Raw genomic sequence first — 57,671 nt, forward strand, 5'->3', positions numbered from 1 at the left:
AAGCCGATGATGAGATGCCCCAACCCCAACGATCTTCTGGAGTTTAGACAGCATCTTGAACGAGTAGGCTTCAACGAACCTTGCGAGCAGCGGTTCAATCATCTCCGGTTCGGGAACGATGTGTTCGCCGACTTTGACGTGCCGCGTTCTCAGCTGCCCCGGGACCATAATGATTTCTTCGCCGGTATCGGAATTGCGAACAAGAAGCAGGTCATTTGGCAGCCGGCGGCAGAACTCGCCGTGCAACCAGCAGATGAAGGTTGCGCTTCTCCGGTTCTCGAGCGAAATCGCCCGCCATGGCCTGATCGATATCGATTGGTAGCGTGTTGTGTCCCTCGATGAGATTTGAGTAATAGCAGTTCATCGAGCGCACGAGATCACCGACGGAAGCACGCATGATGGGATGAAGTCGCGCTGCGGACCGACTGGCAACTGACGTCAGTTCGATCGCCAGATCTTCAAGTTCCCGGCTGCTGTCCGGAAGCAGGGGCTCTATGCTTGCGAGCGTAACCATTTTTGCCGCTTTCTATGCCGCTATAATTCTGTTTTGGAACATAGCGATAGTGCAACATTTCGGCAATGCATTTGCCGGTCTTCTTGCCGATCAAGTTCTAGCCCTTTATCTGCATGTTCTGCCGGGGAGCAAACCTAACTATCAGCGATCCGGGATAACGAACACTTCTTTTGCGGATGACGACGACCGATACAGCAACACAACGTACCTTAGATCAGTTTCAGCTTTGTGGCCAATGCAGTCGTCTGGGGAAGGGTGACGGTCTTAAGTTTCTGTCGAATGTTTTTCATGTGAAAATTGACAGTGTGGTGCGTCATGTTCTCGAGGAGGGCTATCTCTTGCGTCGTTTTCCCCTCGGCGGCCCACTTGAGCACTATTGACTGCCGCGCCGTCAATTCGATGGCCGGTGCTCTAATCGATGCGGCCTCGGTTGCCTCCACGCACATGTGGAGTAACCCCACAGCGTTTGCACTCAAAACGGGTTGCAGTTGGTATTTTTGGGGCAAGGCCACATCACCGGAGAAAAGTGAAAGGGTGAAGAAATCGCTGAACGGCGCCATCACGGGCATGCATATGCCGGCCCTGATGCCCGCCTCGTCGGCACTGGAATAGAATGTCTGGTGGGGTCTGCGCGCAGTTTTTCCTTCATGCTCAAAATCAAAGACGAATGGTGCCATTTTTTCACGGGCATGGGTCAGGACTGGATCGATCCTGTCGAAATGCTCCTGCCGATATATGTCCAGCCACTCCTTTGGGGCATTGGACAAGATGGAGTTTCCCAACCCCGGGTGACGGACAGTCACCACATGATAAAAGTCAAACCCCAGTTCCCGGGTCAGGTGATCAAGCAGTTCGGCTGTCGCCCGACTGGTTTTCATCATGGATGTCGTATCGATCAATTTGCGTAGCCAAGCGTTCATCCCGCGTCTTATCCCACCGCCTCGAGCGGCGCCTTTGCCATTGAGCGCCATTGGTGGGTCCCGAGATTCTCGATTTTTGCCGGCCTTTTGACATGGTCCAGGCGTTGGAACCTTTGTACTGCGGTCGCTCCCGCAGCCTTGGGCAAAGAAGGTGTGTACAAGGGGTGCGCAATTCGAAGGACAGTTCGCATTTGCTGAAGTGTTTCGTCTGAAACGTCGAACACGCCGCAACACACCGGGAGCCGGCCGTAACCGTCAGCACGGCCAATCTCCTCCACGATCAATCCCGCTCGCCGGTATACTCTTTCCATTGGCGGCTCGTAATTCGACACAAGTGTTTTGATGCCATGCGCGAAGGAGCATTCGAACAAGGCCAGCAAAAGGAACCCAAACGCTCTTGATGGGCTGAGCGTCGGTTGAGACTCTTTGAGGAGGTCGACATCAAGGCACATTCGCGTGCCCTCCCATGCGACTGGAGACACTAGATCCTTTTCCGGCAACGTTCGCCTGAACACATCATGCAGCAATGTCGGCCCTGTCGTCGGCATGAGCCGCACCGTGCCATAGAGATGTCGCGCGTCCTTGTCACACCAGACCAGGTAGACGGCGCCCAAACCGTCATAAGCGTCCCGTTCAAGGCCGCGATGCACATCGACCTGCCAGCCAAGACAATCGTGAAAAACCCGGTTCCGCAATCTGAACGATTGCTCCAGTAGGCCTGCATACCGATGATATTGATAGGGTTGGATGAGAAGGAACACGCGCCAATCTCCGATCATGTGTCGGAACAGGATGCACGGAAATCCTGGCTTGCCCATTGCTACGGATGGGCACAAACAATTGAGGTATTGCGCGGAAAGTTAAAGGTCTATGGCGTTGTGCCACGGGGTGGAAAGCCAGGTTCGAGCTGCTGCATCAAATGGTGATCAGCCTGAATTTCATCGCCTGGACTGCGGCAGACGAAATAGTTGCGCATCCGAGCTTCAACCGGCCAGACTTGAGGTAGCTCCTTGCCGTATGCTCGGAAATACCGAGAATGAGTGCAATATCCTTGTGGTCTTTTCCGCGTGCTACCCAGGATAAGCACTCCCGCTCACGTGCGCTAAGACCCGGAACAGGGTCTTCTCCCTTGTGGATCTCGTTGATCGCCTTCATATGGATCTGATATCCGAGTTCGATCCAGTCCGACCGATTGTCTGCAACAATTCTGTCCCAGTTTTGCGAGGTGTCTGCCGCGCTGACGGAGAAAATCGCGCGTCGGCCGACCTTGTCAGTAATGGGGATCGAATAACCGGACTTTCCGACGCCATGTTGCCAGGCGTCATCAAAGAACGCTCCAATTTCGGGCGTCATTTCGAATTCACGCCAATCGAATGGAAGCTGGCGCAAAAAGCCCTGTTGCACGACAGGATCCACCTGGACATATCGGTTCAGGAAATATCGTGCGATCCATTCCGGACTGTAGGTTGACTGAACAAACGGTGCGTCAAGATCGCTGATCACAGTCGCGGTGAGGTGGTAGGTGACGAAATCGACGTCGTAAATTTCCTGAACAGATAAAAGAGCCTCATAGACTGTGGCGGCATCTGTGATTGTCTCGATAGCTTTAGCGAGATTCGCAGATACTGTTTTCATGCGGTAACCCTTTCCGATGTATGGAGATTCCATGGCGCAGACGAGAACCGCCTTGTTCCCCACGGGTGCTCAACGACAACCTGCCAGCGTTTTAGATCCCCGAACTTCCTTGTGGTTTTGCCGCTCCTCTTTCGGTCGAAGCCGTGGCAGGCTGTCGCGCGTCTCGACCTATTGTGCGGCTACAGGCACGACTTTGGCGGAATGCTCGCTTCAAAACCGATACCGGCATGTCTTCCAGCCTCGGTCAGCCTGGCGCTCGGTCGCCATAGCGGGTTTGTCCGAAGTCATACCGGTCGACCGACCTGGTCTGGCGGCAACAACTTTCCGATGCGGACGGTGCAACGTCCAACCGCGCCGTAGCGACGGCATGGCAATCAGTGTGCTGTGTCCGGTTGGTGGGTGAATCTGGCTCGGCAGCAAAAATCGCCGTGCTGCGGGAGCATTTCTCACTATCAGGATGATGCGATGATATTTCAAGGATAACGACGCCACGCTTGCGATTTTGTCGCCATGCGTTGGATAGGAAGCCAGTCCGACGCCGTTCCCGCTCTCTTTCTTCTTCGATCTGGTCAAATACCCGCCCTTACAATGCTTGTCTCGTGAGCTGCCAACCTGTGTCGGCAGCCACTGTCTCCTCCAATACCAAAAGCTAAATTTAAAACATGTCACAATGCGCCATGTTTGGCGACTACTACTTCTAGTAGTCGATTTTAGAGCCAAATTGAGAGAAATTGATACATTGATCGTAAAGAGGGTGGCTCAACGCGGGGAATAAACTCCCTTCTCTAAGGGCATTCTGCCGAGTAAAGGGCATTTCATGAAAAAATTGATCCTGATCGGTTCGGTTGATGCGGACTTCTTTCTCCTCCTTTCACACATTCTGGAGGTTGAGGGTTATCAGGCTCGAATGGCCAGAGGCATCGAGGAGATGTCCCATCTTGCCGACGATCACCAGGTCAGGGCTGTACTGCTTGACTGCCGACCTGATCCCTTTCCGGCGGTTGAGGTGTGTGCCAGGATCAAGGGGAAACATCGCACGGCGAGCGTTCCCGTCCTCGCAATCATTGGTGCGGGCGGCGAGGGGCAATATGTCGATATGCAGCGGGCCGGCGCAGAAGAGTGTTTCGTTCGGCCTTTTGCGCCGATCAAGCTGCTTGAATACCTGCGCAAGACTGCGTTCAGCCGGACCCTGCCTCGAGCGCGATCAGGTCAGCTATCCTACGGCGGCATCGAGATTGATTTCGAGCATCATCGCGTTTCAAGAAATGGTCTGAACATTCACCTGGGACCACTGGAATTTTCTGTCTTGTCCTGCCTGATGGAGCGCCCGACCGAGATTTGCCGGCGCGCAGAACTGATAACTGCAGTGTGGCCCGGCCTGCATCATGTCGAAGAGCGCACGCTGAACGTCCATATAGGCCGATTGCGAAAGAGACTGAACCGGAACGGCCAACCCGACCTTATCCGCACCGTCCGGGGAGTCGGCTACATTCTGGAATCCCCTTCGCCTGAAGCCCCAGCCGCTTTTGGAGACGATCGCAATGTCTAATCGGCTCGACAGGATCATACGCGGCGCTTGCGTGATAACGGGAGATGGCGCCACATTTCATGAAAACGCCTCCATCGGTATCCGCGATGGCAGAATTGCGTTCGTCCAGCCAGGAAATATATCCGTCAATCCTGACGAGATCGATGTCATCGACGCTCACGGCCACACGGTTATACCGGGCGTTATCAACGCGCATGCCCATGGCTGCGTCAGCGGCCCATCCATGCCGAGCGGTTCGTCCCCTGTCGACGGGCAAGTGATTGTCTGGAACAGGAACAGGCACCTCCTCGAGGGGACGACCACGTTATTGAATGTATGCGGTTTGGCGTTGTCTGATGAGGCGTTTGCGGATGATGCACATCCGCTTGATGTCCATATCTCCACCGCTCACACTCCTTCCAATATCGAAGCGGCCCTGGCGATCGATGGCGCCGGTCTATCCGAACGGCATCGACATGCATCCATCGACGAAGCTTTGTCGCAAGGAGCAAAAGCGCTTGGCGAGGTTGGCGGGGGGCAGACACTTGGCGGAGGTGCGCAGGAGTATCGGTTCATTCCCGAAGCGATGAAACGCGTGACGGGCCAAGACGTGTCAGCTCTGGTTTCACGCCAGCTGCGAAATGCCGTGGTCGGGCGATACTTGAAAATCGAGGATGGGGTGTCCGATGGCGAATTACAGGCGATACTCGATGGCTGCGGTTTGTCCGACTCTTGCGACGCAAGGACTGTCCGTCAGGTTATTCTCGATTCCGTGATGCCACCGGTTGATCTCGCGTTGAGTGGCTTTGAGGAAGTGGCGCGGGAAGCCGCGCGTGTCGGCTTCCCGGCGATTTTTCACAATTCTGCGCCGTCGGTCCGGCGCCTGATCGAAGTCGCCGAGAGATATCCAAACGCAAACATTGTCGCGGGTCATTCGAACCATCCGATGTTTCTAGCGGATGAATCCGTATCGTTCGCACACCAACTGCGAAGACGTGGCGTCACGATCGATGTCTCAACGCTCGACAGCATCCAGACCCGTTGGCGGAATAATCCGGCGAATTTCGACGCGCTTATCGAGGACGGATGCGTCGATACGATCTCGACTGACTATGCCGGCGGACATTGGGACAGCATCCTCCTTGCAATCCAGCGCATTGTTCACAAAAAGCAGATGTCACCGGCTGCAGCTGTCGCATTGGCAACCGGGAACGTCGCACGCGCCTTTCCCCAATTGGCCAGCGATCGTGGTTTGATCGAGAAGGGGAGGCGCGCGGATCTCGTGATCGTCGATAGCGTCAATCTGGGTCGCGTTCGCCACATCATCATCAATGGCAAGGTGGTGGTCTGGAATGGAACGATCAATGGCAATGGTCCGGGCCCTTCTGCGGCTAGGCGACGGGATGAATGATCACAGGTCGGCCGAAACCTCTCGCAGGAAGGGCAGAGGATCACCGGATTTGAGCTGGTCAATTGCCCTGTCGAAAACGTCCTCACGCGCTGCACTCATTTTTCCTCTGCAAACCTGCCGAAACTTTTCCTTGAGTTCGTCCCAAAGCATCGGTCGGCCCGCATCGCCACGCGCCATCGCGGTGGTGGACGTTATATCGCCCGAAGGAGTGGTCAATTTCACCCGCGCCAACGTTTCCGCCGGAAATTTCTGGTCGATCTGATCATCAATCGTCAAGGTAACCGCGGCGGCAAGGGAACAGATTTCCCGGTCATCGAGAAGTTGCTCATCGATGGGCGCGAGCGCACATGCACCGCGCCGGACGGCCGCGGCCAGACAAAAAGGCAGACTGTACTGAGCCTCCACAAGGTTTTTCGGGCCGACCTTGTTTTGCAGCCGCCGAGCCCATTGGAACGTGTGGACCTCGATTGACAGAACGTCTTTCGGCTGGAGTCCCCGGCTTTGCATCAGGTCGAGCGTCGCATCGATGGCGGGATGGATATAGCGGCAACAGGAATACGGCTTGAAATAGGTTCCCAGGATTTCCCAGGTCAGACCAAGCCCATTCTCGATACGATCCCTATTGAAGTGGGACGCGTGATCGAGAATGTCTTCCGGACCCGTAAATCCCTCTTCGGCCAGTTCGAGTGCGGTGAGGCCGGTGACGACACTCCACGGGATTCCTTCTTTCGCATTATTTCCGGTAAGCTTCGAATAGCCGGAACTTCCGTTTGCGGCCTGATTGGGGGCCCATACACCGTTAATCGCCAAGGCATTGGCGAGACGATCCCGGCCTGTGCGATGGATACTGCCGGCTGCAGCGACCGCGCCGTAGCCGGCCCATAAACCGCTTTGGCGACTTTTTATGTTTTCAGGGTTTTGTGCGGCGGCGATCCGGATGGCGATCTCGTAACCGGCGACGATCGCAGCGATGAGTTGGTCCGGGTCGATTGCACGGTCCGCGTAGGCGGCCAGAACAGCGGGGATCACCGCAGCACCTGGATGTCCGCGCGCGGCACGATGACCATCATCGAAATCAAGGGCGCAGACAGAAGCCGAATTGGCAAAGGCGGCGCCGGTGGTCGATAACCGACGGTCCGAAAACCAGAGAGGGGCATTTCCGGGACCAAAAATTCGGGTTGCAACCAGTCTGGCGCTGGTCGACCCGGTGACAAATTTGCCGGCGAGGGCGCAGGTCGCGGCGTCGAAGAGGCAGCAGAGCGCCTTGTTCCGGACCTCCACAGGCACGGCATCGAAAACACGGTCAGCAATGCATTCGGCGAGAAGCTTCGTGATATACATAGGAGCATCTCTCAGTGGGTCGCTTCTGCAACCGTCGCTTCGCCGGCGCCATCATTTGTGATGCCCGACAAGGTCTCATAGACATGGGCGGCCACATAAAGGTCCAGCATGGGCAAACCGACACAGGTGATGTGGACAGGTTTTTCCTGTCCGATTTCCGAAGAATCCAAGATCGCCGTCACTGACCGGATGCCGAGCACGGATCCCGATTGCTCCAGCGTCGTACCTTTTCGTGAGAAGTGAAGCGCGAGGCTTTGCGAACCACGACGCGACACCATCGCCACGTCGTCGCAAAGAACACGACCGCACCGCAGCGCCCGTTCCAGATGTGCCGGGGGTGTTTCATCCCCACCCAGATGAAGCACGGCAGCGTCGCCTATCTCTCCGGCCTCGAAAACGGGAGCCTTCGCGTTTGATGCAGTAATCACAAAATCGCATCGACCGAGATCGAGGTTGTCCCGAACCGGCACGATATCGAAGGTTACCGTCTCTCCCAGCGATCTCGCGAGCCGTATGGCTGAGTCACCTGTCCGGCTGCGGACAAGGACCTCGCGAATATTTTCCCCGTGGCATCGATCAAGCGCCAGTATAATTTTCTCGGCAATTGGTCCGGCGCCGAACAGGAAGACAGACGCATCCCGACGGGGCGCAAGCAATCGCTCAAGAACAAGCGTCGCATAACTCGCCGTTCGGGCGGCAGAGATGTCGGTTCCATCGAGCAGGCAAAGAGGAAGAAGGGTAAATTTGTCCATGAGGATAATTGTGGACCGTGACCGTGGAAGACCGAGCTGGCGATTGAGGGCGTTTGCACCGACGATTTTCACTGCCCCGTAGCGGCTGTTGACGCTTGAGAGGCAGGATAACTTCCAGCCAAGGCGCTCCTCCAGCGAACCTGCATCCTTGATCAAGGGATGCCTGTCGATCTCCCCGGGCGTGATGGAAAGCACCGATTTCGTGCCGTAAGCGGAACCGCGGGCAATGTCGTCCCACGCTTTGCCGGCGACCTCATGGACAATCTTTCCATCGAGGAGTGTCCCGTTCCCGGCGATCTCTGTCGCCGAGTAACACGGTATGTCTGACAGGCTTGGACTGATAATTCTTCCACTCATGCGAGTTCCTCCCGAACATCCGAACGAGAGGATTTCAGCAGGAATCGGCGGGAAATAAAGCCAAGATTAGCTATCTTTTATGCAACAATATGCATTCCGGTTATATAGGACTGTCCCCGGATTGAGGCGAGCCTCCTGGCGTGCGGATCGTATCGAGCAGAAACCGCAGGTCGTCTTTCAACTCAAGATGCTTGAGGAACTGGAGCATTTCCAGTCCTCCGTTTCCATGCAAGCGTACCGCCGACAGGCGCAAAAACTTCTCCTCCAGGAACGAAGGGGCGAGCGGATTGGCAGCATCGCCCTTTGCAACCTCGACAGTGGCCTCCACGACGCGGCCGTCGAGCAGGTGAAGACGAACCCTTGCCGCGTGGTGGTGGCTCGATCGATCCGTCGACCTCAGAGGAAAGAGCCGGATTTTTGCCGTCAGCTCGCGCACTGTTTGATCCAGGAAACGCGAAGGCGCAAACCATTCAGGACCGGCCGCGTGTCCGAGCACGCCCATGGTGATTGCAAAAGGTGCGCTGAACTGGGCCGCCCAGATATCGCGGGGTTCGGGATCATTGAACGGGGCACGGCAGACGATCTCGGAAGCGAAGACCTCGATCTCCCTGACGTCATGACCGGTCCCGTCAACAGCCCCGAGGACGAACGCTTCAACAGCAGCTTCGACGCTGCTTTGAATGATCCTGCAGCAGCTGAACGCCTTGAAGCCGACGTGTCGTATTTCGTAGCGAATATCGGGACCGATTTTCAGCCGCGACGGATCGACGTCGTCCGCCCCCGCCATACGCCAGAAACCGGTTTCCCCTTCGAAAACGTCAAGCGGCCCCTCAAATCCTGCACGAGCAAGAAACGCTGCGTTCACACCACCCATTGCTGCGGTCGCAAAATTGTTCTTCGCCATTGTCGGTGTGGTCCCGTAAACGGTCTTCATGACCGACGCAACAGGGGCATTGACAGCCGCGATTGCCAGGGCATGGGCCGCTTGCTGATGATCGAGTTTCAGCAGTTTCGCCGATGCGGCGGCTGCGCCGAATATTTGCCAGGTGCCGTGGCCATGGACTGTCTTGCGCGGCGTGTTGTGGACGAGCGACATGCCGATGCGGCATCCCACCTCATACCCGGCGACGATTGCAGCAATCAGGTCGCACCCTGTGGAGCGAGAGCGGTTGGCAAGCGCGAGTGCGGCAGCAACCACTGTCGCCCCGGGATGCCCCTTCCAGTAGATGTCATCAAGGTCAAGGGCGTTGGCCAAAGTCGCGTAATGAAATGCCTGCCAGGCGGGATCCGGACAGGGCGCGTTAGTGAAACCTCCGGATATATCCGCCGCAAGCCGTTCCAGACTCGGAGCGACCGGGGTTTGATGACCACCGAAAAAGCACCCGACCGAGTCCATCAGGCAGAGCTTTGCTTTCTCTACCACGTCCGGCGGAAGATTCTCAAAACTCGCATTCACGAGGTACCCGGCAAGGGTCTGCGTTGCGGGGGTTGTCATGGCGCCCTCTCGACTATCAAAAAGAGGCAGGCAGGTCTGTTTTGCTGCGACAAGTCGAACATAGCTCATCGCAGGCAGAATTTTCGACTGCCAAATGTTGAGCTGTTGGTCCCGGCGTTTCAGCAAGACCCGCCCGGGATGTTGCGTTCGGAAACTGCTGACGATGGCGCGCCATCGGAATAAGCCGGCGCACGTCATTTATTCGTTGGCTGTCCAATCGTGCGGTCGCGATGGTCGTTCCGTCCGAGGCGCGGGCGATGACTTGTCCCCACGGATCGCAAACCAGCGAGTTGCCGAAACATTGCCGGGCCTCGCCACCGGCGGCAAGGTAACTGCCCCACTGGCCGCAGGCGGCGAAATAGACCTGGAACTCGATGGCGCGCGCTCTGCACAGGACCTCCCAATGATCCTTTCCTGTCTGCATCGTGAAGGCAGCCGGCAGAATGACGAGATCGACCTTGTTCTCGGCAAGTTGATCGAACAGGCGGGAAAACCGGAGATCGTAGCAGATAGCGGCTCCGATCCGGAAGCCGCCAGCCTCGTAGACAAGCAGGTCGTGCCCTGGCGCGACTGTGGCGGACTCCCGATAGGCTTTGCCGTCCGGAGCCACGATGTCGAAAAGATGAATTTTGCGGTAGCGGCCGACCTCCCTGCCGTCGGGATCGAACACAACGGTGGTGTTGTATATACGATTTTCCCCGGGAACACGCTCAAGCATGCTGCCTGCGTGGAGCCATAATCCGTGCCGGCAAGCAAATTCCTGTGCCATCCTGTAAGCCGCACCACCCGGCATGTAGTCTGCCGCCGCCAGCTTTTCCGCGGGGGTGCCGCCTGACCAGTCGAAATGCTCCGGCAGGACGATCAGATCCGGCACCTCCTCCTTAACGGCCTTGAGCATCAGAGCCTGCGCCTGACGCAGATTGGCCCTGCGGTCCGGCTGGGAGTTCATTTGAATGAGCGAAATTTTCATTGGGATTGCCCCTCATCGTACGCGAAGATTGAATGGCCTGCCGCAAGATGGGCACGCAGTCGGGCGGACCGTTCTTGACGCTTCAGCGCAGCCTCACCCAGGCTGCGCATCCGTGAACGGTCTGCGACGAAGATCCCGGAGTTGTCGGCGAGCACCGCGAAACCGGGAAGGACCACCGTGCCGCCGCAGGCGACGGGAACGTTGATGGATCCACCAATCCGGAATGTCCGGTTCGTGGTTTTTGCCGAGACGCCGCGACACCAGACCGGCAGCCCTGATGCGACAATTTCCTCGACGTCAGTGCACGGGCCGTCGACAATAATGGCAGCGGCGCCGCGTGCCTTTGCCGCTGTCGCGACACCGCCACCGACACAGGCGATGTCGTCCCCGTCGATCCTCGCGATGACGAGAACGTCGCCCGGCTGGAGAAGGTCGATCGCCTTGTAGATCACAACGCCGTCGCGGCCCGGAGCCGCGACGGTAAGGGCTTGGCCGGTGACCTTCGCGGAGCAGACCGGGCGGAGGCTCGTGCTGAGAAAGCCGAGATGTTCGGTATGTCCGATGGTTGCTGTCTCAACATCGCGCAGCAGGGCGCAGAGGTCCGTTGGGAGAGGGGGCTCTCCCGTTTTTGTCCGATACTGTTCCATGGATTAAGGTCTTCTTGCTGGCGTCTGAAATGATCAGACCGGGCGTTCGCCCGCGGTCGTGGTTCGGTGCATGATCCGGATCGTGTTCGGATCGAAGGAATCCCGACGATGCATGGTGCAGCGATTGTCCCACATCATGATGTCGCCTTTGGTCCATTTCTGGACAAAAACCTCTTTCGTGTCTGTCGTATGGCGCCACAGGCGCTTCAGCAGATCGTCGCTTTCATCAAGTGGCATACCGACAATCCAGGCGCCCTCCGCCGTTCCTCCAAGATAAAGCGCCTTGCGCCCGGTTTCGGCCTGGGTCCGCACCAGCGGGTGGACGATACCGCTCCACTCACGGAAATCGCTGGTCCTCGGCTCCTCCTTGCCGAGCCGCAGCTTGCCGGTCTTGTCGTAGACATTCTGGAAGAATATCTGCCGGCCGTCGATTTCCTTTCGCACGTCGTCCGGCAACGTGTCGTAGGCCTGATAGGTGGAGAGAAAATAGGTGTCTCCGCCTTCAGCCGGCACCTCCACCGCCCGCAAAATGGCACCAGCTGGCGGACGTTCGTAGAACCATGTGTCCGTATGCCAGGTCGCCTCGCTGTTGCCCATGGCGCCCGACGGTTTGCCGTCCTTCATGGTGTTGGCGATCACCAGGATTTCCTTGTGCGTGGGGTGTCCACCTTCCTGCAATTGCTTGGGGTGGATCACGAATTCCCCGAACTGACGGGAAAAGTCGACTTGCTGCTGGTCTGTGATGTTGGCACGCCGGAAGCGAAGCACGCCATAGTGGAGCCAGTATTTGCGAACCTCTGCAATGTCCTGTTCGTCATAGTCGTTGAAGTCGAAGCCAACGATATCAGCGCAAACGTTGCTTCCGTCCTGGACCGCTGAAATTCTTCGAGTATTGAGCATATGTTCGTTCCTTCCTTGCATATTTCGTCTCTGCAAGGGAAGAGTAGCGCGACCGATCTTCCCGTCTCCAATATCAATTTGAGTTCATTGATATGGATACACGATCAATCCTAACCTTCGAGAAGCTGCACGGCGTTGGGATCGATGGAGAGAACGACGGGTTGCCCAACGCGCAAATCAGGCAGTCGCGTCGACCGCACAAGCGACTTGAGCACGGTCCTGTTTGACAGGGTGACAAAGCATTCCCGGTAAGCGCCGAGATTGACGATCCGCGTCAGGGTTCCGTCGATCCTGTTGACCGGGGAGGGCACTCCCTCGCCCACAGGCGTGAGACGGACGGCCTCGGGACGCAGGCAACAGTAGTGGACGGAGCCTGGATTTTCTGGCGACGCGGCCGTCAGGGTAAGGCCGTCTTCGAGCACAACAATTGTCGATCCCCTTTCTGCTCTCACGGACGCAACCGGCAGAAGATTCGACTTTCCGATAAAATCTGCAACGAAACGCGATCGGGGATGATCATAGATATCATCGGGCTTGCCTTCCTGGGCCACGAGACCTCCATGCATGACCACGATGCGATCGGACATGGCCATCGCTTCGTCCTGGTCGTGGGTAACATAGATGAAGGTCATGCCGAGCTCTTCCTGTATCTCCTTGAGCTCGATACGCATCGCCTCCCGCAGTTTGAGGTCGAGATTGGAGAGAGGTTCATCGAGTAGAAGCAGGGACGGTTTCGGCGCGATCGCCCGGGCAAGCGCCGTCCTTTGTTGCTGGCCGCCGGACAGTTCTTTCGGATAGCGCTGTTCAAATCCCTCAAGATGCACGCGTCTCAGTGCCGATCGCACCTCGGTCTCGGTCTCGGCGCGCGGAATTCCCTTCATCTTGAGGCCAAAGGCGACATTTTCGGCGACCGTCATGTGCGGGAACAGGGCATAGTTCTGGAAGACCAGGCCGATCCCGCGTTTCTCCGGCGGAACGCCCAACTGGCTCCGTCCCCTGATCCTTATGTCTCCACCAGAAGGATCGGAGAACCCGGCGATCATGTTCAGGGTGGTTGTCTTGCCGCACCCGGACGGACCCAGAATGCTGACGAATTCTCCGGCCGGAATGGAAAGATCGATATTGTCGACGACCCGATTGGCTCCATAGCTCTTGGAAACCGTGATCAGTTCTATGTCCATTGTGCTCATTTGCTTCCACCATGTATCTGTGTCGAAAAACCGCCGATCCGCTCAAACAGGAAGACGGCTGCAAGAATAAAAAGGAGGGAGGCGACGTTGACCGCCGCCAACACCGGGTCGAGGCTGTATTCAAGGTGATTGATGACGGTGATGGGCAGTGTCGTCTCGCCAGGCCGGACGAGGAAGACCGACAAGGGAATGTTGTTAAAGGAGAGAATGAAGGCGAAGGTCATTCCTGAAAACAGGCCGGGTTTGATCAGGGGCAGGAGGATGTAGCGGATCCTTTGCAACCTGTTTGCGCCCAGGACACGCGCGGCAAGATCAAGCCGTTTGTCGACATTGAACATTGCTCCTGCGATCATCCTCACGACGAATGGCAGGGTGAGGATGACGTGGGCCATGATCAGGCCCGGCGTGCCAAGGAGAGTGTAAAACCCGGTCGACGACAGGAACAGAACGATCGCCACCCCCTTGACGATTTGCGGAACGGAGAGGGGGGATAACAGGAAGGACATGATTGCGGCATGGCCCGGGCACTTCTCGTAGGCGACCGCAAAAGCGGCGAGCAGCCCGAACAGCCCGCTCAGAACCGTGACAATCAACGCCAGTTCGACACTCAGCAAAAACGGATCAATCCAGCGACCTGACATGAGGGCGCCGTACCATTTTGTCGTCCAGAGCGATGGCTCAAAAACAATCCTCGCCGTCGGACTGACGGAGGCCACAAGCACGACCAACAGCGGGAGCGTGATGAATGCGAGGATAAGTCCAAGTGAGGTCCTGAACGTCACCGATAAAAAACTGTTCACGACGGTCTCCTACAGATGCAGTTTGTTGTGGAGGCGCGCCTCAATGCGCGAGCCGATGAAGATGGCAACGAGTATTGCCACGAGCAACACATTCGCCATCACGGCGGCAAACGGCCAGTCGATGTAAAAAAGCACCTGCTCGTAGACCATTGTTGCCAGCACCTTGAAGCCCGCACCGCCAAGCAGCGCTGGTGTCGCATAGGCGCTGGCCGCCATTGTGAAAGCGATGAGCAGGGAGCTGACGATCCCGGGAACGGAAAGTGGTAGAACAATGTGGTGCAGCACGGCTGGACGGGAAGCCCCCAGGACTTGTGCAGCCTTTTCAAGATTGGGATTGATGCCTTGCAGGCTCGTCATCAGGGAAAGAACCCCGAAAGGCAGAACGACATGCGTCAGGCCAGCGACGACGCCGAACATGCTTCTCGACAATGGCAGCGGTTCGGAGATCAATCCCGCCCACAGCAGCATCGAGTTTACAAAACCCCGGTCCTCGAGGATCACGAGCCAGCCATAGGTGCGCAGGACCACACCGGCGAGTTCCGGTGCGATTGCAAGTGCGAACACAACCAGGCGCCATCGTGACGTCGAACGAGCCAGATAATAAGCAAGCGGATACGCCATGACGGTCACGCAAATGGCGACGAGGCCCGACATCAGCATCGTGCGCGCCAGACCCGCCATCATCAGATCATCAGCAAAGAACCGCTGATAATTGGCAATGGTCCACGCCTGGTCGTCGCTTCCGTGGAAACTCATTCCAATCATCATGCCCATTGGCAGAGCGAAGAAGAGCAAAAGGACCGTTGAAGGCGGCACCAGCGAGGCATAGGGCCTGAGTGTAAATCTCCGATGGCGTTTGGGTTCAAATGTCGACTGGAGTTCGATTGTTGTCATGGTCGCCCCCTTATCGCGCTGCCGCGATCACTTCACGCTCCCACCGCGCACCCCATTCGGGCAACTTGGCTGCGAGACCTGAAAGGTCGGGAAGAAGAAGGGTCTTCAGATCGGCCTCGGTGGTGATTTGACGTGCGCGGACGGCATCGGGGACTTCAATATCGGTGCGGGCGCTGCCGACGTTATAGCCGGTCACCCATGCTTCCTGACTGGATTTTTCGAGAAAGAAATTGACGAACCTGTACGCCATGTCCTTGTTGCGAGCGCCAATCGGCACATTCAAGGTCGCAACGAGCGGGATGGTTCCTTCCTTCGGTCTCACGTAGTCAACCGGCAGACCGCTGTCGATGAGGAGTTGTGCACGCCCGTTCCAGAACGGCATGGCCCAGACCTCGCCCTCCTTCAGGTAATTTTCCATGATCGAAGAGGACTGCTCGAAGCCCATCGATTGCTGGGCGAGCCTGCCCATGGCCTCGAAACCGGGGTCAACGTTGCCCATGAGGTCGCCACCATTCGTGACGGACATAATCTGCATGAGATATGCCGCCATGATATTCTGAAATGTGGGAAGGATCACCTTGCCCTTCAGTTCCTCGTCAAACAACGCGGACCAGGAAACCGGCGCCGTTGCGAGTTTGTCCTTGCGCCAAAGAAGAGAAAGATACTGGACTTCGTGGACGGCTCCGCAGACGCCGGCGATGCCGCTGATGTCCGGGTTTAGTTCCGCGATGTTCGGTACGGTTTCCGGCGAAAATTTTTCGAGAAGGTTATCCCGGCATCCATCGAGCGATTGTGACGCAGTCATGACGACGACGTCAAAGCCTGGCCTGCCGCGTGTCGCCTTGATTTTCGCGTAGTCCTGCGATGCGGATCCGACCGCGTCATAAATAACCTTCACATTGAACTCTTTTTCAAAGGGTTCAATGATCCGACTGCGGATAATATCTTCGTACGGTCCGCCGTAGCTGTTGACGATCAACTGCTCGGCGGTCGCCTTGGCGGCCATAGTCATTGTTACACTTAATGTAACAAACACGATTTTCCATTTCATCGTTCACCCTCACGTTTGTCTGATTGATTGGCGCTCCGGAAAGACTTTGCGAAAGAAATGCGTTCACACTCCAATATTAGTTTTCAATTATTGATCGGATTTCACGAATAATAAAACTCCCGATATCATTGGAGTGGAGCAGGCGATCAACATCGCCGCGCCTGCCGTCTGCTGACGGAAGATCGGTTTCCCCAGGGAGAGGCGGCCCGGATTTCAAGGCTGTGGGCAACATGAGAGAGAAAACAGGCGAATCCTTACGGAGATCGCAAAAAACGCCGAACCAGAAACGGTACCGGACCTCGTCACCTTGAGTACGTGCTTCTATGGCGCACCAGGCCGCTATGGTCGCGGCCTGCAAGCCATAGAGATCGCGTATCACCTCAAAGGCGACAGCAGCGTGTATTCCGTCACACACTTCAACGGGTGAGAATGGCAAAGATGGCAATGCAGCAGATAGTTCCGACATGACGACTCTCCATTGAGAGTCCGGCCGAGTTTGGAAGTCGTTTGTGGCCGGACAATGCCTTGGCGACCTTCGCCGTCCGGATGCACATCGACTGTCATGTCAGTTCCAAGGATAGATCAATCTGCCGGCAGGGTGAAGCCAATTTTCGTCAACTGGCGCACCTGTGATCGATTATTGAAGCGAGGAGACGATCCGCCCATCGGGATGCATTTCAAATGCATACTGGACGTATTTTTACTTTAAATTGGACGGAAGATAGTTTAATGATAGACGGATGATAGATCGACTACGAACCAATCGAACCCTTATCGAGCGCAAAGCGTATTCCTTGGTTGAAACATCGCTATCGGATACGCGCGTCGTTCTTATCGCCGGCCCGAGACAGGCGGGGAAAACGACACTTGCGCGGCAATTTGAAGGTCCTGACCGGGCCTATCTCACTTTGGACGACGTGGGTACGCTGCAGGCTGCAAGGACCGATCCTGTCGGTTTCATAAGAGGTGTCGACCGCGTTGTGATAGACGAGGTGCAGCGAGCTCCGGAACTGATGTTGGCGATCAAGGAAAGTGTTGATCGTGACGAAACACCAGGGCGTTTCTTGCTGACGGGTTCTGCAAATCTAACGGCCATCCCATCCATAGCCGATTCCTTGGCGGGTAGAATGGCAGTCATTCCGCTGCTACCTCTAGCGCAGGCGGAGATTCAGTCTGCACCCGGCCGCCTTTTGGATCGGCTGTTTGCGGGAGAGGCGCCAGTTGTAGAGACTGCCGCCACCATTGGAACGGATCTGATCGACATTGTTTTAAGAGGGGGGTACCCTGAGGCAATACGCAGACCGACGCCGGGTCGACGGACTGCCTGGCTTGAGGACTATGTTGCGCTTATTCTGGACCGTGACGTGCGAGATATCGCCAATATTGATCAACTCGATCGGATGCCACGTCTTCTGAACATATTGGCCGAGCACGCTGGACAGCTGGTCAATCATTCCAGCTTTGGTTCGGCTCTCGGGTTATCCAGTGTCACGACACAGAAATACGTTGCGATCCTTGAACGCTTGTTCCTGATTAAGACTTTACCTCCATGGTCGAACAATCGACTTAGTCGTCTAGTCAAGACGCCAAAGCTACACTTCATTGACACGGGATTGCTGGCCAGCATGCGAGAAGACGAAGCCGAACGGTTACGACAGGACCGCACACGCTTTGGTGCTCTGTTGGAGAGTTTCGTTGTGTCGGAGTTGATGAAATTGGCGTCCTGGAGCGAGCGACGCGTTTCATTCTCTCACTACAGGACCAAGGATCAGGATGAGGTCGATGTCGTTATCGAAGATCGGCGTGGTCGTATTATCGGAATCGAGGTTAAGGCATCGGCTACGGTGAGGGCGCAAGATTTCCGTGGATTGCGCCAACTGCAGGAGGCTGTTGGTGACCGGTTCGTCAGGGGGCTGGTGTTGCACGATCATGATCGCGTGACGCCGTTTGGTGAAAAATTGCAGGCAGCTCCTACGTCGGTTTTATGGACGATGTAGATCGCGTAATCTGTCTTATGGAACTCACCCGCCGTAGACGATCAGCAGATCCTTGGCGTCGATCTGGTCACCCGGCTTCACCAGCACTTCGGCAATGGTGCCGTCGCGGTCGGCATGCAGCGCCGTTTCCATCTTCATGGCTTCAATAGAAACCAGCACGTCGCCGGCTTTCACGTCCTGGCCCACATTGACGAAAACCGTGGAAATGACACCCGGCATCGGCGCACCGAGATGGGCGGCATTGCCGGCTTCGGCCTTGCGGCGGGCCTTTGCGGAGGCTGCCAACGACCGATCCGGCACCTTGATGAGACGCGGCTGGCCGTTTAGTTCGAAGAACACCTTGACCAGACCCTGCTCATCCGGATCGGACGTTGCCAGCAGCACGACGACGAGATCCTTGCCCTTTTCGATCTGCGCCGAGACTTCCTCGCCGTTTTCCAGACCGTAGAAATAGGCGGGCGTCGGCAGAACCGAAACCGGACCATAGGTCTGGCTGGCCAGCGCGAAATCGGTGAAGACCTTCGGATACATCAGGTAGGAGGCGAACTCGTAGTCGTTGATGGCCCGGTCGAGCTTGGTTTCGATGGCCTTGCGCTCGGCATCGAGATCGGCTTCCGGCAACAGCGAGCCCGGTACCACGGTGTAGGGCGTATCATCCTTCAGTGCCTTCTTCTGCAGCGCAGCCGGCCAGCCGCCCGGAGGCTGGCCGAGATCGCCCTTGAGCATGGAAATCGCCGAGTCCGGGAAGGACACGTCCTTGTCCGGGTTCTCGACATCCGCCACCGTCAGATCCTGGCTGACCATCATCAGCGCCATGTCGCCCACAACCTTGGAGGACGGCGTGACCTTGACGATATCGCCGAACATCTTGTTCGCGTCGGCATAGGCCTGCGCCACTTCATGCCAACGGGATTCGAGGCCCAGCGAACGGGCCTGTTCCTTGAGGTTGGTGAACTGGCCGCCCGGCATTTCGTGCAGATAGACCTCCGAAGCCGGTCCCTTGAGGTCGCTTTCGAAGGCCGCATACTGGTTGCGCACCGCTTCCCAATAGAAGGACAGGCGACGAATCCAAGCGGCATCGAGACCGCTGTCGCGCTCGGTGCCCTTGAGTGCTTCGACAATGGAGCCCAGGCAGGGTTGCGACGTGCCGCCCGAGAAGGCATCCATGGCCGCATCGATCGCATCGACGCCGGCATCGACCGCTGCCAGAACGCTGGCCGCCGAAACGCCCGACGTATCATGCGTGTGGAAATGGATCGGCAAGCCGGTCGCCTCGCGCAGCGCCTTGAACAGAACCTTGGCCGCGCCGGGCTTCAGAAGGCCCGCCATGTCCTTGACGGCGATGATGTTGGCACCAGCCTTTTCCAGCTCGACAGCAAGGTCGGTGTAATATTTCAGGCTGTACTTGGCACGCTCCGGATCGAGAATATCACCGGTGTAGCAGATCGCCGCCTCGCAGAGCTTGTTCTCTTCAAGAATGGCGTCCATCGACACGCGCATGTTGTCGACCCAGTTGAGGCAGTCGAACACGCGGAACAGATCGATGCCGCCGCGCGCGGCCTGACGCACGAAATACTTCACGACATTGTCGGGATAGTTCTTGTAGCCAACGCCGTTCGCCCCGCGCAGAAGCATCTGCAACAGGATATTTGGCGCACTTTCGCGGATCAGCGCCAGACGCTCCCACGGGTCTTCCGTCAGGAAGCGCATGGACACGTCGAAAGTCGCGCCGCCCCAGCATTCCAGCGAGAACAGGCCCGGTAGAGCCTTGGCGTAGGTCCCGGCGACGGAGGCGATATCATAGGTGCGCATGCGCGTGGCGAGCAGCGACTGATGACCGTCACGCATGGTCGTGTCGGTCAGCAGAACACGCTTTTCATTGCGCATCCATTCGGCAAAACCCTTCGGGCCGAGCGCGTCGAGCTTCTGCTTGGTGCCGTCGAGGATCGGAGCATCGATACCGGGCACAACCGGCGCGGCTGCATCAGCCGGAGGCTTGGCCCGGCCCCGCGTTTCCGGGTGACCGTTCACCGTCACATCGGCAAGATAGGTCAGCAGCTTCGTTGCGCGGTCCTGCCGCTTCACCTGCTGGAACAGTTCCGGTGTCGAGTCGATGAAGCGCGTAGTATAGGTGTTATCCCTGAACTTCGGATGCGTGATGATCGCTTCCAGGAAGGTCAGGTTGGTGGCAACGCCGCGAATACGGAATTCGCGCAATGCGCGATCCATGCGGCTGATCGCCTGATCGGCCGTCGGTGCCCAGGCCGTGACCTTCACCAGCAGCGGATCGTAGAAGCGGGTGATAATGGCTCCGGCATAAGCGGTACCGCCATCGAGACGGATGCCGAAGCCCGCCGCCGAACGATAGGCGGTGATGCGACCGTAATCAGGAATGAAATTGTGTTCCGGGTCTTCGGTGGTGATGCGGCACTGCATGGCATGGCCGTTCAGCCGGATTGCCTCCTGCGGCGGCACGCCGGATTCGGGCGTCCCGATGGCGAAGCCTTCGAGGATGTGGATCTGCGCCTTGACGATGTCGATGCCCGTCACCGTTTCGGTCACGGTGTGCTCCACCTGAATACGCGGGTTCACTTCGATGAAGTAGAACTTCCCGGTATCGGCATCCATCAGATACTCGACGGTGCCGGCGCCGATATAATTCGTCGCCCTGGCAATTTTCAGCGAGTAATCCGCCAGCTCCTGACGCTGCGCTTCCGAAAGATAAGGAGCCGGTGCGCGCTCCACGACCTTCTGGTTACGGCGCTGGATGGAACAATCACGCTCGAAAAGGTGAACGGCATTGCCGTGCGTGTCGCCGAGTATCTGGCTTTCGACGTGGCGCGCACGCTCGACGAGCTTTTCGAGATAGACCTCATCCTTTCCGAAGGCAGCCTTGGCCTCACGCTTGGCTTCCGTCACCTCGCGCATCAGGTCGTCGGCGGAACGAATGACGCGCATGCCGCGACCGCCACCGCCCCAGGACGCCTTGAGCATCACCGGATAACCGATCTCTTCGGCCATGCGGGCGACTTCCGCCGGATCATCCGGCAGCGGCTCGGTGGCCGGAACCACCGGCACATTCACCGACATCGCCAGATTGCGGGCGGCCACCTTGTTGCCGAGCCGGCGCATGGTTTCGGCCTTCGGACCGATGAAAACGATACCTGCATCGTTGCAGGCCTCAACGAACTCAGGGCTTTCGGACAGGAGACCGTAACCGGGATGGATGGCATCGGCGCCGGAGAGCTTCGCAACGCGAATGATCTCCTCGATGGACAGGTAACTTTCGATCGGCCCCATGTCTTTCGAAAGATGCGGGCCCCGCCCGATCCGGTAGCTTTCGTCGGCCTTGAAGCGGTGGAGCGACAGCTTGTCCTCCTCGGCCCATACGGCGACGGTTGCGATCCCCAATTCATTGGCCGCCCGGAACACACGGATAGCGATCTCAGATCGGTTGGCGCAAAGAATTTTCCGTATGGTCATCGGTTCCTCCCGACCAACTCAGAATTTATAAGGAATAAATGGTCCCGTCTCTCCCAGACAGGCCAGGCATTACAGTTCGCCAGTTATGAACTGTGCCCTGCCGTAACCGAAGGACCAGTCCTCATCAGTATTTTCGACGAAGGATATGATCACGTCCGTATAGTCGATCCCGCATCGATCTCGAAGGGCGTCGCAAATGTTGCGATAAAAGGCTTGCTTGGCAGCACCCGTCCTTGGACGTGAAACGACTTCGATAAGAACGATCTTATCCGTCCGTACAATACCAAGTCCCGTGTCGAGAAGCCTGACATGCGAGGATTCGTGCTCGGACAAAACCTGATAGCGGTCGCGCTCGGGCACACCGAATGACGCAACCATCGCATCGTGAGCGGCGTCAAGGAGCGTATCGATTTCAGCAGCCGTTCGCCCCTTTACGAGGTGAAACTTCAAAAGAGGCATGTTTCTAATCTCCAGCCAGCCGAAAGTTCGCTCAGGAAGCTTCCGGCGGCATAGATTGTTTTTTAGAGTGATTTGCTCTTTTCGAGCAACGCTTCCGCACCGCGCGCAAGTAGGCCCACGTCGACTCCTACGCCCATGAAATCAACGCCCACTTCGACCGCGCTTTTCTGCAAGACCGGATCACCAGTCAATACACCGGCCGGCTTTCCGGCCGCCCTGATACGTTTCAGCGTATCGATAATCGTGGCTTGCATATCCGGGTGGGTCTGCTCAGATCCGTATCCCAAGCTGGCTGCCAGATCGGCAGGTCCTACGAAGACCGCGTCAACACCATCGACACGGGCGATCGCATCAAGACTATCGAGGCCGGCTTGAGTCTCGATCTGAACGATAATGCAGATGTCATCGCTTGCCCGGTCGAAATAACCCTTTTCACGTCCGAAACGGGTGGCTCTGGTGAGGGCAGAGACGCCGCGGAAACCATTGGGCGCATACCGGCTGGCCTGAACCGCAAGTTCGGTCTCGTCGACAGTCTGGACAAACGGGACGAGCAGGGTCTGCGCGCCTATATCGAGGAAGCGCTTGATAAGGACAGGATCGTTCGACGCAGGCCGGACAAGTGCCGACACGTCCGGATAAGCAGCAGCGGCCTGCAGTTGCGGCAAGACCGTAATCGGATCGCCGGGAGAGTGCTCCGTGTCGAATAAAAGCCAGTCGTAGCCAGCACCAGCTACGACTTCTGTCGCGAAACTGCTCGGGAACGAGCACCAGAGCCCGAATTGCGTCTGGCCCGAGCCAAGCTTCTTCTTAAAATTATTCGTAGGCATGCTTGAACCTCAATCGAAGGAAACGCCAATAGAGCCAAGGTCGCCGTAGTCGGCGAAAATGACATCACCGGATGCGATGTCGACGGGACGTGTGAAGGATCCGCCAAGGACGATGTCGCCCTTCTTCAAACCGTCACCGAGCGGCGCAAGCTTGTTAACAAGCCAGGCAATTCCAGCCGCTGGATGCCCCATGATTGCAGCGGAAACACCTGATTCCTCGATGACACCGTTTTTCGAGAGAGTGGCCGGCACCCAGCGCATATCGATGTCGAATGGACGAAAAATACGACCGCCAAGCACGATGGCACCAAAAGCCGCGTTATCCGCGATCGTGTCGACGATGGCGCGAGGAACTTCTGTCCGATAGTCGATGATTTCGAGAGCCGGGGTCACAAATTCGGTGGCCCGCATGACATCATGCATCTGACACCCGGCCCCCTGGAGATCTTCACCCATGATGAAGGCAAGCTCCGTCTCAAGGCGTGGCTTAATGAACGTGCCTGCTGCGATTCGCGCACCGTCCTTGAAGATCGCATCGTCAAGAATGACGCCGTAGTCCGGTTCCGTCATCTTCGAGGCTATCTGCATCGCACGACTCGTCAGACCGATCTTGCGACCTACAACACGCGCGCCTCTGGCAATCCGCGTCTCAGCCCATCGGCGCTGAACGTCATAGGCGTCGTCAATCTGCATTTCTGGGTAAGTCTTCGACAGTTGGGGAATAACGATACGGGTCGTTTCCGCCTTCAGCAGGCTTTCAGCCGCCTCCTGCCGTTGTGCTTCGGTAAGCATTTGGATCTCCTGATTTTCAGATATACGGGATTGACGATCAGCCAATCTGCGAAAGCGCGAACATGCTCGTGCCAACAAAAAGCACCGCGGGAGTGAACAGCGTCAGGTTCGCATCGGTCTCGAATTTCAGACCAAAAACGTTCCACTGGAACGGCGGAACACCATGGACATGATCGACGATCCAGCCACCGTAAACGCCACGAAGAACGACGGCCGACCAGAAACCGAGATAGATCCCGCCGGCGGTAAAGGCAGCGATCCAAAGCGGCCAGACGTCGGAGCCGGCCGTCCAGATCAGAAAAAGAGCAATAAGCCCGATGTAGCAATAAGACATGACCTGCCAGACGCAGTGGAAGCGGGCATGACCGGTCCAGGACGGATTGAACCAGTGCGTCTTGTTGCTGTCGAAGAGCAACGGAATAGCGCTGTAACCAAGCGTTGCAATTGTCAGTAGAATCTTCGCGGTTATAAGCATGATATCCTCCCAAATGACCTCCTCATTGACGGACTCCCTTCCGGCAATGTGGTGTACCACAATACGGTACACTGTATCTCTATTTGAGCAAGAAAATTCGCTTTGTCAAGCAACCTTTCTCAAGGCAATCAGGCTGACGTTTATTTTGGTTAGATTGACGCGCCGAATGTACTTTGAACGGAACGGCGGAAGTCGATCAGGGCCGCCTTGATTTCCTCTTCGCGTCGAAGGAACCGTGCCATCGGAAGAGCAACGGAAATCGTCAGTTGCTTGCCTCCGATTTCGGGAAGAGTTGTCGCGATGGCGCAAGCGTCTTCGCCATACTCCTCGCGGTCGACGTAAAGCCCGACCTCACGGAACGCCGCCACCTGCGCCAGCAGGACTTCGGCGTCAGTAATCGAATTGCTTGTCATCTTCGGCATACCTCCCGCCAAGAGCTGAAGGGCCTCGGCCCTCGAAAGAAGCCCGAGATGCGCTTTGCCGTTAGCAGTACAATTGATCGGATGCTGTTTACCGACGTAGGAGATCACACGGATCGTCTCATTCGACGCCTTTTGCTCGATGACAACGACTTTCCCCTGCTCCAGAGACGTCAGATCAATATTCTCACCTGTCCTGTGGTGAAGCTGCTCGATCATCGGCGCAAGGAGTGTCCGCGCATCGAGGTGCACTTTGGCCCCAAGCCGCGCCAGTTCCATCCCGAGATAGACCCCTTGCTGACCGAATGACTTTGTCACAAAGCCAACGCTGTTAAGGGACGCAACAAGACGCTGTACCGTCGAGCGAGGCAGGGTCGTGGCTTTGGCGATTTCTCCTAGGCTCGCTCCAGGATGGTCCGCAACGAAGCGCATAACCGCTACCGACCTGATCAAAGTCTGACTATCGCCCGACTTGCCATTCAAATCAGTAGCCATCGCTTTTCCCGCTTTTCCAAATATTTGGCTTCAATCCGTAGGATTGAAACATCATCCGCTTTTACCACCGTTTACTGTCTCGGCAAGCAGTACGGGGAAAATCCGCCGCTTGACGGTTGACAAAAAGCACGGTTCATGGGGATATTGATATAGTGTACCGTTATACGATACACAAGCAAGTGGAGGCTTGCTGAGCCCGTCATTAGCCTGAGGAGAGGTAACGGCGGTGTTCTTAAGGAGGAGTGCGCGTATTTCGCGCAGAACTTTGGAGGGGATTACCATGTTTACGCGGCGTCTTTTTTTGAAGACGGCTACGCTCGGAAGCGCTGCCGTTGCCACCGGTCAGTTTGCGTTACCGGCCTATGCGCAGAACCGGACGATCAAGATCGGTTTCGTCTCGCCACAGACCGGCCCGCTTGCGATTTTTGCCGAGCCCGACCGCTTCGTGCTCGAACAGTTCAAGAAGACCATCGGCTCTGGCATATCCATCAACGGCGCTGTTCATCCCGTCGAATTTGTCCTGAAGGACAGTCAGTCGAGTTCCAACCGCGCCTCGACCGTGGCGCAGGAACTGATCCTGAATGACGAAGTGGACATCATTCTCGCCTCGTCAACTCCCGACACCACCAACCCCGTGGCCGACCAGGCAGAGATCAACGGTGTTCCATGCGCCACGAACGATACGCCTTGGCAGCCGCACTTCTTCGGCCGCAAGGGTGATCCGGCGACAGGCTTTCAATATACATATCACTTTTTCTGGGGCCTAGAAGACATCATCGACGTTTTCATGTCGCAATGGGATGTCATTGCCAAGGGCAAAACTGTCGGAGCTATGTGGCCGAACGACCCGGACGGCAATGGCTGGGGCGACCAGAAGCTTGGCTTCCCACCCGTCATGGAAAAGGCTGGCTACAAGCTGGTCGACCCTGGCCGCTACCAGAACATGAGCGATGACTTCTCGGCACAGATTTCCGCCTTCAAACAGGCAGGTGTCGAAATCGTCTCAGGCGTGATGATCCCGCCGGATTTCACAACCTTCTGGACGCAGGCGGCTCAGCAGGGTTTCAAACCGAAGGTCGTGAACGTCGCCAAGGCCTCGGAATTCCCCCAGATGATGGCCGTTCTCGGCGAGGGGGCTCGTAACCTCTCCGTCGAGGTGTGGTGGCACCGAAAGTTCCCCTTCGCGTCAAGCTTCACCGGCCAGAGTTGCGAAGACCTCGCCGCCGATTACGAAAGGGCAACCAGCAAGCCTTCTACGATGCCGCTCGGCGCAAAGCACTCGCTCTTCGAAGTGGCACTGGACGCGCTGAAGCGCTCCGAAAACATCGACGATCCAGATTCGATCGCCGCTGCCATCAAGTCGACAAAGCTCGACACAGTGTTCGGTCGCATCGACTTCTCCGCAGGGCCGGTTCCGAACGTTTCGAAAACGCCTCTTGCCGGCGGCCAATGGCAATTCAAGGACGACAAGCCATCGCTCGAGATCGTCACTAATTCGCATTCGCCGATCATTCCCCTCACAGCTGAAATGCAACCCATCGGCTGACATCGGCAGCGGAGCGCCACAGCGCTCCGCACTTTTAGTGGAGGGAATTCCATGCAACCCCTGTTGCAACTGACAAATGTCAGCAAGTCATTTGGCGCGTTGAATGTAACCGACGACGTCACGCTGTCCCTCGCCCCCGGCGAGGCGCTGGGCATAATCGGGCCAAACGGTGCCGGCAAGAGCACACTATTCAACCTTATTGGCGGGACCCTGCCGGTCTCGTCCGGCTCCGTCTCGTTCGACGGCATGGATGTCACTCGGCTTTCGGCGGCGCAACGCTGCAGGCGCGGCATTGCTCGCTCTTTCCAGATCCCGCATCCATTTGTGGGGATGAGCGTTTACGAAAATCTCCTGGTGGCGTCGGCCTTCGGCAACTCAGGGCATCGCGACCCGAAGTCTTCCTGTCGCGAGATCCTCGAACGGACAGGATTGATTGCCAAGTCCAACAGACCGGCGGGCTCTCTCACGCTGCTCGAACGCAAACGGCTGGAATTATCCCGAGCGCTCGCAACCGGCCCGAAACTTCTGCTGCTCGACGAGATTGCGGGCGGCCTGACGGAGGGAGAATGCCACGAACTGGTGGAAACCATCCGTTCTATCTCCGCCGGCGGCGTTTCCATCATCTGGATCGAACATATCGTCCACGCACTGACGTCGGTCGTCTCTCGACTAGCGGTCATTGATTTCGGGCGTATCGTCGCCAACGACGAGCCGGAGCTCGTCATGGCCGATCCTGTTGTTCAACAGATTTATCTTGGGATTTCCATCGATGACGCCGTTGCTTGAAACGAGAAACCTCAAGGCCTTCTACGGCGACTTCCAGGCGCTGTTCGGCATCGACTTCGCCATGAGCGACAATGAGACGATTGCAATCATCGGCGCCAATGGCTCGGGCAAGTCGACTTTCTTGCGAACCCTCGTCGGTCTTTGTTCTTCGAACGGACAATGCGTCGTTTTAGATGGACAAGCCATCGCCGGTATGCCGGCGAACACGGTTCATAGGCTCGGTCTTGCGCTCGTGCCGGAAGGGCGGCGTCTGTTTGCTTCACTCTCGGTCGAAGAGAACCTGCTGATCGGCGCATCGGGCGGGCGCAAGGGATACTGGAACCTTAACCGGGTCTTCGAGCTGTTCCCAGATCTTCTCCCAAAACGGAAAAATCCGGGAACAGCCCTCTCCGGCGGCCAGCAGCAGATGGTCGCAATCGGCCGTGCGCTCATGTCCAACCCCCGCCTGCTTCTCTGTGACGAGATCAGCCTTGGCCTTTCTCCAAAGGTGGTCAAGGACATCTACCGAGCGGTTCCGCTCATCCGCGAACAGGGTACCGCCATGATCGTCGTTGAGCAGGATATCAACCAAGCGCTTGCCTTTGCCGATCGCGTCTATTGCTTCATGGAAGGTCGGGTAACGCTGACCGGCCGGCCGGCAGAACTTTCAAGGACGCAGATCGCAAATGCCTATTTCGGCGTAGAGAAGGAGGCCGTTTGATGGTCTGGATGAACGCACTGGTCCAGGGGTTGCTGCTCGGCGGTCTCTATGCGCTTTTTCGCTGCCGGTCTTTCGCTGATGTTTGGGGTCATGCGCTTCGTCAACATAGCACATGGTGACTTTATTGTATTGGGGGCCTACCTGCTTATGGCAACCACCGTTTCGCTCGGCCTCAACCCGATGGTTAGCGTCATAGCAATCGGTATACTGATGACGGTGGCCGGCTACGCAACCCAACGTTTCCTGCTCAACCGCGTTCTCGGCAAGGATATCCTACCGCCGATTCTGGTAACCTTCGCGTTATCGATCATACTACAGAACGCCCTGCTCGAAATCTTCTCCGCCGACAGCCAAAAGATTCAGACGGGTCGGTTCGAGACAGCGAGCATCAATATCGCGAGTGACTTCGCGATCGGCTTTCTTCCACTCGCGATGTTCCTGACCGCGATCGCCGTCATTGCGTTCCTTCAGTTCATCTTCTATCGCACCGGTCTCGGCAGGCTGCTGCGAGCCACGTCGGACGATGCTGAAATCGTGCCGCTGATGGGCGCAAACAACGCCCATATCTTCGGCCTCGCGACTGGACTGGCCTCACTCGTCGTGGCGGTTGCCGGGATGTGGATGGCGATGAAGACAAATTTCGACCCAACCGCCGGCTCAAGCCGCCTGCTGTTCGCCTTCGAAGCGGTTATCATCGGCGGTCTCGGCAATATCTGGGGAACCCTCGCTGGAGGAATGATCCTTGGTGTCGCCCAAACATTCGGGGCCCAGATCGATGCCGGTTGGCAAATCCTCGCAGGTCACCTTGTGTTCCTGTTGATCCTCATCATCCGGCCGACCGGCCTCTTTCCCAAAATCAGCGGGTAATCCGATGTCCCATGCAATCAACGTGTCTCCCTCTGTCGCCGGACCGTCACGTCTGACCGGCCCAGCGCTGCTCGCCCTCGTCGTCGCCGTCCTGATCTCAGCGCCATGGTTCCTCGGTCGCGCTGAACTCAGGAGCATGATGGAAGTGCTCAGCTATCTGGCGCTTGCGCAGACCTGGAACCTTCTTGCTGGATATACCGGTCTCATATCCGTTGGCCAGCAGGCCTATGTCGGTCTCGGCGGGTATCTGTTCTTCGCTCTCGCTATGTTCACCGGCGTACCGGTGCTTGCTGCACTGCCGATCGCTGGCCTGATGGTCGGTCTTCTCTCTATCCCGACGGGGTGGGTCGCTTTCCGGCTCAAGGGCGCCTATTTCGCGGTTGGCACCTGGGTCATCGCGGAGGTCTTCCGGCTTTTGGCCGCTCAGGTCACCTCGCTTGGCGGCGGCTCCGGTATTTCCCTGCCAGTCAAGATTGCCGCATCAATCGCCGCCAGCCGTGAAGGTCGCGATCTCTGGATGTATTTTCTCGCCTTAGGCCTTGCAGCGGTCTCGGTGCTTGGAGTGTGGGCCCTCCTCCGGTCGCGTTGGGGAATGGCACTGACCGCCATTCGTGATAATGAGGCAGCAGCTCAGTCGGTGGGCATCGACACAAGAGGGGCGAAATACTTTATCTATGTCCTCGCAGCAGTGATGACCGGGATCACTGGAGCCTTCCTATCTTTCCAGCGCCTGCGCATTACCCCGGATTCTGCCTTCTCGGTAACCGATTGGACCGCCTTCGTCATCTTCATTGTGGTAATCGGCGGCATAGGGACGCTGGAAGGCCCGATCATCGGCGTCATCATCTTCTTCGCACTGCGCTCGATCGCAGCGGATTGGGGGTCGTGGTACCTGATCCTTATGGGCGCAACGGCCATCGCTGTCATGTTGATAGACAAGCGCGGCGTTTGGGGAGCACTACACGCCCATTTTGGATGGGAACTCCTGCCGACCTCGCGGCGATTGTGATCCGCCAGACGAACCGCCGCGGAAAGCTGGCAATTGCTTTCTTTTGAAAAACTTTGGGGGCGCCTGTTCAAACAAGGATCGGACCGTCCGCCGATCTGAAGCATCTTGCGCATCTTATCAATGCAGGCACATCCTGGGCAGTTGTTATTTTCCGCAGGCTGGATCTACTGCGATGCTTTGCTATCCTTCCCAATGCGTCTAGGGTCAGGACCCATTGATTTGAATTGACGGCTATGATTCAGACGGGCGTATACTTGCCCGCGTCAATCATGTAGCTCTCTTCATGCCGCCATAGGGTTTGCGCTCCAGCGAAAGTCCGTCGCATCCATCCACATGCGGTGAAGAACGACACCCAGTTTGCGTGCAAGGGCAACCTTCGCGCGCTTCATCCCGCGACGCCTAGCCACATCGAGCGCCCAGCGCTTTAGACTGGAAAAGCGCGTTGCCCGCGTCAGCATGATGTGCGCGGACTCGAACAATGCGGTTCGCACCATCGCGTCGCCGACCTTGCTGACGCCGCCATCGCGATCGGTTTCGCCGGATTGATATTTCTTCGGCGTGAGCCCGAAGTAGGCACCGACTGTGCTGGACTTTTCGAACCGGGCTGGATCATCGACCGCGGAGCGGTAGGTCAGCGCAACCAAGGCACCGACACCCGGCGCACTCATCAGCCTTTGGCAAACTCTGTCGGCGCGGGCGATCCTGAGCATCTCGCGGTGCAGCTTCGTAAATTCGCTCCACAGCGCCGCTCGCGCCGTCAGCATCGCGTCAATCACCATCGACAATATCGCATGCCCTGCAATCAGTTCGCGGATGCGCGCCTCGAAACGCCCTCGGCTGACTTCGCCGACCTTTAATCCATAGCCGCGCAGGATACCCCGGATACTGAGCTCGACGTCGAGCAGCTTGGATTGCAGAAGCTTGCGGCCAACCAGGAGAGCCCGAGTGTCCTGGGCCGGCGACGATTTGGCGTGGACCGGACGATACCACCCCATGCGGAGCAGTTGCGCGATCCCCCGTGCATCCTTGCGGTCGGTCTTCACCGTCATCGCCGAAAGCGCCGCCTTCACATGCCGCGTTTCCAGCAAAACCACCTCATGACCTGCAGCAACGAGAGCCGCGTGTAGCCATTGGGACAACGGCCCGGCTTCAAGGCCGATGCGCTCTACCGGAAAGTCCAGTTGATCAAAATACCCGACCAGGCATTCAGGCTCGCTGCCTACCTTGACCTCGCGAACCAACTTGCCCGTCGCGTCGACCACGCACACGCTGCTCTCTTTCAGCGAGACGTCGATTCCTGCATAATACTCCACGGCTGTTCCTCTCATGATGCTTGAGGCCGAACGCTCGGACCTCGTTTCCAAACATCATCATTCTGAGGGACAGCCACCCAACTGACTACTCATGAGACGCCGGCCCATTACGGCATCTAGGTTTGCAAGCCTAACGTCGCAATACACTCGATTTCGACGTCGAACAATGGCCAAGGCTTGATCGCCACGCAGGTGCGGGCGGGAAAACCGCCCGTGAAATATTCGCGGTATATTTCGTTCAGCCCACCCATCATGTCCGTATCTGCAACGAAAGCGAGTGTCTTGACCGCCCTGTCCAGGGAGGACCCTGCGTAGCGCAGCGTGAAGGCGAGTGCATCCATGGAGGCACGGGTCTGCGTCCTAATGTCTCCCTTCACAATTTCTCCCGTCTTGCAGTCGATCGGCGGCATGCCGCAGGTGTAAAGGAGATCTCCAACCTGCACGAGCGCGGATGTCGGGGCACCCAGCTTCCGGATCGTTTCGGAAATCACAGGCACTTCAATGATGGTTCTTTTCATTTCTCATCTCCGATGACCGTGTGCATCCGACGCGCCTGACGCCGGATACACACGTATCGTTCCACTATGGTTGCGACGCCTGCCTTACCAGGCCACGAACTTGCCTGCCTGCTTGAGCGCCTGACGCTTCTCCTCAAGAGCATCGAGCCCCTTCAGAAAAGTGGCCGTATCGCGGGTCGAGGCATAGCGCTCCAGTTCGGTTCCGAACGGAATAACGAAGTCGAGCGGCAACAGACCGTAGGGATTGGGCAGAGAGACGAACTCGCCACCGGCAGTGAACTTTTCGAACTCTCGCTTGCCGACAACGCTGTAGAAATCGGTCGGCGCCTTGTTGCTCGCGGCCAGCGTTCCCTTGACCCTGTTGAAAGCGGCCTGCCCTTCCGGGCTCGCCACCGCGCGAAGAAAGTTTTTCGTCGCCTTCTCCTTGTCGCCCTTGAGAGCCATGGCAACATCGGTCTGGAACAATGTGATCTTCTCGAGCCCCGGCCCGAAGAAGAAATCAAAATCGGCGCCGGGCTTCCAGCCGCGCTGCTGCATGTAACCGGCAGCCCAGTCGCCGACCACGAACATGGCAACCTCGCCACGCATCATCCGGTCGACAACCTCCGTCCACTTTGCACCTGGCCAGTTCGGATCGAAGTTCGCGGCGACATGCGTGTTGAAGAGTTCGAACGACTCTTTGAGTTCGGGACCGTTGATCGCGACTTCGCCTCTTGCGAACGGCCAGAATCCGTCGGTACCCAGAACCGAAAGCATCGATCCGTACCACTGTTGAAGAATGTATCCGTGCGGCGAGGCAGCGCCCAGCGGGATGATGCCGGCAGCCTTGATCTTGTCGCACACCGCCTGGAACTCCTTCCATCCGGTTGGGACGGACAGGCCGAGCTTGTCGAAAACCGCCTTGTTGTAGAAGCAGTTACCAATAACGCTCAGGCATATGGGCAGGGCGAAATGATCGTCGCCCAGCGACACGATTCTGCGCAATGCTTCCGGATAGATGTTGTCGCCATCAATCTCGGCCCAGACATCGTTGATGTTGAGCAATGTGCCGCTGGCGCTGGCATCACGCAATTCGGCGCCCGGATTCGATTGCGCCGCGACCGGCGGAATACCGCCCAGTTTTGCGGTCTGGAGTTGCTGTCGCAGACCGGCGGCTGAACCAGGGATAACCCGTTCGGTAATGGGCGTCTCGGGATGGCGCGCATTGGCAACAGCCATCAGTGCCTTGACGGCATCGAGTTCGCCGCCGGCACCCCAGTAGTGCCAGAACTCAGGCACCTGATCGGCGAAGGCACCCGACGGTATGGCTGTGGAGGCAAGGGCGCCCGCAGCCATCAGATTGAATGCGCGCCTGCTCATTTCAGTTTTCACGATTAGTTCCCCTTATGTGGCGGTTGACTGCTCATATGACGGAAATGACGAATTATTTTTCCGTATATAAGATTAATAATAAGACGCCCAAAAAATGAGTCAATATGCGTCTTTTCTTTAGAAAAATGGCCATTTTTCCGCAAATGTCTCTGACAAGGCACATCGTTAGCCTATAAATGTCGCATAAATTTCAATTATTGTCGCAAATGAATATCAGCAATTTTCTTTTTTATAATTGATTTTAATGGACAAAATTTTTATCCGATATACAGAATAAAAATCAATCACCCGACCGCGACAGCACAGGAACGCCTAAAATGGCTTCACATACAGAGCCCCGACATGGCGAAATGACGGGCACCGGACCGACGCGGCAGAGCGCGCGGGAACGCCTGATCATATTCGACACGACACTTCGGGATGGCGCCCACTCTCCCCTCGTCGCCTTTAGCGATCACGACAGGATGGCAATTGCAGCACAGCTCAACGAAACCGGCGTTGATATTGTCGAGGTCGGCACGCCGGCAGCATCGCGGGAGGAGTTCCTGCTCGTCGCCGCAATGTCCCGCATTCTGGAAAAGGTGACGGTTTGCGCCCTCTGCCGCCCGACACGGCAGGAGATCGAGATTGCCGCCGAGGCAACTCATGGCGCCCGGCGGCGACGGCTGCACACATTCATCTCCACGTCGCCGCAACAGATGCAGACACAGGGGCTTGCCGCGGAGGATGTGCTTGCGGCGATAGCGACCGGCCTCTCCGAAGCGCGCCGTTTCACGGATGACATCGAGTGGTCCAGCGAGGATGGCAGCCGCTCGGATATCGACTTCCTGTGCCGATGTGTGGAGATCGCCATAAAATCCGGCGCCACGACGATCAACATTCCCGATTCGACCGGGCACATACTGCCGCACGAATACGAGGCATTGCTGCGGACCCTGATGGAGCGCGTTCCGAATGCCGACCGCGCAACCTTTTCCGTTCATTGCCATGACGATCTCGGCCTTGCCCTCGCCAATACCCTTGCAGGCATCCAGGGCGGGGCCAGGCAAGTCGAATGCACGATCGAGGGATTGGGCGCGCGAGCCGGCAACACGGCAACGGATGAGATGCTTGGCATTTTGCAAGGCCGTGCCGCCGCCGTTCCCTACCGGACCAACCTCAATTCCGGACAGATCGCCAAGGCCGGAGAGCTGGTTCGAAGCATGATCGGAAAACCCAAAGCATTTCCACTGAAATCCGGATCGGACTCACGCCCGGACAATGCGTGAAAACAAGAAGTTAGAGCGTGTCCGGTGAACCCATGCTCACCGGACACGCTCCAAGCGCGCCGATACGGCGTGAACAACAGACTTCACGGCCAAAACGGCCCTTCATCGAACTGTGCAACCCGGCATTGCCGAATCCATCAACACAGCCACAGGCAGACAGATCATGTCACATCACGCCGCCAGCCAATTCCAGAACAGGGAAAGGAGAAGCTTTCTCCTTTTTCTTCTGTGCCCCGTCGTGCTTTTTCTCGGGGCTTACGTCTATCCCGTACTGAATACGGTCCAGCTTTCCTTTTACGACTGGAACGGAATGTCGCCCGACATGACCTATGTGGGGCTCGAAAATTACCGAATGATCCTGTCCGAACCGCGCGTCCAGCACGCCTTCGTCAACAACCTGAAATGGCTCGTCTATTACCTGGTCGTGCCGACATCGGTCGGGTTGGGACTCGCCCTGCTGCTCGACAGCGATCTGCCCGGAACCTATGTCTTCCGCACCATCTTCTTCATCCCGTTCACGATTACCACGGTTGCGGTCGCATCGGTTTGGCGCTGGATCTACGAGCCGAATATCGGCCTTCTGTCGGAGGTACTGAAGGCGGTCGGACTGGGGGGGCTCGCCCACAACTGGCTCGGAGACCCGTCTACAAATACCTACGCCATCATGCTGGCATCGCTGTGGGCATGGAGCGGCTTTACCTTCCTCATCTACTTCGCCGGACTGCGCAACCTGCCGGCAGAGCTGATCGAAGCCGCAAAGCTGGATGGCGCCTCTGCCTGGACCATCCTGCTGCGCATCAAGCTGCCGCTGCTGATACCATCGACAATCGTCGTCATGGGAATTGCCGCCATCGATTCCATGCGCGTGTTCGACATCGTCTGGGCAATGACGGAAGGTGGGCCTTACGACTCCTCATCCGTTCTGGCTGTTGAAATGTATTCCACTTCGTTCGCCAGGTTCCAGATGGGCGCGGGTGCCGCTGTTGCCGTGCTCCTGTTCCTCGTCGCGGCAATCGTCGTCATGCCTTACGTTTTTTATATGTCCGGCCGCATGGAGGATATTCGCGAATGAGCCACGCATATACAATTTCCGGACATTTTTCCGGCCGCAGGACTATGGCCACGGCCCGATATGTTCTTCTGCTCGCGCTTGCCGGGCTTTACCTGACGCCGCTCGTCCTTGCCCTGATCTCGTCGTTCAAGACACCGGCGGAACTGCAGCAGGTCCTTTCCCTTCCATCGGGTTTCTATACGCGCAACTACGCGGAAGGCTGGGATCGCATCGGGCACAGCATTCTCAACAGCTTCATGATTACCATCCCGGCTGTCATCCTGTCGGTCTTCGTCGGCGCACTCGCGGCGTTTCCGCTTTCGCACACGCGAATTCCGGGCGAGCGATACCTCTTTCTTCTCCTGCTCGCCGGCATGCTGGTGCCACAGCAAACCGTACAGATTCCGCTTTTCCTGATCATGCGGGCACTCAGGCTCTACAACACCATTCCCGGCATGTGGCTGGTCCATGTGGCCTATGGCGTACCTTTCTGCGCCTTCTTCATGCGGAATTTCTTCTCCTCCATGCCGCGTTCAATGTTCGAGGCAGCAAGAATCGATGGCTGTGGTCCGGCAGGCTACTTCTTCAAAATTCTGCTACCCGCGTCAGCGTCCGGCCTGGCGGCACTCGCGATTGTCCAGAGCCGTTCGGTCTGGAACGATCTGTTCTTTGGCCTGACCATCACAAGCGGCCCGTCAACGCACCCAGCGCCCGTTGCCCTCTACAGCCTGATCGGCGGGCTCGAAGTCGATGACGGCCCGATCATGGCAGCGACCGTCATTTCCATTCTTCCCATGATGGTCGCGTTCCTGCTGTTCCAGAAGGCCTTTACGCGCGGACTGCTTGGAGGTAGCTCAAAGTAGCACTCCTTTTTTCGACGTCCGAGAAAGCCTTTATGCATCCATCGATAATCCGGCAGATCAACGCAGCGCGAATTTTTCACGCGATCCGCCAGCGCCCGAACATGTCGCAGCGGGAAATTTCGGAGATGACGGGCTCCGACAAGTCCACTGTTTCGATGGTGATAAAAGACTTCGAAGCCGCCGGACTGATCGAGCGCACATCGCGGAAGTCGGACAGTCGTCCCGGCAGGCCGGGTGAATGCATTTCCATTTCCACGCGCGGCGGCCTGCTTGTCGGGGTGCATCCGAATCCGGACGATATTCAGTATGTCGTCGCGGGTCTCGACGGTGTGCCCCTGCACACGATCACGAGACCCCTGCCGCGCGATCCCGCGCGGCTCGGAAAGGAAATCGCCATTGCCATCCGCAAGGCCACCGCGGACATTTCCCGCTCTGCAAAAGAGGTCCGCGCCGTCGGCATATCGATACCCGGACTGGTCAGCGACCACGAACTGCTTGCCCAGTCGCCCAACCTTCACTGGAACGACGTGCATCTCGGGAAATTGCTGCAGGAGGCGCTGGGTATTCCCTTCTACATTGACAACAACGCCAATGCCTCCGCAATCGCCGAATTTTACTTCGGTCGCGGTACTGAAACGGGCGACTTCGCCTATGTGGAAAGCGGCAGTGGCGTTGGTGCCGGACTGTTCCTCGACGGGACCATCTACAGAGGCGTTCACGGCTTCGCGGGCGAGTTCGGACATATGAAGATTGTCCCACAGGGGCGGTTGTGCCGCTGTGGCAGTCTTGGCTGCATATCCGCCTACACGTCGGACTACGCAATCATCCAGCGACTGAAACTGAAGGACATCAAAGTCGATTCGCAGGATGAAATCCTGCAGCTTGCCAAGGAACAGAATCCGCATGTTCTTTCGGCTCTCGACGAAGCGGGCCGCCATCTCGGCATCGGACTTGCAAACCTGGTCAATCTGCTCAACGTCCCTCTCCTCGTACTCGGCGGCGGCTTCGACGTACTGGCGCCTTTCATGCGAAGAGGCATAGAGGAATCGCTGAGGGAAATGGCACTGCCGTCAGTGCTCAAGGATGCGCGCGTCGAACAATCCAAACTGGGAGCCTCCGCCGTTCCGCTCGGAGGAATCGCGCTGGCGCTGGAAGGCTGTACCAGCCACAACAACACGGAAGCGAGCCCGTGGTGAACACGGGCTCGCGTTGGTCATCCGACAAACTCAATCGCAAAAGCCTCGAACGGCCGTAATGCCACTTTTTGCAACAAATCGGTCCGGATGTCGTGGTTCGTCACCAGGCAAGTCCCCGAGGCACCGGTTATCGCCTCCGGCAGATCCACGGTCAGCGGATCACCGGAGAAATTGGCGATCACGACAATGCGGCTGCCGGCGCGACGGCGCTCATAAGCAAATATCCGCGGGTGCTCCGGTAAAATCGGGAAATAATCTCCATAGACCACCGTATCGTTCGATTTCCGGAGTTCTATGAGCTTTCGGTAGTGGTGGAGTATGGACGCGGGATCATCGATCTGCGACGCCACGTTGATTTCGGTGAAATTCGGATTCAGCCCGAGCCACGGCTTTCCCGTGGTAAACCCGGCCTCGGCCGTAGCGTCCCATTGCATCGGCGTGCGGCCATTGTCCCGGCCGCTGACATAAATGCCTTCCATCACCTCATCATGCGGTATACCGGCGGCAATCCGTTCCGCATAAACACGACGGGCCTGAACGTCCTCGTAATCCGTGATCGACGGGAAGCGGACATTCGTCATGCCGATCTCCTCGCCCTGATAGACATAGGGCGTTCCCTTCATCAGATGCAGGACCGTCGCAAGCATCGTGGCGGATTCACGCCGGAAAACACCGGGATCACCGTATTTGGAGACGGCTCGCGGTAGGTCGTGATTGTTCCAGAAGAGAGCGTTCCAGCTTTGGGGCAACAATTCCCGCTGCCACCGGGAAAGGATTGATTTCAGCCGGACAAGATCGAACGGCAGCGGTTTCCATTTATCGTGAACCGGATCGCGATCAAATGTAATGTGCTCGAACTGGAAGACTTGCGAAAGCTCCTTGCGGGCGGGGTCCGCGTAAAGATTGCCGATCGCCGGTGTCGCGCCCCATGTCTCGCCGACCGTCATGATGTCACGGCCCTCGAAGGTGTGGCGATACATTTCCTGCAGATAATCGTGCAGTCGCGGGCCGTTCTCGACAATTCCCAGATCGGGAACCTTGCCGATGTAATCGATGACGTCGAGCCGGAAACCGCCAATGCCCCGGTCGAGCCACCAGTTCATCATGGCATGGATTTCGCGCCGCAACGCCTCGTTTTCCCAGTTCAGGTCGGGCTGCTCGCGCGCGAAGAGGTGATAGTAATATTCGCCGCTTGCTTCATTCAGTGTCCAGGCGCTGCCACCGAAATGGGACCGGCGGTCGGTCGGAGGCGAGCCGTCCGCCTTCGGTTTGCGCCAGATATAGTAGTCGCGATAAGGACTGTCCGGCGAGGAAACCGCCTGCTGGAACCACGGATGCCGGTCAGATGTATGATTGACCACGAGGTCCATAAGAATGCGGATACCGCGCTTGCCAGCCTCGTCAATCAGCAACTGCATCGTTGCGAGATCCCCGAACTCAGGCGCGATATCGCGGTAATCAGAGATATCGTACCCGTGATCGATCATGGGTGACGCATAGACGGGGCACAGCCATATGACGTCGATCCCCAGCGTCTGCAGATAATCGAGCTTTGCGACGATACCGGCTATATCGCCGATACCGTCTCCGTTGGAATCGGAAAAGCTCCGTGGGTAGATCTGGTAGACGGTGGCACGATGCCACCATTTTTCCGAAAGGTTCGTTTGCATTCCATTCCCCGTCATTAATGCGCTGCCGCTCTTGCGAGACCTATTTCAGCGTTGCCATCAGGCCGGCCAGAAGCCGTCCGCGTGGAGCGATGCTTGCCAGATCGATCGACTCCGTCACCTGATGCGCATTCGCACCAACCGGCCCGAGAGCATCCAGCGTGGCGATGCCGATCGCGCCGGTGATGTTTCCATCCGACCCGCCGAACAGCATTTCATGATCGAGCGCGATCGCGAGTTCTTCGCCGACACCACGGGCAACCTGCCAGATTTCCTCGTCCTGGGGACCGGGCGTCCATGTCGGGCGCGCCGCCTTGATGCGAACTTCCGCGGTAATTCCGGGCTCGTCGATGACGTGGTGCAGCTTCTGGAACGCTTCCTCCAGCAGCCTGTCTTCCTTCGCCGTGCTGCTGATCTCCGCATAGGCGGATACAGGCACTGATGCGATCTTAAGCCCGGCCTCCAGATAGATTGGGGTGTAGGAGCACTCGGGACCATTGAGACCGTCAATATTCACCAGCGCCTTTGCCATGGCGATGATCGCCGATTTTCCGTCCTCGCGTTGCAGGAAGGCGTGAGTTTCCTTGCCATGCACCCACAACTGGAAACGTCGGGTGGGATAGCGGCCGGTCACCAACCTGCCATTGGGTTCGGCACCTTCGGGAACGAGAACATATTTCTCGCGTGCCGCATGGTGCTCGATCAGTTCACGGGTGCTGGGGCTGCCCTGCTCTTCGTCAGACGTCAGCAGAAACCGAACGGGAAGGTTCAGTGCAATGCCTGCCTTTCGCAATTCCCGATAGGCCGTGAGGGCGAGATAGTTGCCGCCCTTCATGTCGTAGAGGCCGGGGCCGTAGCACCGGCCATCCTCTTCTTTCCACGGCATGCGCGACACGAGGCTGCCGATCGGATGGACCGTATCGAGATGGCCGAGGACCAGAATACCCGGCCGTTTGTCCTCAGGCGAAAAATCGGCAAAGACGCAGTCGCCAAACCCCATGCGGCCGGGAATATGCTGCGTTACCGCCCCGCTCGCGCGGAGCTCTTCGGCTGCGAGTGCCGTCATACGACTGACAGCCTCCCCATCCCACGACGGGCTTTCGCATTCCACCCATCGCCGAACCCCGGCGAGATAGGTCGGAACGTCAAACGGAAGAGACTTGTAGGAAGCAGACATGAAAAAATTCCCGGGTTGTTGAATTTCGTGCAAGAGCGTGGCCCGCTTTCAGGCAAGGCTGCGTAAGCTTTCGAGCGTCGGAACGGATGGACGGTATTCGAGGCCCACAGGACCGGCATAGCCATTGGCCCGCAGCCAGTTCAGAACGCTCCGCCAGTCGATTTCTCCCGTGCCCGGTTCATGGCGGCCCGGCGCATCGGCAAGATGGACATGCCGGACGCGGTCGACCCGTCCGGCAAGCACAGCGGCAGGATCTTCGCCCATGACATGCGAATGGTAGATGTCATAAAGCAGCCGCACCTCGGGGCATCCGACAGCATCGACGATATCGAGCCCCTCAACCGTGGAGGAGAGAAAATAGCCGGGGTGGTCGACCCGGATATTGAGCGGCTCGAGCGCGAGAACGATGCCCGTTCCGGCAACGACCGACGCGGCTTTTCGCAGTCCGTCCACCAGCGCTTCCGACTGCCGGACCCTCGGAACCGAGTCGAGCAGATTTCCGGCCTGCACGATCAGCGTTCCCGCACCCAGTCGCCGGGCAACATCCACGGACGAACTCAGTCCTTCAAGAAAGCGCGCATGGCTGTTCAGGTCGGTCAGCGGCAGAACGGGCTCGGCGAGGATGGCGGCGAGATCCACTCCCGTTTCGAGGAGAGCGGCGTCCACCTCGTCGAGGTTCTTGTTGCTCCATCGCCAGAATTCGACAGTTCTGAAGCCGGCGGCATGTGCTAGCCGGATGCGGTCATGCATGGCCGTGGCTTCAGCGACGAACAGCAGTTCAAGGCAGGTAGAAAACCGGGGATCTATCATCGTCATGCTTTCGCAAGGTCGCGCACATTCCCTCAGTAGATCACCAGATCCGTGGCCGGATCGATGAGATACATCTGGTTCATATCGACCTGAAGGTGGAGCGGAGTGCCGGGGGTCAAAACGTCGGCCGGATCGAGCCGCACGCACAGGCTGGAGGATGCAAGCTTCACATAGGCCAGCGTCTCCGCTCCCAGCGGCTCCACGACGTCGACGGCCACTTCGACAGACGCGACATCCGGCCGGTTCAACCCAAGACCGAATGCTTCGGGACGAATGCCGAAAACCATCGACCGGCCGATATGGGGCGCATAGGCAGCCTTTCGTTCATCGGGAACCCGGACCGTTGCGCCCGTCTCAAGGCGAAGCAGCATGTCGTCGCCTTCCTTTTGCAAGGTCACGGGCAGGAAATTCATCGCCGGCGAGCCGATAAAGCCTGCGACGAAACGGCTGACCGGCCTGCGATAGAGTTCCTGCGGCGGGCCGACCTGTTCGATGATGCCGCCATTCATGACGACGACGCGGTCCGCCATCGTCATGGCCTCTACCTGATCGTGTGTGACATAGATCGTCGTCGTCGGCAGGGCCTGGTGCAGCTTCTTGATCTCCGTGCGCATCTGCACACGCAGCTTGGCGTCGAGGTTCGACAGCGGCTCGTCGAACAGAAACACCTTGGGGTTGCGCACGATGGCGCGCCCCATAGCGACACGCTGGCGCTGGCCGCCGGACAACATGCGCGGCTTGCGATCAAGAAGCGGCGTGATTTCCAGAATACGCGCTACCTCCACAATCCGCTTTTCGATCTCCGTTTTCGCGGTTCCGCGCTGCTTCAGGCCAAACGCCATGTTGTCGCGCACGGTCATGTGCGGATAAAGCGCGTAATTCTGAAACACCATCGCTATGTCGCGACGGCCAGGCGCGATATCGTTGACGCGCCGGCCGTCGATGCTGATATCGCCGCCTGAAATATCCTCCAGGCCGGCGACCATCCGTAATGTGGTGGACTTGCCGCAGCCGGACGGCCCGACCAGCACCACAAACTCATTGTCGTTGATCGCGAGGTCTATACCCTTGACCGCCTGATAATCGCCGTAGGATTTTTCCAGCTTGCGGATCGTCACTTTTGCCATTGACTATTCCTTCCGTATTTCGAGTGATCAGCCGCGGGCGAGCAGACGGTCGCTGGCCAGCCAGAACGGCGGCAGGCACAACGGGGTGGAGGAGAGCGGCAGGATATTGTCGCTGAGGTCGACGCCGATCTCGCGACGGATGAAGTCGCGTCGGGCGGCAATTCGTCCGGCGACTTCCGGGTACCGCTGCTCCAGTTCGGCCCTGAGCCCGGCGTCGGCAAAGGTTACGGCGTCCTCGCAGTTCAGTGCCCAGCCATCCGGCATCGGAACGGGAATGATATCCACCTGGAACGGCATGCCGGAGACGATCCGATCCTCGGAGCCCGGACGCACCGGCGAGTTGATCCATTCGTCATGACCGGTCAGATGCCCGGGATTGAGCGCAGATTTCAACCCGCCACGCGCCAGGGTGGAGACGACCGCCTCGTGAATATCGCCGCCGCGCGCGCCGATGTCGGCGGCTCCATACCATGCGGCCAAACCTTCCATGTAAGCCTGTGCGGGCTTCAGGAAGTCGTCGTTGCCGGCGGAGATCAGGCCTGCACGCGAGGAGAGCCCGCCCCAGTAGCTGATCGCGGTGCTGGCACCATCGCCTTCCGAGATGATGCGGCCACTCGGACTGCTGAGGCCGATCACCGGACCCGAACCATTCTGGGTGGTCATCATCATGTGGCAATTCATCGGTTCGCCGGCATATAACGCACGTGAAGCCGCTGTCAGTTCATTGTCACCGGGACGTATGCCGGTGACTACCCGCCACAGAGCAGCGGAAGCGCGGGCAGCAGCCCACTCGAAAGCGGCGATCTGGTCCGCGTCGACCACCGTGCGCAAGCCATCCTGCGCACCCATGAGGATGTGCGTGGATTCGACCGGAAGCCCGCCGGTGACGGCCTTGAGTGCTTTCGGAAGGAAATCCGGGACGTAGAAGGCGGGTTCGTCGAAGGACCATTCCGACGGTTCGAAATATTTCCAGCCGACGAGACCGACGGTGTCACCCTTTTTCAGGCCCGCTTCGCGCAGCACCGCCACGATATCGGACTTCTGCGACCGGTCCTGCGCCAGCAGACTGAGCGACTGGCACAGCAGCGTTTCAAACGCCGGCAGACGCGATATGGCGGTGTAGCTGAAGCATTCGTTACCGGTCACGAAAATCCGCTTGCCCTGCGGTCCCAGGAGAAGAAGCGCTTCCTCGAAACGCGGTTCGAAGGCCGAGAGAAAGGCGATATTGGCGAAATGTTCGCGGTCTGCATAAACCACGAGCCAGTCGGCACCGGCACGCTCGTAGGCGAGCTTGCAGCGCGCCTCGTACGTGGCCGGAGAAATCTCCGGCTGCTGCTGTGGCACGCCGAACTCCGTAATGGCGATGGTCTTGAGATTGAATGACATAGAAACCTCTTTCTGTTTTCTGTCTGGATCACCAGAGACTGTTGTGATTACCGATAACGATGGTGCAGCCCTCGAGAGCAAGCGCGAGACCTCCCCTCGGTGTGTCGGATGGCGATAATGCCGAATATTGAAGTGTGACCTGTTCGATGACCGCAGGCAGCGACATTTCGTCGAGCGATCGCTGGACAAACGGATGCAGAATGGTGCGGAACCGCAAAAGACCGCCGCCGAGAACGATCAGGCTCGGGTTGAACATGTTGACCATGTTGGAAAGTCCGAGGCCGAGCTTGGTGCCCGCATCCGTCACGATCTCGATGACCTGCGGATCACCCTCGGTGGCGGCCTGCGCCACTTCCTCGATGCATTTCACCTCGATGCCGGCTTCCCGCGTGCGCTGAAGTAGTGCGAAGTCCGAGACGTAGGCCGAAACGCATCCCTCGTTGCCACAGCGGCATAGCCGCCCGTTTGGCACGACTTTTGTGTGTCCGAATTCGCCGGCAAAACCGCCGCTGCCCCGATACAATGAACCGTCGAGAAAAATTCCCGATCCGACACCGGACTCGCTCGACACATAGATGAAATTGTCCGAGCGGATCGCTGCGCCGAACATATGTTCCGCCAGCGCGTCTGCATTCGCACTGTTGTCGATAAACAGCGGCAGCTGAATCTGCTCCTCCAGCAGTTTGCGCAACGGAATGTCCCGCCAACCGAAGTTCGGGGAGTGTGCCCAGTAGCCATCCGCGGTCAGCAGACCCAGAACGCTGATTCCGACAGCCCGAACATCGGCACGGCTGCGGCCGATCGATGCCACGAGTTCATCAATGCCCTTGTTAAGATGGGCGGCAAGTTCGCTATGATGAGGCATCGGCCGCGTGATGCTGCCCACGGGGACGCCGTCGAGCCCGGCAACAACAAAATGAATTTCCCACGGCACCGGGTGGATGCCGATGAAAAGCCCGCCGAAACCGGCAATCGAAATTCCATCGCCGGGGCGACCGCGACCGCCTCCCGCCTTACGCTGCGAGCGAACGATCAGTCCCGCGTCCTCGAAATCCTTCAGGATCGTCGAAACGGTCGACTTGTCGACTTCGGCCAGATCGGCGATCTCCCGCTGCGAAAGATCAGGATTGAGCCGGATCGTATGGAAAATCCGCGATGCGTGGTGCTGTCTAACTACGGAAGGGTGCAAAATCGATACCTGACACTATTGTGGTTGTTGCCTGTTACTTGGAAGCGCCGCCAAGAAGGCCCCGGGTGAATGCCTTCTGGAAAAGAAGGAATGCAATCATGATTGGCAACAACGATATGATCGTCGCAGCCATAAGTTGCCCCTCATCGACATCCATGCCACCAATCAGCATATAGAGGGCGACAGGCGCTGGGCTCGCGCCCGGTCCGTTCGTCAGCGTCAGGCCGAAGAACAGATCGTTCCAGACCGACCGGCTCTGCACGACCGTCAGCGCGGCAAGACCGGATACGGAAGCCGGAAGCAGGATCTTGAAGAAGTAACCCGACGGGCCGCATCCATCGATCTGGGCCGCTTCGTACATGGATCGCGGCACGGTCGAGAAGAAATTGCGCATGAAGAAAGTACAGAACGGAATGCCATAAGCGGTATGCACCAGCCACATGCCGGGAATAGTGTTGTAGAGACCGATTGCCCGCATGATGGTGAAGAGTGGAATCTGCACGGCCTGGTGGGGAATGAGCAGCCCTGCCAGAAGAACCAGGTAGATAAACCGGCCGCCGGGAATATTCACATGCGAAAGCGGATAGGCCGCTAGGCAACCCACGAAGACCGACAGGATAACGGCTGGCACAGTAATCAGCACACTGTTGATCATGTTCGGGCCAATGCGGTTCCAGGCGCGCGCGTAGTTTTCCAGATACAGCGATCCGGGCAACTGAAGGGCGTACTGAATTTCTCCCGGCGCCTTGAAGCTTGCATTGACGGCCATCAGCAACGGCATGAGGAACAGCAATGAAAGGGCGAGGACGGCAAGATAACGCACGACCCTGAAGCCGCCAGCAGATGATGGAGATGACGGGGTCATTCGCGAACGTCCTCCAGGCGATTTGAGAGATGATAGACGTAGGGCATGACGACGATGGCCGCGATTACGGTCAGCACCACAGCAATTGCCGCACCTTCTCCCATCCGGAAACGGGCGAAGGAGGTTTCGTACATGTCGACGGCCAGCACATAGGAAGACTGGAACGGCCCCCCTTGCGTCATCGACCAGACGATATCGAACACGCGCATGGAATCGACCCCGGCAATGCCGAGCACGACAATCGTGGAAGGCCAGAGCAACGGCAGCTTGATGCGGGTCAGGATAGCCCAGGGCGATGCCCCATCCAGCCGTGCCGCTTCGATATATTCGACCGGCAGATTACGCAGGCCCGCGAAATAGATCAGAAAGGTGAAGCCGGTCCACGCCCAGAGTGACGCGGCCATGATCGCGTAATTGACGATCTGCGGGTCGCCCAGCCAGTTCGGCGGCGTCGCACCGACAAGATCGAACAACGCGGCCATCAGACCGGTGCCGGGGCGGTAGACCCAGCGCCAGATCGAGGCAACAGCGACCGTGGTGATGGTGAAGGGAACGAAAAAGATCGTCCGAAACACGTAGGCAAAGCGAATATCGCTGTCGAGCAGAAGCGCGATCGTCAGACCGGCAAGCGTCGGCACGAACAGGAAATAGATCAGCCATTGCAGATTGTTGAGGAAGGCGACGCGCGTCCATGGCTGGTCGAGCAGTTGCAGGTAATTGGCAAAACCGACATAGGTCCTGGCAGGACTCAGCCCATCCCATTGCTGAAACGAGAGAATGACCGTCTCGATAAGCGGATAGATGAAGGCGGCCGAAAAAAGAACGGCGGGAATGACGAGGAACATACCAAAGGAGAGCATGCGCCTGCTGCGGAAACTGAGAACCATGTCGTCCGATCCAGAAGTTGCAGGAAAGCCGGGGGCCTGCATTCAAGCCCCCAACCACACACGCATCAGGGCTGCCAGGGGTAGAAACTCTTGGTGGCAATGAGTTTCTGGCGTTCCTTTTCCAGTGTCTCGACAGCCGTTTCCAGCGCCTCCTTGGTCGGGTTGGCCGCGAAGCGCTCGATCTGGGATCCAAGCGTCACGCGGAAGTCGACCGGCTGAAGCACGAGCAGATTGGGCACTGCCGTTTTACCCGTCGTCCCGATGAAGTCGTCGACCTGTCTCGTTGCGAGCGTGTCGTAGATGGACTTCGGCGTGTTGATATTACCGGCGATAGAGCCCTTCGGCGCGTTCAGCGCAGCCTGTGCTTCCGGCGAGGCAAGCGACGCCATCAATGTCCTGGCCTGCTCTTCGCGGTCACCCTTGAGAGCAACCGCCGTATCCATCTGGAAAATCGTATAACCCTTCACGCCCGGCGCGCTGAAGAAATCGAAATCCTCACCCGGCTTCCAGCCGCGCGTCTTCATGTAGCCGGCCATCCAGCTTCCTGCCATCAACATCGCGGCATCGCCGCGCATCAGAACGTCGGCGCCATCCGACCATGCCGTATTGCCGGTCCAGTTCTTGATATAGTGCTTGCCGAACAGTTCCCCGTAATGCTCGAAGACACCGCGCATTTCCGGACCGTTGAACGCCAGCTCGCCACGCGCCAGTTTCCAGTATCCGTCAATTCCGAGATCGGAAATGATGACGGAATACATGTTGTAGAGGCCCCAGGGGAAACCCGCATTGTGCGAAAGGCAAGCCTTGCCGGCAGCTTCGACCTTCTTGCAGATTTCCTGCCAGTCTTCCCAGCTTGCCGGCGGCTTCAGGCCAAGATCGGCAAACATTTTCTTGTTGTAGTAGACGTCACTGATGACGCTGATCGCAAGCGGAATGGCATAGTGATGTCCACCGAAAGACACGACGTTGCGCAAGCTGGCCGGGAATGCCTTGTCGCCATCGATCTTCTGCCACACGTCGTCGATCGGCAGGACGCGGCCGGTTTCCGCAACCTCCACAAGGTCCCAGCCCATGTTGAACTGATAGGCCAGCGGCGGCGTGCCGCCCATGACGGCGACCTGGATCTGCTGTCTCAAGCCGGGAGCATTGCCGGGCACCGCGCGCTCGGTTACCGGGGCGGAGGGGTTCTGCTTGTTCACCGCCTCGATCATACCCTTGACGCCATCATATTCGCCGCCGGTACCCATGTAATGCCAGAATTCCGGCAACTGGTCTGCCGCCGCCGAACCGGCCATCATGCAAACGCCAGCCAAAGCCGACATCATATATTTTATGCGACTATCAAACATTTTTTGTTCCCCTATTAGTCTAAAGACACGTTTCAGCGCTCGACGAAAACTGTGTAATACAGCCAAAAATCACCGAAATTCCCGAAATACACGCGTGAAACCCGCGAGAAGCACACATCGACAGTTCGCCGGAAGTCAGATTATTTATTCCGATATACGGATAATTATTTCAAAGCCGCGTCTTGTCAATTCCTTCATGCGAAAAACGCGATATTTGTTATTTTTGGGAAAAATAAGGCTGCTTGGCGCATTTTTTCGCACTTAATCGCAAGACATTCAATCCACCAGCCTAAAATTACGGCGGATTAAATAGTCTTGTACCCGTCCAAATTCACAGCCACATGCAAAGAGCGAAATTACCGAGGAAACACCGCCTCATACGCAAAACGGAACCCATGCGGAGTCCGGACCAAGCAGGGCCGTCGCCGCTTCATCCGACAGGCTTTCGGGTCGCTCGACGGATGTTTCCAGATCGACCGCCCTGCCCAGCGCGGCGGCGGACAGGATAGCGTCCATCGCCTCCGTGACATGCAGGGCAAGCCGTGCAGAGCAGCGGTGCGGCCGGCCGGTCCCGATGCCCCTCGCCAGATCCGCGACACCTACGCCGCGGTAGTTCGCGGAAGCAGGCGCATCCGGCCGCGCTCTCGGCGAACGCCAGTTTGCTGTTCCAAGCGGCATGGCACCGCTATCCACCTCCTGCCAAGCCCCACCCGCCCGCGTGAAGCTGACAACACCGCCAAACCTGTCGGGATCGGCAAGCCTCATGGACCCTTCGGTTCCGTAGATTTCGATCGGATTGTGCCCATGACGCCATACATCCCAGCTCATTGTCATGCTGATATGCGCCCCGGACCGGAATTGAAGCAACGCCATCACGGTGGTCGGCGTCGATACCGGAATGCGCTGGCCATACATCGGGCCCGCAGCCGTCGCCACCCGCTCCTCAAATCCCTTCGAGGCCTGCGCCTGCACGCTGACAATCGGCCCCAGCAGATTGATCAGGGCCGTAAGGTAATAGGGGCCAATATCGAAGACCGGACCAGCCCCTTCCCGGAAGAAGAAGGCGGGGTTCGGGTGCCAGCCTTCCATGCCGTGTGACATGAACGTGCATGTTCCCGACAGGACATGCCCGATTTTGCCACTATCCACCATGGAGCGCGCAAGACGGCCGGCCGCTCCAAGAAAAGTGTCAGGCGCACAGGCCAGACGCACCCCGAGGCGCTCGGCTTCAAGGGCAAGCGCCCTGCCCTCGGAGAGCGTAACCGCCAGGGGCTTTTCCGAATAAACATGCTTGCCTGCCGCAACGGAGGCCAAAGTCAGTTCGGCATGCACGGCCGGCGGCGTCAAGTTGACGACGATATCGACATCCTGCCTGGCGAGCATGGCATCAATCGACAACGCGTCGATGCCGGCGGCATCAGCCCTTGCTCTGACCGCTTCGGGAGTTCGACCCGCACAAGCCACAAGATGCACACCTTCGAATGCGGGAATATTGCGCAGATAAATGCCCGCAATATCTCCGGTCCCGATGACGCCCACGCCGAGCGAACGGAATGGATGCGGATGCATTGGCCATATTTCTTCAGTCATGCCTTCACCTTGCGACGCATGCCAATATCCACCCGTGTCAGGAGCACTGCCGGGCCTGCTCAATTCAGAAAAATGCATCGAACAATTTGTCTTTGCTTCGGAATAATTGCATACAGATACATATGGTCAAGAGGCTCCTTCAAGAGCTCAGAAACCCGGCCCGGTTCATGCTGCCGAAACCTCGATAGCCCGGAGCGGAAGACTGCCGTTTTCCCGGTCTTTCTGCTTCACAATCAACAAAGATGCGTCACCCTCCCATGTATCGACATCAGACTGGCAGGCAAATGCCCGGCATTAGCTTCATGGAAAACACCGTATGCGAGCCACACCGCTTCTTCGGGAGATCGGCACAGGCGCCCGATAACCGGCCATGAACAGGCGCATTCAAACCCTTTTCCCGCTCCCGCTCGCCTACGTCGCGTTCTTTGCCGCGGCGGGCGCCAGCCAGCCGTTCATGCCTCTCTGGCTTTCCAGACACGGACTGAACGGCGCGGATATAGCCCTCGCAATGGCGGTGCCGATGATTTTGCGCATCGGCACCGGCCCCGCCATAGGCTGGCTTGCCGACCGGACCGGCAACCGCCGGATGCTGATGCGCTCGCTCGCGCTCACGGCCGCCGCTGCCGGGCTGGTGTGCCTGCACCTTTACGGTTTCACCGCTCTGATCGTTCCCACTGCCATCATGCTATGCGCATGGCAGGCCGTTCTGCCGCTCCTCGAAGCCAATGCCATCGATCTCGTCCGCACTGGTGCGGTGCGCAGCTATGGCCATATCCGTTTGTGGGGGTCGGCGAGCTTCATCGCGGTCAGCACAGGCTGTGGCGGCCTGATCGCCGCCGCCGGCGCGGACCTCGTGCCGATCATCTTCATCATATCAAATTTCGCCTTGTTTTTCTTTGTTTTTCTCCTGCCGGACGAACGCTCGCAACAAACCGGATCGATCGGCATGTCCCGCCATACCGGCGATGGAAAGCCACATCGTCCCTTTCTCCTGCTCATCATGGGGGCAGCCGCGCTCATTCAGGCCAGCCATATGCCGTTCAATACATTCGGATCGGTTCTGCTGGCGCGGGAAGGTTACGGCGAATTCTCCATCGGCCTTCTCTGGTCGGCGGCATCCGTCGCGGAAATCGGCATGTTCTGGCTTGGCCCGGTGGTCGCCCGCTTCTTGCAGCCCGTCCTCCTGCTTGCCTTTGCCGCAACCGTCGCGCTTCTTCGATGGGGGCTCTTCCTTTGCTTTCCCGATAGTCCCGGCATGGTCATCCTTGCCCAGCTGCTACATGCCTTCACGTTCAGCGGCACCTATCTCGGCCTGATGGGCTTTATCGCAGCCCGTGTTCCGGGAGAGCGCATCGCCCGGGTTCAGGGGCAATATGTCACGATCCAGGCTCTCACGTCGGCAGCCGTCACACTCACCTCCGGCTCCGTCTTTCGCGCCGATGGCAATGCGGTATATGCCATCGCTCTGGTGGCGACATGCTGCGCGCTCGTTCTGCTGGCGGTCGCAAGATCCCTGCAAAGCCGGGACTGAACAACCGGCATCGAACGGGTTCCGTCAACGCGGCGTCAGGTGAACTCCCGCAAGCGTACACCGCACGGAACCGCCGGCCTTCTCGATGGTTGGAATGTCGAGCGCCACCGGCTCGGCAAACGCGCCGATCGCCTTCACCTGATCGCTGTCGAGGGCCGCGAGCGCCGTGGCCGACAGCGCCAGAATACGGCCGCTTTGTCCCTGAAGTTCCAGCGCATTTCCCGCGAAACGGCGAATCTGGTCATTGGTCAGCGCAATCACGTCCCGACCGGACCGTTCAAGCCGCATGACGATTTCGGCGCGGCGTCTTTCGCTGGTGATCATGTCCAGGCCGATCATCGCGAAATCGGTCGCCACGCACATCAAGACATTGGTGTGATACACCGCAAGGCCCTGCTCGTCGCAGGCATCGAACACCATCGGCTCGAAATTGAAGTGCGTGCAGAACCGCTCCAGCGCGATCGGGTTCGTCCTGTCGGAACGCGCCGCATAGGCCACGCGGTCGATGTGGTCGAGAACCATCGCACCCGTTCCTTCAAGAAACAGCCCATCGGGCTCCAATCCCGAATATTCGATGATATCCTGTACCCTGTAGCGGGATTTCAGCATCTCTATGATATCCGGCCGGCGCTCCAGGCGGCGGCTTTCAGCTTTCATCGGATAGATGGCCACGTGACCACCGGCATGGGTGGAGAACCAGTTATTAGGAAACACCGAATCCGGTGTGGCTTTTCCCTCGTCCTCGAACAGATGAACGGTCACTCCATGATGTTGCAGGGTCCGGGCGGCTGCCGTGATTTCGGCATGGGCGATTGCCGCAAGATCGGCGCCATCGTCATGCATCGCCTGGAAGCTGTTATCGGCGGCGGTCTCGGTGTTCACGGTAAAATGGTGCGGGCGCACCATCACCACCGCTCCCGGGGCCTGAATGGAGTAAGCGGTCTTCTTCGTCATCGTTCTTCACACCTTCGCGCGGCGCAACATGCCGAACAGGTCACGCGGATCGTCCGGATCGGCAATAATGTCAATTTCCTGATAAAAATCAGTGTCTTTCAACTTCTCCCGGACATAGCGTAACGCGGAGAAGTCTTCCACCGCGAAGCCCACGCTGTCGAAGAGGGTGATCTGGCGCTCATCTCGCCGCCCCTCGGCTTCTCCGCGCACCACACGCCACAGTTCCGTGACCGGATAATCTGGGTCCATCTGCTGGATTTCTCCTTCAACGCGGGTCTGCGGCGGGTACTCCACGAATGTATCCGCGCGCGCAAGAATCTCCCTGTGCAGTTCCGTCTTGCCCGGGCAATCCCCGCCGATGGCGTTGATATGTACGCCCGAACCGATCATGTTGTCTGTCAGGATCGTCGCAAACTGCTTGTCGGCCGTACAGGTGGTGATGATCCCGGCTCCCCTGACGGCCTCATGCGCCGTGCCGCAGACCGTGACGATCAGGCCGGTGTCGGCGAGATTGGCGGCGGCCTTGGCGGTCGCCTGCGGATCGCTATCGTAAAGCCGGACTTCCTCGATGCCCACCACCGCCTTCATGGCCAGCGCCTGAAACTCGGCCTGGGCGCCGTTACCGATCATTGCCATGACCCTGACCTTTTCAGGAGCCAGATACCTTGCGGCCATCGCCGAAGTCGCGGCGGTGCGCAACGCCGTCAACAACGTCATTTCCGTCAGAAGAACCGGATATCCCGTCGACACCTGCGCCAGCAGTCCGAATGCGGTCACGGTCTGAAACCCCGCCGCCATGTTCTTCGGATGGCCGTTTACATATTTGAAGCCATAGATCTCGCCGTCCGACGTCGGCATCAGCTCGATAACACCGTCGCGGGAATGGGAGGCGATACGCGGCGTCTTGTCGAAAACGTCCCAACGGCGAAAATCGGCTTCAATGGCGTCCGTCAACTCCACCAGCATGGTTTCGACGCCGACATGATGAACGAGACGCATCATGTTCTCGACGCTGACGAAGGGAATGAGCGCTTTTGCGGAAGGAAACTGGGACATGGTAGCTCCTTGGTTGTTCGCCAAGGCTAACGCGGAGCCTGTTCAACAAAAATCGCAAAAGAGTGTTTAAACAGGCAGTGAAATGAGCAATATGATCAGATCAACTTCCATAAATGACAATGAAGCAAATGGACATTGCAAAATACATTCCCGACGAGCTCGACCGCCGCATCATCGCACATCTGCGCGGTGACGGGCGCGCTTCGCTTGCAAAGCTGGCGGATGCAGTCGGCGTTGCGCGCGGCACGGTTCAGAACCGGCTGGACCGGCTGTCGGCAACCGGAACACTGCTCGGTTTTACGGTGCGGGTGCGCGAGGACTATGACGATCGGGCGGTGCGCGCCGTGATGATGATCGAAGTCGTGGGCAAATCCACGACGCAGGTTATCCGCAAACTGCGCGGCATCCCCGAGATCGCCTCGGTCCACACCACCAACGGAAAATGGGATCTGGTGGCTGATATTCGCGCGGGCAGTCTTTCCGATTTCGACCGGGTGCTGCGTGAAATCCGTATGATCGATGGCGTGTCCAACAGCGAAACCAGCCTGCTTCTGAGCAGTGTCTGAGAGGTGCGATACCCGGCGAACCCTTACCTGCCCTGCCCCTCCTGAAGTGATCGATAAGCGAACGCTATGCCAGCCATGATCCTGGGCTCCTGAAGCACGTTGTTTTGTGTTGTATACTGCACCCCTTCACATCGAAAGGACATGAAGTGAGCAGAGCAATCATAGAGATCCCCGTCATCTCGGACACTCTTCGACGTATCGGCGCGCCTGTCTCCGTTCTGGTCCGCACCGGGGATATGCTCTACACCTGCGGCATGCCGCCAATCGATTTTCGAACAGGCGAGATCGTGCGCGGCGACATCGGGACCCAGACGCGTGCAGCGCTCAACGCGCTTGCCTTCACCCTTGAATTCGGCGGCTCATCGCTGGAACAGGTCGTCAAGGCCACCGTTTACATTGCCGACAACGCGCTCGCCGCGGAGATGAACGAGGTCTACCGTACCTATTTCCACAACGGTTTCCCCGCCAGAACCTGCGTCGCGATCAACACCTGGCCGGCATTCGACATCGAAATCGAATGTATCGCACCTGTTCTGTAAGATGTGACCGTTGGATAGCAAAGGGCGGCTCAGGCCACCCTTTGTTTCTCAGTGTCCCAGAACCTGGCTCAGGAACTGTCTGGTTCGTTCAGACTGCGGGTTCGTGAAGAACTCGCGCGGATTGTTCTGTTCGACGATCTGCCCGTCAGCCATGAAGATCACCCGGTCGGCGACCGCCTGCGCAAAGCCCATCTCGTGGGTTACGCAGAGCATCGTCATGCCCTCATCGGCAAGCTGGATCATGGTGTCCAGCACTTCCTTGATCATTTCAGGATCGAGCGCCGAGGTCGGTTCGTCGAAGAGCATGATGCGCGGCCGCATGCAAAGCGAACGGGCAATCGCTACGCGCTGCTGCTGGCCGCCCGAAAGCTGACCGGGATATTTGTGCGCCTGATCCGGTATTTTCACCTTTTCAAGGAAGTGCATCGCCACATCCTCGGCTTCCTTGCGGGGCGTCTTGCGAACCCAGATCGGCGCAAGCGTGCAGTTTTCAAGGATCGTCAGATGGGGAAAAAGATTGAAATGCTGGAAGACCATGCCGACTTCAGAGCGCACACGATCGATATTCTTGAGATCGGTGGACAGCTCGATACCATCGACCACGATACGGCCGGACTGGTGTTCTTCCAGCCGGTTGATGCAACGGATCATGGTCGATTTTCCTGACCCCGAAGGCCCGGCGATCACGATCTTCTCACCGACGCGGACGGAAAGATCGATGTCCCGGAGAACATGAAACTGGCCATACCATTTGTTCATGGCCTCGATGAGGACGGCGACGTCTTGCCTGGCCGACAATTGTTTTGCCTGCGTCATTTTCATTTCCTCTTCGATCGGGAAATCAGACTTTTGCCTGACGGGTTTCGAGCCACTTCGCGTAACGCGTCAGCGGGAAACACATTGCAAAGTAGATGAGTGCGACCAGACCATAAACCCGGAAGGGCTGGAACGTCGCATTGTTAAGTGCGTCGGCAGTATGCACGAGCTCGTGAAACCCCAGAATGGAAGCGAGCGCAGTAGACTTGATCAGCTGCACGAGGAAGCCGACAGTTGGGCCGGTGGTGATGCGAAATGCCTGCGGCAGGATGATAAGCCGCAGTTCCTGCCAACGATGCAGCCCAAGGCTTGCACCTGCATCCCATTGCCCCTGCGGCAGGGCCTCAACGCCAGAGCGCCAGATCTCACCAAGATAGGCGGAGGCGTACAAGGTCAACCCCAGCGCCGCAGCGGTCCATGGCTCTATTCTCAAGCCGAACTGAGGAAGACCAAAAAAGATCAGGAACAATTGCAGCAGCAGCGGCGTGCCCTGGAACACTTCAATATAACCTGCAGCGAGCCTGCGAACCCATTTATTCTCGGAAATCAGGCCAAACAGAATTGCAAGGCCCGCCGCCATTCCGCCGATGAAGGCCACGAACGAGAGAAGGAGCGTCCAGCGCGTTGCAAAAAGCAGGTTGCGCAAGATGTCCCATAACGTGAACTCGATCATGACAATCCCGCCCCCAGATATCGCTTGGCGCAAAGTTTCAGGAAACGGCGAAGCACAATCGCCAGCACAAGATAAATGATTGCGGCGGTCAGGAAGGTCTCAAATGGGCGAAAAGTCCGGCTCTGGATCAGATTGGCGTGCATGGTCAGCTCGCGAACCGATATCTGGGAGACGACAGCAGAATCGAGCATGGTGATCACGACCTGGCTGGCCAATGCCGGAAAGATCACGGCCATTGCTTGCGGTAGCACCACTTTGAAAAAGACGATCCGCGGCCTCAGCCCAAGCGCTTGGGCCGCTTCCCGTTGCCCCGGTCCGATGGCTGCCAGACCCGCTGCGACAATTTCGGTCGCGTAAGCGCCGATGTTTAACGTCATTGCGAGAATGCCGGCCGCAATCGGGCTGATATTGAAACCGAAGCTCGGCAAACCGAAGTAGATGATGAAGAGCTGAACAATGAAAGGCGTGTTGCGAATGGCCTCGACATAGAAACCCACCAGCGAACGCAGCCACACGGTTTGCCCCCGGCGCGCAGCGGCGCCGAGAACACTGATGAAAAGCCCCAGAGCAGTAGAGGCGACCGTTAGCATGATGGTCAATGCCGCGCCTTGAACCAAGGCATAGAACCCGGTTTCAAGCCAGCCGAAATCAAAAGCTCCGTTCATGCATTCGCCTTCGCCAGCTTGATCTGGATGAGACCCGTCACTGCGGCCGCTTCAGGTTTTCAGGCTTCAAGGGAGTCTTGAGCCACTTTTCCGACGCAGCATTGAGAGAGCCATCATCCATCATCGTCTTCAGGGCGCCGGCGATAACACCGCTCAGGGCATCTTCGCCCTTGCGAACTGCGATGTGCGAAGGCGAGGACATAAGCTGGAACTTTTCTTCCGGCTTCAACGCAGTCTGCTTTTCGAGCACCTGCGCGCCAACGTTGTTACCAACCGCCATGAGATCGGTCTGCCCCGTGACGAAGGCCTGGATCACTGCACTGTAGTTGGGAAAACGACGGATTGTTGCACTCTCGGGGGCAGCCTTGGTGAGAGAAGTATCCTCAAGCGTCCCCTGATTGACGGAGATTGACTTGCCGGCAAGATCCGCCGGGCCACTCACCTGCGCGGCCTGCGGGCCAATAACCGCAATGTAATAAGGGGCGTAGGGAGCAACGAAACCGATCGCCTTGGCCCGTTCGTCAGAGTAACCAACGCTCAACAGCATATCGATGCGCTTGTCGTTGAGAAAGGCGATGCGGTTCTGCCCGTTCACCGCCACAAGGTTTACCTTAACACCCAGGGTCTGCGCGATGGAGTTCGCGACATCCACGTCATAGCCGACGGTGCTCATGTCGGCCGTTGCCGAGGAAAAGGGCGGAAAGTCGGGAAAAATGCCGACATTAATCACGCCCGCCGACTTTATGTCCGCAAGGTCATCGGCGTGAGCCACTCCCGTGAGCGCGGTGGCTGTTGCCGTTATAGCAAATGCAATTGAGTGCAAACGATTGGCAAATTTCATGGAAGTCCCCTTAGTTAACGTTTTGTCATTGTGATCGACTGTAGCCGCTGTTCCGTCCGGCGTCTCGCCTTTCGGCAGCGCGAAATTTATGGCTGTCATAGTATTTGCGCGATCCGGGCCCTCTATTCGCTATGTAGACAAGG

54 protein-coding genes and 2 pseudogenes (2 of these 56 cut by a window edge) are annotated in these 57,671 nt (G+C 57.8%); 15 read left to right on the forward strand and 41 right to left on the reverse strand.

All coding sequences use genetic code 11. The features are described 5' to 3' along the window. The 4 genes and pseudogenes from FY152_24210 to FY152_24225 all read right to left on the reverse strand — a co-directional run. A pseudogene (locus FY152_24210) lies at positions 1–514 on the reverse strand (Fic family protein) (it extends 117 nt beyond the left edge of the window). A 209-nt stretch (positions 515–723) separates the two neighbouring features. Beyond that, positions 724–1,434: an autoinducer-binding domain-containing protein gene (locus FY152_24215; protein ID UXS35497.1), complete on the reverse strand. Its 711-nt coding sequence runs from the start codon at positions 1,432–1,434 to the stop codon at positions 724–726. Positions 1,435–1,442: 8 nt separating this feature from the next. Continuing rightward, entirely contained in the window at positions 1,443–2,195 is a 753-nt protein-coding gene (locus FY152_24220; GenBank protein UXS35270.1) for an N-acyl-L-homoserine lactone (AHL) synthase, read from the reverse strand. A gap of 154 nt (positions 2,196–2,349) precedes the next feature. Next, positions 2,350–3,069: a LuxR family transcriptional regulator gene (locus FY152_24225; protein UXS35271.1), complete on the reverse strand. Its 720-nt coding sequence runs from the start codon at positions 3,067–3,069 to the stop codon at positions 2,350–2,352. 817 nt (positions 3,070–3,886) lie between these two features. Between FY152_24225 and FY152_24230 the strand changes: the two genes are divergently transcribed. Both FY152_24230 and FY152_24235 read left to right on the forward strand, forming a co-directional pair. Beyond that, a complete protein-coding gene (locus FY152_24230; protein ID UXS35272.1) occupies positions 3,887–4,618 on the forward strand; it encodes a response regulator transcription factor in 732 nt (243 codons plus the stop codon). Next, on the forward strand, positions 4,611–6,008 hold the full coding sequence (locus FY152_24235; protein UXS35273.1) for an amidohydrolase family protein: 1,398 nt from the start codon (positions 4,611–4,613) through the stop codon (positions 6,006–6,008). Before FY152_24230 ends, FY152_24235 begins: the two co-directional genes overlap by 8 nt. Here the strand turns inward: FY152_24235 and FY152_24240 are convergent, their stop codons facing one another. From FY152_24240 to FY152_24290, 11 genes are all read right to left on the reverse strand, one after another. Further along, positions 6,009–7,349, reverse strand: coding sequence for an MmgE/PrpD family protein (locus FY152_24240; protein ID UXS35274.1), 1,341 nt, complete (start codon positions 7,347–7,349; stop codon positions 6,009–6,011). It abuts the gene before it with no gap. Positions 7,350–7,360: 11 nt separating this feature from the next. Then, a complete protein-coding gene (locus FY152_24245; GenBank protein UXS35275.1) occupies positions 7,361–8,458 on the reverse strand; it encodes an ornithine cyclodeaminase in 1,098 nt (365 codons plus the stop codon). Between the two features lie 100 nt (positions 8,459–8,558). Continuing rightward, positions 8,559–9,953, reverse strand: a complete 1,395-nt coding sequence (locus FY152_24250; GenBank protein ID UXS35276.1) for an MmgE/PrpD family protein — start codon at positions 9,951–9,953, stop codon at positions 8,559–8,561. Positions 9,954–9,969: 16 nt separating this feature from the next. After that, the gene (locus FY152_24255; GenBank protein ID UXS35277.1) at positions 9,970–10,923 is read right to left on the reverse strand and encodes a carbon-nitrogen hydrolase family protein; all 954 of its coding nucleotides are present in this window, start codon (positions 10,921–10,923) and stop codon (positions 9,970–9,972) included. Beyond that, on the reverse strand, positions 10,920–11,570 hold the full coding sequence (locus FY152_24260) for an RraA family protein (protein UXS35278.1): 651 nt from the start codon (positions 11,568–11,570) through the stop codon (positions 10,920–10,922). Before FY152_24260 ends, FY152_24255 begins: the two co-directional genes overlap by 4 nt. Positions 11,571–11,603: 33 nt before the next feature. Beyond that, positions 11,604–12,470 (reverse strand): TauD/TfdA family dioxygenase, encoded by an 867-nt coding sequence (locus FY152_24265; GenBank protein ID UXS35279.1) that lies wholly within the window; start codon positions 12,468–12,470, stop codon positions 11,604–11,606. 110 nt (positions 12,471–12,580) lie between these two features. Further along, positions 12,581–13,651, reverse strand: a complete 1,071-nt coding sequence (locus FY152_24270) for an ABC transporter ATP-binding protein (protein ID UXS35498.1) — start codon at positions 13,649–13,651, stop codon at positions 12,581–12,583. 5 nt (positions 13,652–13,656) lie between these two features. After that, positions 13,657–14,460 (reverse strand): ABC transporter permease, encoded by an 804-nt coding sequence (locus FY152_24275; GenBank protein UXS35280.1) that lies wholly within the window; start codon positions 14,458–14,460, stop codon positions 13,657–13,659. A 9-nt stretch (positions 14,461–14,469) separates the two neighbouring features. After that, the gene (locus tag FY152_24280; protein ID UXS35281.1) at positions 14,470–15,354 is read right to left on the reverse strand and encodes an ABC transporter permease; all 885 of its coding nucleotides are present in this window, start codon (positions 15,352–15,354) and stop codon (positions 14,470–14,472) included. A gap of 10 nt (positions 15,355–15,364) precedes the next feature. Next, positions 15,365–16,405 carry an ABC transporter substrate-binding protein gene (locus tag FY152_24285; protein UXS35282.1) on the reverse strand — a complete coding sequence of 347 codons (1,041 nt, stop codon included), beginning with the start codon at positions 16,403–16,405 and terminating at the stop codon, positions 15,365–15,367. A gap of 76 nt (positions 16,406–16,481) precedes the next feature. Continuing rightward, on the reverse strand, positions 16,482–16,871 hold the full coding sequence (locus tag FY152_24290) for a hypothetical protein (protein UXS35283.1): 390 nt from the start codon (positions 16,869–16,871) through the stop codon (positions 16,482–16,484). A gap of 274 nt (positions 16,872–17,145) precedes the next feature. On the opposite strand from FY152_24290, the gene FY152_24295 reads away from it, so the two are divergent. Then, complete coding sequence (locus tag FY152_24295) at positions 17,146–18,402, forward strand: ATP-binding protein (GenBank protein UXS35284.1); 1,257 nt, start codon at positions 17,146–17,148, stop codon at positions 18,400–18,402. A gap of 24 nt (positions 18,403–18,426) precedes the next feature. On the opposite strand, the gene pyc is transcribed toward FY152_24295, so the two are convergent. The 6 genes from pyc to FY152_24325 form a co-directional block, all read right to left on the reverse strand. Beyond that, positions 18,427–21,885 carry a pyruvate carboxylase gene (pyc, locus tag FY152_24300; GenBank protein ID UXS35285.1) on the reverse strand — a complete coding sequence of 1,153 codons (3,459 nt, stop codon included), beginning with the start codon at positions 21,883–21,885 and terminating at the stop codon, positions 18,427–18,429. 69 nt (positions 21,886–21,954) lie between these two features. Further along, positions 21,955–22,344, reverse strand: a complete 390-nt coding sequence (locus tag FY152_24305; protein ID UXS35286.1) for a tautomerase family protein — start codon at positions 22,342–22,344, stop codon at positions 21,955–21,957. Positions 22,345–22,406: 62 nt separating this feature from the next. After that, positions 22,407–23,171, reverse strand: a complete 765-nt coding sequence (locus FY152_24310) for a 4-hydroxy-2-oxo-heptane-1,7-dioate aldolase (protein UXS35287.1) — start codon at positions 23,169–23,171, stop codon at positions 22,407–22,409. 9 nt (positions 23,172–23,180) lie between these two features. Further along, positions 23,181–23,963 (reverse strand): 2-oxo-hepta-3-ene-1,7-dioic acid hydratase, encoded by a 783-nt coding sequence (gene hpaH, locus FY152_24315; protein UXS35499.1) that lies wholly within the window; start codon positions 23,961–23,963, stop codon positions 23,181–23,183. A gap of 37 nt (positions 23,964–24,000) precedes the next feature. Continuing rightward, a complete protein-coding gene (locus FY152_24320) occupies positions 24,001–24,510 on the reverse strand; it encodes a hypothetical protein (GenBank protein UXS35288.1) in 510 nt (169 codons plus the stop codon). 77 nt (positions 24,511–24,587) lie between these two features. Next, entirely contained in the window at positions 24,588–25,352 is a 765-nt protein-coding gene (locus tag FY152_24325) for an IclR family transcriptional regulator (GenBank protein ID UXS35289.1), read from the reverse strand. 280 nt (positions 25,353–25,632) lie between these two features. Here FY152_24325 and FY152_24330 point away from each other — a divergent pair, with 280 nt between their 5' ends. The 5 genes and pseudogenes from FY152_24330 to FY152_24350 all read left to right on the forward strand — a co-directional run bounded on the left by FY152_24330 (position 25,633) and on the right by FY152_24350 (position 30,260). Beyond that, on the forward strand, positions 25,633–26,898 hold the full coding sequence (locus tag FY152_24330; protein ID UXS35290.1) for an ABC transporter substrate-binding protein: 1,266 nt from the start codon (positions 25,633–25,635) through the stop codon (positions 26,896–26,898). Positions 26,899–26,949: 51 nt separating this feature from the next. Beyond that, positions 26,950–27,684: an ABC transporter ATP-binding protein gene (locus tag FY152_24335; GenBank protein ID UXS35291.1), complete on the forward strand. Its 735-nt coding sequence runs from the start codon at positions 26,950–26,952 to the stop codon at positions 27,682–27,684. Then, complete coding sequence (locus tag FY152_24340; protein UXS35292.1) at positions 27,668–28,384, forward strand: ABC transporter ATP-binding protein; 717 nt, start codon at positions 27,668–27,670, stop codon at positions 28,382–28,384. Before FY152_24335 ends, FY152_24340 begins: the two co-directional genes overlap by 17 nt. Continuing rightward, a pseudogene (locus FY152_24345) lies at positions 28,384–29,251 on the forward strand (branched-chain amino acid ABC transporter permease). Before FY152_24340 ends, FY152_24345 begins: the two are co-directional and overlap by 1 nt. 4 nt (positions 29,252–29,255) lie before the next feature. Further along, entirely contained in the window at positions 29,256–30,260 is a 1,005-nt protein-coding gene (locus FY152_24350) for a branched-chain amino acid ABC transporter permease (protein ID UXS35293.1), read from the forward strand. Between the two features lie 281 nt (positions 30,261–30,541). Here FY152_24350 and FY152_24355 read toward each other — a convergent pair whose 3' ends face one another. From FY152_24355 to FY152_24365, 3 genes are all read right to left on the reverse strand, one after another. Beyond that, complete coding sequence (locus FY152_24355; protein ID UXS35294.1) at positions 30,542–31,573, reverse strand: IS110 family transposase; 1,032 nt, start codon at positions 31,571–31,573, stop codon at positions 30,542–30,544. A gap of 116 nt (positions 31,574–31,689) precedes the next feature. Then, positions 31,690–32,091: a RidA family protein gene (locus FY152_24360; GenBank protein ID UXS35295.1), complete on the reverse strand. Its 402-nt coding sequence runs from the start codon at positions 32,089–32,091 to the stop codon at positions 31,690–31,692. Positions 32,092–32,175: 84 nt separating this feature from the next. Further along, the gene (locus tag FY152_24365; protein UXS35296.1) at positions 32,176–33,462 is read right to left on the reverse strand and encodes a carbohydrate ABC transporter substrate-binding protein; all 1,287 of its coding nucleotides are present in this window, start codon (positions 33,460–33,462) and stop codon (positions 32,176–32,178) included. A 317-nt stretch (positions 33,463–33,779) separates the two neighbouring features. On the opposite strand from FY152_24365, the gene FY152_24370 reads away from it, so the two are divergent. From FY152_24370 to FY152_24385, 4 genes are all read left to right on the forward strand, one after another. Next, positions 33,780–34,730 (forward strand): hypothetical protein, encoded by a 951-nt coding sequence (locus FY152_24370; GenBank protein ID UXS35297.1) that lies wholly within the window; start codon positions 33,780–33,782, stop codon positions 34,728–34,730. A 163-nt stretch (positions 34,731–34,893) separates the two neighbouring features. Then, positions 34,894–35,802, forward strand: coding sequence for a sugar ABC transporter permease (locus FY152_24375; GenBank protein ID UXS35298.1), 909 nt, complete (start codon positions 34,894–34,896; stop codon positions 35,800–35,802). 44 nt (positions 35,803–35,846) lie between these two features. Further along, a complete protein-coding gene (locus FY152_24380) occupies positions 35,847–36,644 on the forward strand; it encodes a carbohydrate ABC transporter permease (protein UXS35500.1) in 798 nt (265 codons plus the stop codon). A 32-nt stretch (positions 36,645–36,676) separates the two neighbouring features. Continuing rightward, positions 36,677–37,840 carry an ROK family transcriptional regulator gene (locus FY152_24385; GenBank protein UXS35299.1) on the forward strand — a complete coding sequence of 388 codons (1,164 nt, stop codon included), beginning with the start codon at positions 36,677–36,679 and terminating at the stop codon, positions 37,838–37,840. 17 nt (positions 37,841–37,857) lie between these two features. On the opposite strand, the gene FY152_24390 is transcribed toward FY152_24385, so the two are convergent. The 10 genes from FY152_24390 to FY152_24435 form a co-directional block, all read right to left on the reverse strand. Then, entirely contained in the window at positions 37,858–39,510 is a 1,653-nt protein-coding gene (locus tag FY152_24390; protein UXS35300.1) for an alpha-glucosidase, read from the reverse strand. A gap of 40 nt (positions 39,511–39,550) precedes the next feature. Next, on the reverse strand, positions 39,551–40,684 hold the full coding sequence (locus FY152_24395) for a M20/M25/M40 family metallo-hydrolase (GenBank protein ID UXS35301.1): 1,134 nt from the start codon (positions 40,682–40,684) through the stop codon (positions 39,551–39,553). A 48-nt stretch (positions 40,685–40,732) separates the two neighbouring features. Next, positions 40,733–41,494, reverse strand: a complete 762-nt coding sequence (locus tag FY152_24400; GenBank protein ID UXS35501.1) for a TIM barrel protein — start codon at positions 41,492–41,494, stop codon at positions 40,733–40,735. Positions 41,495–41,526: 32 nt separating this feature from the next. Continuing rightward, positions 41,527–42,621 carry a sn-glycerol-3-phosphate ABC transporter ATP-binding protein UgpC gene (ugpC, locus tag FY152_24405; protein ID UXS35302.1) on the reverse strand — a complete coding sequence of 365 codons (1,095 nt, stop codon included), beginning with the start codon at positions 42,619–42,621 and terminating at the stop codon, positions 41,527–41,529. A gap of 27 nt (positions 42,622–42,648) precedes the next feature. After that, positions 42,649–44,007: a Xaa-Pro aminopeptidase gene (locus FY152_24410; protein UXS35303.1), complete on the reverse strand. Its 1,359-nt coding sequence runs from the start codon at positions 44,005–44,007 to the stop codon at positions 42,649–42,651. A 28-nt stretch (positions 44,008–44,035) separates the two neighbouring features. Next, entirely contained in the window at positions 44,036–45,196 is a 1,161-nt protein-coding gene (locus tag FY152_24415) for an ROK family transcriptional regulator (protein UXS35304.1), read from the reverse strand. A 34-nt stretch (positions 45,197–45,230) separates the two neighbouring features. Continuing rightward, positions 45,231–46,061 carry a carbohydrate ABC transporter permease gene (locus tag FY152_24420; GenBank protein ID UXS35305.1) on the reverse strand — a complete coding sequence of 277 codons (831 nt, stop codon included), beginning with the start codon at positions 46,059–46,061 and terminating at the stop codon, positions 45,231–45,233. After that, complete coding sequence (locus FY152_24425) at positions 46,058–46,948, reverse strand: sugar ABC transporter permease (GenBank protein UXS35306.1); 891 nt, start codon at positions 46,946–46,948, stop codon at positions 46,058–46,060. The genes FY152_24420 and FY152_24425 overlap by 4 nt, the downstream gene beginning before the upstream one ends. 65 nt (positions 46,949–47,013) lie before the next feature. Continuing rightward, entirely contained in the window at positions 47,014–48,297 is a 1,284-nt protein-coding gene (locus tag FY152_24430) for a carbohydrate ABC transporter substrate-binding protein (GenBank protein ID UXS35307.1), read from the reverse strand. A gap of 375 nt (positions 48,298–48,672) precedes the next feature. Then, positions 48,673–49,866, reverse strand: a complete 1,194-nt coding sequence (locus tag FY152_24435) for a Gfo/Idh/MocA family oxidoreductase (protein ID UXS35502.1) — start codon at positions 49,864–49,866, stop codon at positions 48,673–48,675. A 391-nt stretch (positions 49,867–50,257) separates the two neighbouring features. Here FY152_24435 and FY152_24440 point away from each other — a divergent pair, with 391 nt between their 5' ends. Further along, complete coding sequence (locus FY152_24440; GenBank protein UXS35308.1) at positions 50,258–51,418, forward strand: MFS transporter; 1,161 nt, start codon at positions 50,258–50,260, stop codon at positions 51,416–51,418. Positions 51,419–51,442: 24 nt separating this feature from the next. Here the strand turns inward: FY152_24440 and FY152_24445 are convergent, their stop codons facing one another. Continuing rightward, positions 51,443–52,324 (reverse strand): amidinotransferase, encoded by an 882-nt coding sequence (locus FY152_24445; GenBank protein ID UXS35503.1) that lies wholly within the window; start codon positions 52,322–52,324, stop codon positions 51,443–51,445. A gap of 54 nt (positions 52,325–52,378) precedes the next feature. Next, complete coding sequence (locus tag FY152_24450; protein UXS35309.1) at positions 52,379–53,428, reverse strand: ornithine cyclodeaminase; 1,050 nt, start codon at positions 53,426–53,428, stop codon at positions 52,379–52,381. 128 nt (positions 53,429–53,556) lie between these two features. Here FY152_24450 and FY152_24455 point away from each other — a divergent pair, with 128 nt between their 5' ends. Both FY152_24455 and FY152_24460 read left to right on the forward strand, forming a co-directional pair. Then, on the forward strand, positions 53,557–53,994 hold the full coding sequence (locus tag FY152_24455) for an Lrp/AsnC family transcriptional regulator (protein UXS35310.1): 438 nt from the start codon (positions 53,557–53,559) through the stop codon (positions 53,992–53,994). 146 nt (positions 53,995–54,140) lie between these two features. Then, positions 54,141–54,533, forward strand: coding sequence for a RidA family protein (locus tag FY152_24460; protein ID UXS35311.1), 393 nt, complete (start codon positions 54,141–54,143; stop codon positions 54,531–54,533). Positions 54,534–54,581: 48 nt separating this feature from the next. On the opposite strand, the gene FY152_24465 is transcribed toward FY152_24460, so the two are convergent. The 5 genes from FY152_24465 to FY152_24485 all read right to left on the reverse strand — a co-directional run. Further along, a complete protein-coding gene (locus FY152_24465; protein ID UXS35312.1) occupies positions 54,582–55,349 on the reverse strand; it encodes an amino acid ABC transporter ATP-binding protein in 768 nt (255 codons plus the stop codon). Between the two features lie 25 nt (positions 55,350–55,374). After that, a complete protein-coding gene (locus tag FY152_24470) occupies positions 55,375–56,022 on the reverse strand; it encodes an amino acid ABC transporter permease (protein ID UXS35313.1) in 648 nt (215 codons plus the stop codon). Then, complete coding sequence (locus FY152_24475) at positions 56,019–56,687, reverse strand: amino acid ABC transporter permease (protein ID UXS35314.1); 669 nt, start codon at positions 56,685–56,687, stop codon at positions 56,019–56,021. Before FY152_24475 ends, FY152_24470 begins: the two co-directional genes overlap by 4 nt. Before the next feature lie 37 nt (positions 56,688–56,724). Then, entirely contained in the window at positions 56,725–57,528 is an 804-nt protein-coding gene (locus FY152_24480) for a transporter substrate-binding domain-containing protein (protein ID UXS35315.1), read from the reverse strand. 129 nt (positions 57,529–57,657) lie between these two features. Continuing rightward, positions 57,658–57,671 carry the end of an ATP-binding cassette domain-containing protein gene (locus tag FY152_24485; GenBank protein ID UXS35316.1) on the reverse strand. It continues 940 nt past the right edge of the window, so 14 of the gene's 954 nt are visible here — the last part of the coding sequence; its start codon lies off the right edge, out of view; it ends in the stop codon at positions 57,658–57,660.

The organism is Agrobacterium tumefaciens (genome assembly GCA_025560025.1).
In the GTDB taxonomy this organism is placed as follows: Bacteria; Pseudomonadota; Alphaproteobacteria; order Rhizobiales; family Rhizobiaceae; genus Agrobacterium.

Excerpts from the sequence above, each read along its gene's own strand:
- pyc (UXS35285.1), bottom strand. The coding sequence starts at position 21,885 with ATGACCATACGGAAAATTCTTTGCGCCAACCGATCTGAGATCGCTATC.
- FY152_24370 (UXS35297.1), top strand. The coding sequence starts at position 33,780 with ATGGCTTCACATACAGAGCCCCGACATGGCGAAATGACGGGCACCGGA.
- FY152_24450 (UXS35309.1), bottom strand. The coding sequence starts at position 53,428 with ATGTCCCAGTTTCCTTCCGCAAAAGCGCTCATTCCCTTCGTCAGCGTC.
- FY152_24290 (UXS35283.1), bottom strand. The coding sequence starts at position 16,871 with ATGTCGGAACTATCTGCTGCATTGCCATCTTTGCCATTCTCACCCGTT.
- FY152_24285 (UXS35282.1), bottom strand. The coding sequence starts at position 16,405 with ATGAAATGGAAAATCGTGTTTGTTACATTAAGTGTAACAATGACTATG.
- FY152_24475 (UXS35314.1), bottom strand. The coding sequence starts at position 56,687 with ATGAACGGAGCTTTTGATTTCGGCTGGCTTGAAACCGGGTTCTATGCC.
- FY152_24465 (UXS35312.1), bottom strand. The coding sequence starts at position 55,349 with ATGACGCAGGCAAAACAATTGTCGGCCAGGCAAGACGTCGCCGTCCTC.
- FY152_24360 (UXS35295.1), bottom strand. The coding sequence starts at position 32,091 with ATGAAAAGAACCATCATTGAAGTGCCTGTGATTTCCGAAACGATCCGG.
- FY152_24280 (UXS35281.1), bottom strand. The coding sequence starts at position 15,354 with ATGACAACAATCGAACTCCAGTCGACATTTGAACCCAAACGCCATCGG.
- FY152_24375 (UXS35298.1), top strand. The coding sequence starts at position 34,894 with ATGTCACATCACGCCGCCAGCCAATTCCAGAACAGGGAAAGGAGAAGC.
- FY152_24245 (UXS35275.1), bottom strand. The coding sequence starts at position 8,458 with ATGAGTGGAAGAATTATCAGTCCAAGCCTGTCAGACATACCGTGTTAC.
- FY152_24240 (UXS35274.1), bottom strand. The coding sequence starts at position 7,349 with ATGTATATCACGAAGCTTCTCGCCGAATGCATTGCTGACCGTGTTTTC.
- FY152_24325 (UXS35289.1), bottom strand. The coding sequence starts at position 25,352 with ATGGCTACTGATTTGAATGGCAAGTCGGGCGATAGTCAGACTTTGATC.
- FY152_24330 (UXS35290.1), top strand. The coding sequence starts at position 25,633 with ATGTTTACGCGGCGTCTTTTTTTGAAGACGGCTACGCTCGGAAGCGCT.
- FY152_24340 (UXS35292.1), top strand. The coding sequence starts at position 27,668 with ATGACGCCGTTGCTTGAAACGAGAAACCTCAAGGCCTTCTACGGCGAC.
- FY152_24250 (UXS35276.1), bottom strand. The coding sequence starts at position 9,953 with ATGACAACCCCCGCAACGCAGACCCTTGCCGGGTACCTCGTGAATGCG.
- hpaH (UXS35499.1), bottom strand. The coding sequence starts at position 23,963 with ATGCTTACCGAAGCACAACGGCAGGAGGCGGCTGAAAGCCTGCTGAAG.
- FY152_24310 (UXS35287.1), bottom strand. The coding sequence starts at position 23,171 with ATGCCTACGAATAATTTTAAGAAGAAGCTTGGCTCGGGCCAGACGCAA.
- FY152_24420 (UXS35305.1), bottom strand. The coding sequence starts at position 46,061 with ATGACCCCGTCATCTCCATCATCTGCTGGCGGCTTCAGGGTCGTGCGT.
- ugpC (UXS35302.1), bottom strand. The coding sequence starts at position 42,621 with ATGGCAAAAGTGACGATCCGCAAGCTGGAAAAATCCTACGGCGATTAT.
- FY152_24455 (UXS35310.1), top strand. The coding sequence starts at position 53,557 with ATGGACATTGCAAAATACATTCCCGACGAGCTCGACCGCCGCATCATC.
- FY152_24260 (UXS35278.1), bottom strand. The coding sequence starts at position 11,570 with ATGGAACAGTATCGGACAAAAACGGGAGAGCCCCCTCTCCCAACGGAC.
- FY152_24395 (UXS35301.1), bottom strand. The coding sequence starts at position 40,684 with ATGTCTGCTTCCTACAAGTCTCTTCCGTTTGACGTTCCGACCTATCTC.
- FY152_24335 (UXS35291.1), top strand. The coding sequence starts at position 26,950 with ATGCAACCCCTGTTGCAACTGACAAATGTCAGCAAGTCATTTGGCGCG.
- FY152_24445 (UXS35503.1), bottom strand. The coding sequence starts at position 52,324 with ATGGTGCGCCCGCACCATTTTACCGTGAACACCGAGACCGCCGCCGAT.
- FY152_24440 (UXS35308.1), top strand. The coding sequence starts at position 50,258 with ATGAACAGGCGCATTCAAACCCTTTTCCCGCTCCCGCTCGCCTACGTC.
- FY152_24265 (UXS35279.1), bottom strand. The coding sequence starts at position 12,470 with ATGCTCAATACTCGAAGAATTTCAGCGGTCCAGGACGGAAGCAACGTT.
- FY152_24295 (UXS35284.1), top strand. The coding sequence starts at position 17,146 with ATGATAGATCGACTACGAACCAATCGAACCCTTATCGAGCGCAAAGCG.
- FY152_24230 (UXS35272.1), top strand. The coding sequence starts at position 3,887 with ATGAAAAAATTGATCCTGATCGGTTCGGTTGATGCGGACTTCTTTCTC.
- FY152_24270 (UXS35498.1), bottom strand. The coding sequence starts at position 13,651 with ATGGACATAGAACTGATCACGGTTTCCAAGAGCTATGGAGCCAATCGG.
- FY152_24225 (UXS35271.1), bottom strand. The coding sequence starts at position 3,069 with ATGAAAACAGTATCTGCGAATCTCGCTAAAGCTATCGAGACAATCACA.
- FY152_24480 (UXS35315.1), bottom strand. The coding sequence starts at position 57,528 with ATGAAATTTGCCAATCGTTTGCACTCAATTGCATTTGCTATAACGGCA.
- FY152_24215 (UXS35497.1), bottom strand. The coding sequence starts at position 1,434 with ATGAACGCTTGGCTACGCAAATTGATCGATACGACATCCATGATGAAA.
- FY152_24430 (UXS35307.1), bottom strand. The coding sequence starts at position 48,297 with ATGTTTGATAGTCGCATAAAATATATGATGTCGGCTTTGGCTGGCGTT.
- FY152_24385 (UXS35299.1), top strand. The coding sequence starts at position 36,677 with ATGCATCCATCGATAATCCGGCAGATCAACGCAGCGCGAATTTTTCAC.
- FY152_24400 (UXS35501.1), bottom strand. The coding sequence starts at position 41,494 with ATGATAGATCCCCGGTTTTCTACCTGCCTTGAACTGCTGTTCGTCGCT.
- FY152_24380 (UXS35500.1), top strand. The coding sequence starts at position 35,847 with ATGGCCACGGCCCGATATGTTCTTCTGCTCGCGCTTGCCGGGCTTTAC.
- FY152_24235 (UXS35273.1), top strand. The coding sequence starts at position 4,611 with ATGTCTAATCGGCTCGACAGGATCATACGCGGCGCTTGCGTGATAACG.
- FY152_24425 (UXS35306.1), bottom strand. The coding sequence starts at position 46,948 with ATGGTTCTCAGTTTCCGCAGCAGGCGCATGCTCTCCTTTGGTATGTTC.
- FY152_24390 (UXS35300.1), bottom strand. The coding sequence starts at position 39,510 with ATGCAAACGAACCTTTCGGAAAAATGGTGGCATCGTGCCACCGTCTAC.
- FY152_24435 (UXS35502.1), bottom strand. The coding sequence starts at position 49,866 with ATGCATCCGCATCCATTCCGTTCGCTCGGCGTGGGCGTCATCGGGACC.
- FY152_24305 (UXS35286.1), bottom strand. The coding sequence starts at position 22,344 with ATGCCTCTTTTGAAGTTTCACCTCGTAAAGGGGCGAACGGCTGCTGAA.
- FY152_24470 (UXS35313.1), bottom strand. The coding sequence starts at position 56,022 with ATGATCGAGTTCACGTTATGGGACATCTTGCGCAACCTGCTTTTTGCA.
- FY152_24410 (UXS35303.1), bottom strand. The coding sequence starts at position 44,007 with ATGTCATTCAATCTCAAGACCATCGCCATTACGGAGTTCGGCGTGCCA.
- FY152_24350 (UXS35293.1), top strand. The coding sequence starts at position 29,256 with ATGTCCCATGCAATCAACGTGTCTCCCTCTGTCGCCGGACCGTCACGT.
- FY152_24255 (UXS35277.1), bottom strand. The coding sequence starts at position 10,923 with ATGAAAATTTCGCTCATTCAAATGAACTCCCAGCCGGACCGCAGGGCC.